This window comes from Geodermatophilus sp. SYSU D01105, assembly GCF_054050095.1.
This window is the reverse complement of sequence record NZ_JBJGYR010000003.1, coordinates 113,070-169,659: the sequence shown is the minus strand read 5'-3', so window position 1 is coordinate 169,659 and position 56,590 is coordinate 113,070. Positions and strand designations below refer to the sequence as shown.

Genomic DNA, 56,590 nt, shown 5'->3' with positions numbered 1-56,590 from the left:
TGCTTGAGGTAGGCGGCCACCCGACCGTGCAGCTCGGCCAGGCTCTCGCCGCTCTCGGCCGCCCACTGCGGATCGCTCCAGTCGACGACGTCCCACAGTTCCCGCGACGGGCGCCCCTCGAGCACGCCGTAGCCCTGCTCGCGCAGCGCCGGCGTGGTGGTGAACCGCAGGCCGGTCGCGGCGGCACAGTGCTCGGCGGTCTGCACGGCCCGGCGCAGGTCGCTGGACACCAGCGCCCCGGGCCGCAGCCCCGCCAGCTCCCGCGCGGCCCGGGACGCCTGGGCGTGCCCCAGCTCGGTGAGCGGCACGGAGGCGGTCTGGCCCTGCATCAGGCCGGCGGCGTTCCACTCGCTCTGCCCGTGGCGGACGAGGAGGAGGGTCAGCGGCTGGGCCATGGTGGGGTGGAGCGTAGCCAGGCGGGCGCCGGTCACCGACGTGTCCCTCGTACCGTCGATGCGGCGGGCGCGCAGGCCGGCGCGCCCGCGCACCCAGCACCGTTGGTCACGAGACCGACGAGCGTTCGCCAGGAGGATCTCGTGACCATCCCCGTCCGCCCGGGCGCTGCCCGCTCCGCTCCCCGCCCGAGCGGCCCGGACGCGCTGGCCCCCCTCCTGGACCTGCCCGGCGTGCGGGACGCCGCCGACGCCGCCCGGGCCGGCATCGACCGGCTCCTGCGCCATCGGCTCATGCGCAACCGGTCGGCCGAGGTCAGCACCGAGTCGGCGTTGCGCGGCGCCCGCGCCTCGGCCGCGCTCGAGGGGGTCGACGTCCCGCTGGCCGACCTGCGCGCCGGTTCGGTGCAGGACCCGGTCGTGCAGGGGGCGCTGCGCACGTCGGTGGCCCTGGGCTCGATGGTGGAGACCTGGTCGCGGGCGCCCGGCCAGGTGCTGGCCCGGTTGCACGTGCTCGCCGCGGCCGACCTCGCCGACCGGGCGGACCTCGGCCGGCCCGCGGCCCACGCCGGCCCCCGGCTCAGCGGACTGTTCTCCCTGGTGACCGGGGAGACCACCGTGCCCGCCGTGCTCGTCGCGGCGCTGGTCCACGGCGAGCTGGCCGCACTCACGCCCTTCGGGACGGCCGACGGCATCGTGGCGCGGGCGGCTGCCCGGCTGACCGGCATCGCGCGGGGCCTGGACCCCAAGGCGGTGTCGGTGCCCGAGGTCGGCTTCGTGGAGCTGGGGCGGGAGGAGTACGTCCGCGCACTGGCCGGATACGCCTCCGGCGGACCCGAGGGCGTGGCGACGTGGCTGGTGCACTGCTGCCGGGCCACCGAGCACGGGGCGCTGGAGGGGCTGGCGATCGCCGAGGCCGTCCTCCGCGGCTGACCCCGGGCCGCCCTCGGGCCGTCCTCGGACCGTCCTCGGCCGTCCTCCTCGGGACAGCCGGTCCGACCCGGGGCAGGCACACTGGCGACGTGCGGACTCTCGACGTCGACGGGCTCGGAGCGGTCAGCCGGGTCGGCCTGGGCACCTGGCAGTTCGGCTCGCGCGAGTGGGGGTACGGCGACGCCTACGCCTCCGGGGAGGCGGGCCGGATCGTCCGGCGGGCACGGGAGCTGGGCGTCACGCTCTTCGACACCGCCGAGGTGTACGGCTTCGGCCGGAGCGAGCGGATCCTCGGGGACGCCCTGGGCGCCGAGCGCGCCGGCGTGGTGGTCGCGACCAAGGTCTTCCCGGTCGCCCCGTTCCCGCCCGTGGTCCGCAACCGCCTCGCCGGCAGCGCCCGCCGGCTCGGCCTGCACCGGGTCCCGCTCTACCAGGTCCACCAGCCCAACCCGCTGGTGCCGGACTCGGTGATCATGCCGGGGATGCGCGACCTGCTCGACGCCGGTCGCATCGGCGCCGTCGGTGTCTCCAACTACTCCCTCCAGCGCTGGCAGGCGGCCGACGCCGCGCTGGGCCGGCCGGTGGTCAGCAACCAGGTGCACTTCTCGCTCGCCGTGCCCGGCCCGCTGGAGGACCTGGTGCCCTTCGCCGAGCGCGAGGACCGGATGGTCATGGCCTACAGCCCGCTGGCCCAGGGACTGCTCGGTGGGCGGTACACCGTGGACAACCGGCCGGGTGGGGTGCGGGCGGCCAACCCGCTGTTCGGCACCGAGAACCTCCGGCGGGCCGAGCCGCTGCTCGGTGTCCTCCGCGAGGTCGCCGCGGCCCACGACGTCACGCCGGCCCAGATCGCGCTCGCCTGGTTGGTCTCCCTGCCGCGGGTCGTGGTCATCCCGGGGGCGTCGAGCGTCGCCCAGGTCGAGGCCAACGCCGCCGCCGCGGAGATCTCGCTGCGTCCGGACGAGCAGTCGGCGCTCACCGCGGCGGCGCGGGCGTTCCGGCCGGTGTCGGCGGTGCGGACCCTGGTGGACCGGGTCCGGGAGCACCTCCCCGTCTGAGCCCCCGGAGTCAGAGCCCGCTGCAGGGCCCGGCCGCGGCCCGTCCCGGGTCTGCGAGGGGTGGGGAGGACGAGGTCCTCCCTCAGGCGCCGCGTCGGCGCCGTCGCCCGGTGACCGGCGCCGACGGGGTCAGGCCGGCCAGCGCCCGGCGACGGGCGTACCAGGCCAGGCCCACGACCGCGGCGCCCACGCCCATGGCGGCCCCGGTCACGACCGGCGCCGTCGGCACCGGGAAGCGGGAGCGCATCGACACCGGGCGGCTGAACTCCAGCACCGGCCAGCCCCGCTCGGCCGCGGCGCGGCGCAGCGCCCGGTCGGGGTTGACCGCGGTCGGGTGGCCCACCTCGGCGAGCATCGGCAGGTCGGTGACCGAGTCGCTGTAGGCGTAGCAGTCGGCCAGGTCGTAGCCCTTCTCGGCGGCCACCTCGCGGACCGCGACGGCCTTGTTCTCCCCGTAGGCGTAGAACTCGATCTCGCCGGTGTAGCGGCCGTCGACGGTCACCATGCGGGTGGCCACCACCCGGTCGGCGCTCAGCATCTCGCCGATGGGCTCGACCATCTCCGCGCCGCTGCTGGAGACGATGACGATCTCCCGCCCGGCCGCGCGGTGCTCCTCGATGAGGTCGGCGGCCTCGGCGTAGACCAGCGGGTCCACGATGTCGTGCAGCGTCTCCCGGACGATCTCGTGCACCGTCGCGACGTCCCAGCCGGTGCACATCTGGGTGATCTGCGCCCGCATGCGCTCCATCTGCTGGGCGTCCGCGCCCGACAGCGAGAAGACGAACTGGGCGTAGGCGCCCTTCAGGACGGCCCGGCGGTTGATCAGGCCGCCCTGGAAGAACGGGCGGCCGAAGGCCAGCGTGCTGGACTTGGCGATGACCGTCTTGTCCAGGTCGAAGAACGCCGCTGCGCGCGTCACGGTTCACGACTGTAGGTGGACCGGCTGACGGGAACGTGGATCGCGCGCACTCCACACCCCTTCGGGTCATCCACAGATCCCTCACGCCCCTCCCGCCCCGCGGTCCCCCGTACTGGGCTGGGCGCGTGCCTGCTCTCCGGACGCCGCCCACCCGCCCCCTCGTCGTCAGCACCGACGAGGACCTCCTCGACGACCTCCTGCGGGTCCTGGCCGCCGCCGGCGCCGAACCGGAGGTCGCCACCGGCGGCCCGGCCCTGCGCCGGGCCCACCGTGAGTCGCCGCTGGTCCTGCTGGGGGCCGACGTGCTCGCCACCGGCCCGGTGCGAGAGCTGCCCCGGCGGCCCGGCGTGGTCGTCGTGGCCCCGGCGGAGCTCCCCGGCCCGGCCTGGGCCGCCGCGGTGGAGCTCGGCGCGGAGCGGGTGGCGGTGCTGCCCGCGGACGAGCGGTGGCTGCTGTCGCGGGTGACGTCGGCCCTGCGCCGGCCGGTCGAACGCGGCCGGCTGGTCGTGGTCGGCGGGAGCTGCGGCGGCGCGGGTGCCAGCACGGTCGCCGCCGCCGTCGCCCTCACCGCTGCCCCTGCGGGTGACGGCGTCCTGCTGGTCGACACCGACGGCTTCGGCGGCGGGCTGGACCTGCTGCTGGGTGCCGAGCGGACCGAGGGGCTGCGCTGGCCGGAGCTGGCCGGCCTGCGCGGCCGGGTCGCCGGGGACGCGCTGATGGCGGCGTTGCCAGAGGTCGGCGGGGTGTCCGTGCTGGCCGCCTCTCGCGAGGCACCCGGAGACGTCCCGGCCGGGGCGGTCGGTGCGGTGGTCGAGGCGGCCCGCGCGGGTGGCTGGCCCGTGGTCGTCGACCTCCCGCGCACCGCCGGCCCGGAGGTGACCGACCTGGTGCTGGCCGACGCCGACCTGGCGGTGCTGGTCGTGCCGGCGCGGCTGCGCGCGGCGTCCGCGGCTCGCGCCCTGGCCGAGCCCCGTGCCGACGGGTCCCCGGGCGCCTGGTCCTCGGCCCGGCTGGTCGTCCGGCCGGTCGCCGGCGGGCTGTCCGCCGACGAGATCGCCGACGTCGTGGGCCGTCCCGTCCTCGGCGAGCTGGGACACGACCGCAGCGCGGTGGCCCGTGGCGAGCGCGGCGAACCCCCGCAGCTGGGCGTGCGCTCACCGCTGGGCTCGCTGGCCCGGCGCGTGCTGGCCGAGCTGCCCTCCCAGATCGGGCTCGCGGCGTGAGCGGCGCCCTGGTCGACCGGGTCCGGGCCCGCCTGGCCCTCGAGCCGGAGGCGCCGACGCGGGCGGCGGTCGCCGCGGTGGTCCGGGAGGAGTCCGCCGGTCTGCTGGCCGACGACGAGGTGCTGCGCGCGGTGCGCGAGGCGGTGGACGAGCTGGCCGGCGCGGGGCCGCTCGAGCCGCTGCTGCGGCAGCCCGGGGTGAGCGACGTGCTGGTCAACGGTGCCGACGAGGTGTGGGTCGACCGGGGAGCCGGGCTGGAACGCACGCCGGTGCGGTTCGCCGACGAGGACGCCGTCCGCCGGCTCGCCGTCCGGCTGGCGGCCGCGGCCGGACGGCGGCTCGACGACGCCGCCCCGTGGGTGGACGTCGGCCTGCCCGACGGCACGCGGCTGCACGCGGTGCTCCCGCCGGTGTCGGGCACCGGCACGTGCCTGTCCCTACGGGTGCTGCGCCGGGCGTCGATGCCCCTCGCCGAGCTGGCCGCCCGGGGCACGCTGCCCGGCCGGTCGGCCGACCTGCTCGCGGCCCTGGTCGCCGGCCGCCTGGCCTTCCTGGTCACCGGCGGCACCGGGTCGGGCAAGACGACGCTGCTGTCGGCGCTGCTCGGCCTGGTGCCGCCCGGGGAGCGACTGGTGCTCTGCGAGGACGCGCCCGAGCTGGCGCCGGCGCACCCGCACGTGGTCCGGCTCGCCACCCGACCGCCGAACGTCGAGGCGGTGGGCGAGGTGACCCTGCGCGACCTCGTCCGCCAGGCGCTGCGCATGAGGCCGGACCGCCTCGTGGTCGGCGAGGTGCGCGGTGCCGAGGTCACCGACCTGCTCGCCGCGCTCAACACCGGCCACGACGGCGGGTGCGGCACGCTGCACGCCAACCGGCCCGCCGAGGTGCCGGCGCGGCTGGAGGCCCTCGGCGTGGCCGCGGGGCTGGACCGGCTGGCCGTCCACAGCCAGGCGGCGGCCGCGCTGGCGGTGGTGGTGCACCTCCGGCGCACCCCGTCGGGGCGCCGGGTCGAGGAGATCGGCGTGGTCCGCCGGGCCGGGGAGCTCGTCGTCGTGGAACCCGGCTGGCGCGCCGACGGGGGACCGTGCCCGGGCGCGGACCGGCTGGCCGACCTCCTCCGACCGGAGGGGGGCCCGCTCCGGTGACCGGTCCGCTGGTGCTGCTCGGCGCCGCGCTGCTGGTGTGGCCGGACGGCCGTGCGGTGCGCCGGGCGCGGTGGGCCGAGGTGGCCGGACGGCGGGCGCCCCGGCGGAGCGCGCGGCCACTGCCCCCGCTCCCGCTGGCCTGGGGCGGGGGCGTGGCCGCGGTGGGTGTGGTGGAGAGCACCTGGCTGGTGGCGGTGCTGGCGGGGACGGCCGCGGCCCTCCTCGCCCGCGCAGAGCTGCGGCGCCGGGCCGCCGCGCGGGAGGAGGCCCGGCTCGCGGCCCTGGCCGGGGCGCTGGCCGCCCTCGCCGCGGAGCTGCGCGCGGGCCGGACGCTGGAGGCCGCCACGGCAGCGGCTGCCCGCGCCTGTGCCGACGAGGAGAGCGGACAGGCACTGGTCCGGGCGGTGCGGAGTCCGGCGGGTTCCGACGCGGGGGTCAGCGGTGAGCTGGGGGACGCGCTCGGCCGGGTCGCGGCTGCTGCGGCGCTGAGCCTCCGGACCGGGTGCTCCCTGGCCGCCGTCCTCGCCGCCGTGGAGGACGACCTGCGGGCCCGGCGCCGGCAGCGGTCGGACCTGCGGTCGGCGACGGCGGGATCACGGGCCAGCGCGCTGCTGCTCGCCGCGTTGCCGGTCCTCGCCCTCGTGATGGGCAGCGGGATCGGCGCCGACCCGTGGCGGGTGCTGACCACCACGCCGACCGGCCAGGTCCTGCTCGTCGCGGGGGCGGCCCTGGAGGCCGCCGGGCTGGCCTGGTCGTCCCGCCTCGTCCGCCGGGCCGTGCGGTGACCGCGGCCGCGGTCCTGCTGCTGGCGGCCGCGCTGGCCATCTGGTCACCGGGCCGGTCCGTCGTCGCGGCCCGGGCGCGGGTCCTCACGTCGCCGGACCCGGCGGAGGTGCCGAACTCCCCGGCGCTCCCCGAGGCGCGACGCCGCTGGGTGCTCGCGGGCGCGGCGGGACTGGCCAGCGGGCTCCTCGTGGGCGGTGTGCCCGGCGTGGTGACCGCCGCGCTGGTCACCGTCGCCAGGGAGCGGCTGCTGCGGGGGAGGGGGCCGTCACCAGGGCCGCCGCTGGTGGCCGACCTCCCGGTCGCCTGCGACCTGCTCGCAGTGTGCCTGGCGGCCGGACTGCCGGTGGGACGTGCCCTGGCCGCCGTGGCCGGTGCCCTGCCGGCGCCGCTGGGGCCCGAGCTGGCCACCGTCGCCCGGCTGCACCGACTCGGCGCTCCACCACGACAGGCGTGGGACGACGTCCCGCCCGAGCTCGCCGGTCTCGGGCGGGTCCTGGTGCGGGCGGGGGAGTCCGGGTCCGCCGTCGTGCCCGCGTTGCAGGGGCTGGCCGCGGAGACCCGCGCGGAGGCGCGGGGACGCGCGGACGCCGCCGTCCGCCGGGCCGGGGTGTGGGTGCTGGCGCCGCTCGGTGCCTGCTTCCTGCCGGCCTTCCTCTGCCTCGGGGTGGTGCCCCTGGTCCTGGGCATCGCCGCCGACGTCTTCGGCTGACCCGCGATCGGCCGTCCACAGGGGCCCGTCCCCTCCACAGATCCCCGCCGTCCCTGGAGCCGGCCTCCGGTCGCCATGAGGGTCGGACCAGCGGCCCGGACGGCGGGCCCGAGACCGAGGAGACCCCGTGACCAGCACCCCCGCACCGCAGCTCGCCCCCGACCTGGCCCACCCCGACCTGCCCGTCGGCGACGCACCCGAGGCGGCCGAGCCGACGGAGACCGGCCACCCGGCCCGGAGCTCCCTCCGGGCCCGCTGGGCCCGGGTCCGCGCGGCGGGGGAGGCCGGCATGAGCACCGCCGAGTACGCGGTCGGCACCGTGGCCGCGTGCGCCTTCGCGGCGGTCCTCTACCGCGTCGTCACCGGCGGCTCGGTCGTCGACGCGCTGGGGGAGCTGGTCTCCTCCGCGCTGGCCACGCTGTCCTGACCGTGGGCCGGGCACGGGGCCGGCCGCGCCGGGCGGGAGCGCCGCGGCGCCACCTCCGCGACGAGGAGGGGATGGTGACGGCCGAGACGGCGGTCGTCCTCCCCGTGCTCGTCCTCGTCCTCGCCGGAGCGGTGGCGGCGGTGACGGTCGTCGCCGCCCAGTTGCGCTGTGTCGACGCCGCCCGGGAGGGAGCCCGGGCGGCGGCCCGGGGCGAGACGACCGCGCTGGTGGTCGACCTCGCCACCCGGGCGGCACCCGACGGCGCGGTCACGACCGTGGCCGAGGACGGGTCGGCGGTGACGGTCACCGTGGCGGCGGAGGTGGCGCCGCTGGGACCGGTGCCCCTGCGCCTGCGGGTCTCGGCGACCGCCGTCGCCCAGCGCGAGCCCGGAGCCGGCCTGTGGGCGGGCACCGGATGACCACCCGCCGTCGGCCGGCCGGGGACCGTGGGTCGGCCACCGTGTGGGTCGTCGCGCTGTCGGGGGTGCTCGCCGCCATCGGGGTGGCCGTGGTCCTGGTCGGTGCGGCCGTGGTCGGCCGTCACCGGGCGACGGGAGCAGCCGATCTCGCAGCCCTGGCCGGCGCCGAGTCCGCGGTGCGCAGCCGCCCCGACGCGTGTGCGGCGGCCGAGGGGGTGGCCCGTGCCAACGGCGCGCGCCTCACCGCCTGCAGCGTGGACCCGGGCGCGATCGTGGACGTCGCCGTCGAGGTCCGCGTCCGCCTCGGCCCGCTGGGCACCGGCTCGGCGACCGCCCGCGCCCGCGCCGGCCCCGTGCTCCCCGAGCCGGCGGTGCCGCCGTGACCGCGGCACCGCAGGCGTCAGAAGACGATGTCGTCCTCGTCGGGTCCGCCGGTGGCCCGGTCGGGCGCGGAGGACGGGCCGGCCGCGGCAGGCGGGCCGGCCGGGGGAGGGGCGGCGGGGCCGGGCGCCGCGTCGGCGCGGCGGGGTGCCGCGGCGGTGGTCCCTCGGTCCGTGTCGACCGAGTCCTCGTCGGGGTCCTCCCCGTCGTCCTCGTCGCCGCCGAGTGCGTCGGCGTCCTCGGCGTCGGCCAACTCGTCCAGGACGACGTCGAGCACCCGGACCGCACCGTCCTTGTCCAGGGGCTCGTTGCCGTTGCCGCACTTCGGCGACTGCACGCACGAGGGGCAACCGCTCTCGCACTCGCAGCTGGCGACCGTGGCCCGGGTGGCCTGCAGCCAGCGGCGCAGCACGCCGAACCCCCGCTCGGCGAAGCCCGCGCCGCCGGGGTGGCCGTCGTAGACGACGATCGTGGCCGCGCCGGTGTCGGGGTGCAGGGCCGTCGAGACACCCCCGAGGTCCCAGCGGTCGCAGGTGGCCAGCAGGGGCAGGATGCCGATCGCGGCGTGCTCGGCGGCGTGCAGGGAACCGGGCAGGGCCGCGTCGTCCACCTCGGCCCGTGCCACGGCCTGCTCGTCGAGGGTCAGCCACACGGCGCGGGTGCGCAGTTGGCGGGCCGGCAGGTCGAGCGGGAACTCGGCGAGGACCTCGCCGGTGCCCAGGCGCCGTCGCTGGTAGGCCACCACCTGGTTCACCACGTCGACCACGCCGGTGTGCGCGGTCACCGTGCCCAGGCGCCGGGACCGGTCCGTCGAGACGATCGAGAGGTCGGTGACGTCGCGGGCGACCGTCGTCCAGTCCGGGCTCTCGGGGTGCACGACCGCGACGGCGTCCTCGACGGAGAACTCGTCCACGACGTAGGTCTCCCCGCGGTGCACGTACACGGCGCCGGTGTGCACGGTCGCGTGCGCGGCATCACCGTCCACGGTCCCCAGCAGCCGGCCGGTGGCGCCTTCGATGATCGTCACCGGCTCGAGGCCGCTGCCCCGGATGTCGACGTCGGGGCGTCCGCGGCCGGCCCAGTACCAGCCGGTGGGGCGTCGCCGCAGCAGCCCCTCGGCGACCAGCTCCTCGACGCGGGCCTGGGCGGCCGCACCACCGAACTCGGCGAGGTCCTCCGGGCGGAGGGGCAGCTCGGCGGCGGCGCAGCACAGCTGTGGGCCGAGGACGTAGGGGTTGGTGGGGTCGGTGACGGTGGCCTCCACCGGCCGCCCGAACACCGCTCGGGGGTGGTGGGCCAGGTAGTGGTCCAGCGGGTCGTCGCGGGCGACGAAGACGACCAGCGACTCCCGTTGCGCCCGCCCGGCCCGGCCCGCCTGCTGCCACAGCGAGGCCAGCGTCCCGGGGTACCCGGCCAGGACGACGGCGTCGAGCCCGGCGATGTCGATGCCGAGCTCGAGGGCGTTCGTGGTGGCCACCCCGAGCAGTTCCCCGGCAGACAGGGCTCGCTCCAGCTCCCGCCGCTCCTCGGGCAGGTAGCCCCCGCGGTAGGAGTCCACGCGGCGGGCCAGGTCCCCGCGGCCGCGGTCAGTCAGCGCGCGCCGGGCCTGCTCGGCGACCGACTCGGCGCTGCGGCGGGAGCGGACGAAGGCCAGGGTCCGGGCTCCGCGCTCGACGAGGTCGGCCAGCAGGGTCGCGGTGTCCGCGGCGGCCGACCGGCGCAGCGGAGCGCCGTGCTCACCGGTGCGCTCGGTCAGCGGCGGCTCCCACAGGGCGAAGGTGGCTCCGGGGCGGGGCGAGCCGTCCTCGGTGACGGCGACGACCGGGGCGCCGACCAGCCGGCTCGCGGCCGCGGCCGGCTCGGCGACCGTGGCCGAGGCGAGGAGGAACACCGGGTCGGCGCCGTAGCGGTGGCAGATGCGCCGCAACCGCCGCAGGACGTGGCCGACGTGTGAGCCGAAGACCCCGCGGTAGGCGTGACACTCGTCCACCACCACGTACGCCAGGCGACGCAGCGTGCTCGACCACCGCTGGTGGGCCGGCAGGACCCCGCGGTGCAGCATGTCCGGGTTGGTGACGATCCAGCGCGAGTGCCGCCGGACCCACTCCCGTTCCTCCATGGGCGTGTCGCCGTCGTAGGCCGCGGGCCGCACCGAGGGGTCGGCCAGGGCGGCGACCGAGGAGAGCTGGTCACGGGCCAACGCCTTGGTCGGCGCGAGGTAGAGGACACAGGCACGCGGGTCCTCGGCCAGCCGGGTCAGCGCCGGTAACTGGTAGGCCAGGGACTTGCCCGACGCCGTCCCGGTGGCCACCACGACGTGCCGCCCGTCGCGGGCGAGCTGCGCGGCCTCCACCTGGTGGCGCCACGGGGCGCGCAGGCCCTGGGCCTCCAGCCGGTCGCGCACCTGCGGACTCACCCACGCGGGCCACGGCTGGGTGCGGCTCTCCCGCACCGGCATCCGGTGGACGTGGGTGACCGGCTGCTCCTCCTCCGGCGTCCCGGCCAGCAGGGCGGCCAGCAGGTCGGCGCCGGGGAGGACCCCACCGGGAAGAGGGTCCGTGCCGGGAGGGGGAGCCGACCGGACCGGGTGGAGCGTGGTCACGCGTTCTCCTCGCTGGCGCTCGATGTCCGCGCGCCCACGGGTGCTGTGCTTCTCAGTGACCGCACGAGCTCGGTCACCCCTCCACTGTCACACCTCCGGGCAACCCCCGCGCCGATCTCCTGCGGATGCGGTCACGAGCGGATCGTCGAGCTATCGGTACGGCGTGTGATCTCCCTTACACTCACGCGGCGCCCAGGCGTGCGGACCCCCGCACCCCTGGACGGAGACCTCCGCCGACCGGAGCGCAGGTGGCCCCGGGGGCAGCCGACCGCTTGGAGGAAACACATGCCGGACAGCGCACTCTCCGGCGGGGACGTCGTCCTCGTGACGATCGTCCTCGCCATAGCCATCGCCGCCCTCGCCTTCGCCGCCTACCTGGTGCGCGCCGTCATGGCTGCCGACCAGGGCACGCCGACGATGCGCGACATCGCGAGGGCGGTGCAGGAGGGTGCGGCGGCGTACCTGCGCAGACAGTTCCGCACCCTGGGCGTCTTCGCCGTCATCGTCTTCCTGCTGTTGCTCGTCCTGCCCGTGCACGACGGCGGGTGGGGGACCCGCATCGGCCGCGCGCTGTTCTTCCTGGTCGGCGCCCTGTTCTCGGCGATGGTCGGGTTCATCGGGATGACCCTGGCCACCCGGGGCAACGTCCGCGTCGCCGCCGCCGCCCGCACCGGGGGCTACCGTCCGGCCTTCCGCATCGCGTACCGCACCGGCGGCGTCTGCGGGATGATCACCGTCGGTCTCGGCCTCTTCGGCGCCGCCCTGGCGCTGCTGCTGTTCGACGAGACCGCCCCCGTCGTCCTCGAGGGCTTCGGGTTCGGCGGTGCGCTGCTGGCCATGTTCATGCGTGTCGGCGGCGGCATCTTCACCAAGGCGGCCGACGTGGGCGCCGACCTCGTCGGCAAGGTCGAGGCGGGCATCCCCGAGGACGACCCGCGCAACGCGGCCACCATCGCCGACAACGTGGGGGACAACGTCGGCGACTGCGCGGGCATGGCCGCCGACCTCTTCGAGTCCTACGCGGTCACGCTCGTCGCCGCGCTCATCCTCGGCCAGGTCTTCTTCGGGGCGGTCGGGATGGTCTTCCCGCTGACCGTGGCCGCGATCGGGGTCATCGCCTCCGTCGTGGGGATCCTCGCCAGCAACCCGGGCAAGGGCGACTCCAGCGGGCTGGCGCCGATCAACCGCGGCTTCTTCACCTCCGCGGTGGTCTCGCTGGTGCTCGTGGCCGCGGCGGCCTTCACCGTGCTGCCCAGCGTCGCCGACGTGCCCGACACCGTGGTCAGCCCGCAGGTGCTCGGCTTCGTCGCGGTGCTGGTGGGCATCGTGCTGGCCGCGGCCATCCAGCTGCTCACCGGCTACTTCACCGAGACCAGCCGCAAGCCGGTGCGTGACGTCGGCCGCAGCTCGCTGACCGGGCCGGCGACCGTCGTCCTCGCCGGCATCTCCCTGGGCCTGGAGTCGGCGGTCTACGCGGCGCTGCTGATCGGCGGTGCGGTCTACGGCGCGTTCCTGGTCGGCGGCGGGGCCGCCCTCTACGCCGTGGCCCTCGCCGGCTGCGGCCTGCTGACCACCGCCGGGGTCATCGTCTCCATGGACACCTTCGGGCCGGTCAGCGACAACGCCCAGGGCATCGCCGAGATGTCCGGCGACATCGACGAGGACGGCGCCCGGGTGCTCACCGACCTCGACGCGGTCGGCAACACCACCAAGGCGATCACCAAGGGCATCGCGATCGCGACGGCGGTCCTGGCGGCCACCGCGCTGTTCGGCTCGTACAACGAGCAGGTCCGGGCGGCGCTCGAGGGGGTCGACCTCGGGCAGGCCTTCAGCCTCGTGGAGCCGGACAACGTCGTCGGCGCGGTGCTCGGCGCGGCGGTGGTGTTCCTGTTCTCCGGCCTGGCCATCAGCGCCGTCTCCCGGGCGGCCGGCCGGGTGGTGTTCGAGGTCCGCGAGCAGTTCCGCACCCGGCCCGGGATCATGGACTACTCCGAGCGACCCGACTACGGCGCGGTCGTCGACATCTGCACCAAGGACTCGCTGCGTGAGCTGGCCACCCCGGGCCTGCTCGCCGTGCTGGCGCCGGTCGCGGTGGGCTTCGGGCTCGGCTTCGGCCCCCTGGCCGCCTACCTGGTCGGCGCGATCGCCGCGGGCACGCTCATGGCCGTCTTCCTCGCCAACTCCGGCGGTGCCTGGGACAACGCCAAGAAGATGGTCGAGGACGGGGCGTTCGGCGGGAAGGGCAGCGAGGCGCACGCCGCGACGGTCATCGGCGACACCGTCGGCGACCCGTTCAAGGACACCGCCGGTCCGGCGATCAACCCGCTGATCAAGGTGATGAACCTGGTGGCGCTGATCATCGCCCCGGCCGTGGTCAGCGTGTCGGTCGGCCCGGATGCGAACACCGCGCTGCGCGTGACCATCGCGCTCGTCGCGGCCGCGGTCATCGTCGGCGCCGTCGTCGTCTCCAAGCGGCGGTCGGTGGTCGTCGGCGGTGCGGCGGGCACCCCGTCGGACACCACGCTCACCACCACCGCTCCCTGATCGCACGCCGGGATCCTCCGGCCGGCGCACGGCCGGCCGGAGGATCCCGGCGTGCTCTGTGGACGTCGGTGGCCGCTGTGGACGGGTCGCGGCCGGAGGTCGCCGGCCCTCCCTAACGTCCCGCGGCACCGGTCCCACGGGTGGACCGGACGACCGTCGGGAGGTCCCCGTGTCCACGACCATCACCGCCGAGCTCGATGCCATCGACGGGCTCGCCGACGAGCTGACCGGGCTCGCCGCCGAGCTGGGAGATGACGCGCAGCTGTGCCGGTCCACCGCTGTCTCCCTCGGGACGGCTCTCGGCGGGCAGGCCGGAGACCGCGCGGGAGCGGCGGGCGGAGGCTGGGGGACCCTGCTCGAGCTGCTCGCCGAGCACACCCGCGGCCTGGCGGAGACGCTCCGGGCGGCGGTGGACTCCTACCGGCTGACCGATGCGACGCTCTCCGACCGGCTGCTCGCGCGGCGCGCCGGAACGGCCCCCCGGTGAGCGCCGCGCCCCTGACCGCCGTCGCCGGCTGGGACCTCCCGCTCCTGCGCGGCGCCGTGTCCACCCTCGTCGCGGTGGCGGAGCGGCTGCCGGCCTGGCGGGCCCGCACCGAGGCCGTCGGCCGCGGTCTCGGCGACACCGACTGCTGGTACGGCCCGGCCGGGCAGGCAGCCGCCGCCGCGCTCGTGCGGGTCTCCGGGGTGGCGACCTCGGTGACGGTGGCGCTGGGAGAGTCCCTGACCCACGCCCAGCAGCTGCTCGCCGCGGCCGACACCGCGCAGGACCTCGCCGAGCAGGCGCTGGCCGCCGCGGCCGCGGTCCCGGTCACGCTCGACGACGCCGGCCGGCTGACCGGCCTCCTCCCGGTGGACCCCGCCACGGGGACGGACGACGGGTCCGTCGCCGCCGCGCGGCGCGCCGAGGCCCTCGGGTTCGACGCCGTGGAGGCCGGCCGACGCGCCGTCCTCGCCGCGACCGACGCGGCCGACGCCCTCGCGGCCCTCGGGATCGGCGGTGCGCTCTCCCCGGCGACCTTCGCGGACCTCACCTGGCTGGTCACCGTCGAGACGTCCGCGGTCCCGGCTCCCCCGCCCCCGGTGGGAGGCGTACCGAGCGCCGTGGCGGCCTGGTGGGCGGGCCTGTCCACCGCTGCACGGGTCAGTGCCATCCACGGGCACCCCGAGCGCATCGGAGCGCTGGAGGGGCTGCCGGCGTGGGCCCGTGACCGCGCCAACCGGCTCGTCCTCGGTGGGGTGCTGGCCCTCCCGGCGGCGCCCGGGCACGAGGTCGCCGTGTCGGTCGCCGCGGAGATCGCGGACCGCGAGGCGGCCGGCCAGGAGGTGCAGCTGCTCCAGTTCGACGCGGCCGGCGAGCTGGTGGCCCTCGGCACGGGGGACCTGGACACCGCCGACTCCGTCGTGCTGACCGTCCCCGGGATGCGGAACAGCCCCGACGACGACCTCGACGAGCTGGCCGACAGCGGGGACGCGCTCGCCGGCGCCGCCCGCGCCGCCGCCCCGGGACTGGCCGTGGCCTCCGTGGCCTGGTTCGGCTACCGGCCGCCCATGGGGCCCGGCGCACTCGGGACCACGCGGAGCCTCGAGGGCGGCCGGGCGCTCGACAGCGCCCTCGACGGCCTGGCGGCCGCCCGCGTCGGCGACCCGGCGCGCGTGGTCGTCAGCGCGCACAGCTACGGGACGACGGTGGTGGACGCCGCCGCCGACGCCCCGGGCGTGCTCGCCGCCGACGCGGTGGTCCTCAACGGGAGTCCCGGCATGGACAACGACGCCGAGGGGCTGGAGGTCGCCGAGGTCTACGAGGCGTCCTCGCCGGCCGACCCGATCACCTGGAGCGACTGGCACGGGGAGTACCCGACGTGGGACGACTCCTTCGGGGCCGTCGAGCTGCCCACCGGCCCGTTCACGTACCACTGGGAGTACTACGACGACTCCTTCCCGACCGTCGCGGCGATCGGCGAGGTCGTCGCGGGGACGCGGTGACCGGGACGACGCCCTGGTCCCCGGCGGGAACACGGGGCCGTCCCCGGCCATTGGAGCGGGTGACGGCACGCCCACGGTGGGTCGCCCGGCGGCTCCACGTCGGGGTCGTGGCCTACCGTGACGTCGCCGAGGGTGTACGCCCAGCAACCGCGTCGCCCGGCGCCGAACCGCCGGCGCCTGCACCCAGCAGCACCGACAGGAGCACCGTGGCCCCCACGAAGACCGCGAACAACGGCAGCCAGACCGCCGGCCGGACGGCCGCCGGCACGAGCACCCCTGCCCGTCGCCGCACCGCCGCTGCCGGTGGAGGACGGCCGCTGGTCATCGTGGAGTCCCCGACCAAGGCCGGGAAGATCGCCGGCTACCTCGGCAACGGGTACGTCGTCGAGGCCAGCGTCGGGCACATCCGGGACCTCCCGCGCAACGCCGCCGACGTGCCCGCCGAGCACAAGGGCGCCTCCTGGGCACGGCTGGGCGTGGACGTCGACAACGCCTTCGAGCCGCTCTACGTCGTCAGCCCCGACCGCAAGCAGCAGGTCAGCCGGCTCAAGCAGCTGGTGAAGGACGCCAGCGAGGTCTACCTCGCCACCGATGAGGACCGCGAGGGCGAGGCCATCGCGTGGCACCTGGTCGACACCCTCAAGCCGCGGGTGCCGGTGCGCCGGATGGTGTTCCACGAGATCACCCCCGAGGCGATCGCCCGGGCGGTGGCCAACCCCCGCGAGCTCGACACCGCGCTGGTCGACGCCCAGGAGACCCGCCGGATCCTCGACCGCCTCTACGGCTACGAGGTCAGCCCGGTGCTGTGGAAGAAGGTGCTGCCCAAGCTCTCGGCCGGCCGCGTCCAGTCGGTGGCCACGCGCATCGTCGTCGAGCGCGAGCGGGAGCGCATGGCCTTCCACGCCGCCGACTACTGGTCGCTGGAGGGCACCTTCGCCGTCCCGGACCGCAGGGCCGGTGCCGACGAGGGCGAGCCGACCACCCTGCGCGCCCGGCTGGTCAGCGTCGACGACAGCCGGGTCGCGACCGGCCGCGACTTCGACCCCGCGACCGGGCGGGTCACCGGTGACGTCGTGCACCTCGACGAGGCCGGCGCCCGCGGGCTGGCCGCCCGGCTCGAGGGCCGGCAGGTCACCGTCAGCCGGGTCGACGAGAAGCCCTACCGCCGGCGTCCGTACGCGCCCTTCACCACCTCGACCCTGCAGATGGAGGCCGGGCGCAAGCTGGGCTGGTCCTCGGCGCAGGTCATGCGCGTGGCCCAGCGGCTGTACGAGAACGGCCACATCACCTACATGCGGACCGACTCGACCAACCTCTCCAACGAGGCGATCAACGCCGCCCGCACCCAGGCGCGCCAGCTCTACGGCGACGCCTTCGTCCCCGCCGAGCCGCGCCGCTACGCGAAGAAGGCCAAGGGCGCCCAGGAGGCGCACGAGGGGATCCGGCCCGCCGGCGACAGCTTCCGCACCCCCGGTCAGCTCGCCGGGCAGCTCGCCCGCGACGAGTTCCGGCTCTACGAGCTGATCTGGCAGCGCACCGTCGCCTCGCAGATGGCCGACGCCGTCGGCCAGACCGTCAGCATCCGGCTGGCCGGGCGCAGCAGCACCGACGAGGCGGTCGAGTTCACCGCCAGCGGCCGGACCATCACCTTCCCCGGGTTCCTGCGGGCCTACGTGGAGTCCCGTGACGAGGGGGCCACGGGCGACGACGAGCACGGCAGCGACGACGCCGAGCGGCGGCTGCCCCGCGTGGAGCGCGGCCAGCTGCTCGACACCCGGGAGCTGGAGGCCAAGGGGCACACCACCACCCCGCCGTCCCGCTACACCGAGCCCAGTCTCGTCGCCCGGCTCGAGGAGCTCGGCATCGGCCGGCCGTCGACCTACGCGTCGATCATGCAGACGATCCAGGACCGCGGGTACGTCTGGAAGAAGGGCGCCGCGCTGGTCCCCTCGTTCGTGGCCTTCGCGGTGGTGAACCTGCTGGAGCAGCACTTCGCCCAGCTGGTCGACTACGACTTCACCGCCAGCCTGGAGGAGGAGCTCGACGAGATCGCGGCCGGCGACCTGCGCCGTGTCGACTGGCTCACCGAGTTCTACTTCGGCGGCGAGGGCCGGCACGCCGGGGCGATCGCCAAGTCCGGGGGGCTCAAGCAGGTGATCGGCCAGCGGCTGGAGGAGATCGACGCCCGCGGCGTCAACTCCATCCCGCTGCGCGCCACCGGTCCCGACGGCGAGCCGGTGGTGGTCCGCGTCGGCCGCTACGGCCCCTACCTGCAGGTCGGCGGCGAGGAGGGCCCGCGGGTCAGCCTGCCCGAGGACCTCCCACCCGACGAGCTGACCCAGGACAAGGTCGAGGAGCTGCTCGCCGCCCCCTCCAGCGACCGGACGCTCGGGACCGACCCGGAGTCCGGCCTGCCCGTCGTGGTGAAGGCCGGCCGGTACGGGCCCTACGTCACGACGGTCGTCCCGGAGGGCAGCAAGGAGGCCCCGCGGACGGCGAGCCTGTTCTCCTCGATGTCGCCGGAGACGGTGACCCTCGACGACGCCCTCAAGCTGCTGACCCTGCCGCGCACGGTCGGGGCGGCGCCGGACGGCGAGGAGATCCAGGCGCTCAACGGCCGCTACGGGCCCTACCTGAAGAAGGGCACCGACTCCCGGTCGCTCTCCAGCGAGGACGAGCTGTTCACCGTCACCCTCGACCAGGCGCTGGCGATCTTCGCCCAGCCCAAGCAGCGGGGACGCCGGGCCGCCGCGGCGCCGCTGAAGGAACTGGGTCCCGACCCGGTGAGCCAGGGGCCGATCACCGTCCGCGAGGGCCGGTTCGGGCCCTACGTGACCGACGGCGAGACCAACGCCAGCCTGCGCAAGGGCGACGACGTCGAGAGCATCACCCTCGAGCGCGCCGCCGAGCTGCTCGCCGACCGCCGGGCCCGACCGAGCACGAAGAAGGCCACGAAGAAGAAGGCGGCGGCGAAGAAGACGACGGCCACCAAGGCCACCGCGGCCAAGAAGGCGACGGCGACGAGGGCGGCGGCGAAGAAGGGCGCCACGAAGAAGGCAGCGGCGGGCAACGACGCCGTCCCGGCCGGCTGACGCCCGTGCCGACGGGCGACCTGGACCCCTCGACCTGGCAGGCCCGGAGGAGCTCCTTCGGCTCCGTCGCGGCCGGCTACGCGACGCTGCGCCCGACCTATCCGGCCGAGGTCGTCGCCTTCCTCCTCGGCGAGCGGCCGCGCCGCGTGGTGGACCTGGGCGCGGGCACCGGTCTGCTCACCGGCGTCCTGCTCGCCGCCGGGCACGCGGTCGTCGCCGTCGACCCGGCTGAGGGGATGCTCGCCGAGCTGCGCGCCCGCCACCCGGAGGTCGAGGCGCTCGTCGGCGGCGCGGAGGCCGTGCCGCTGCCGGACGCGGCCGTCGACGCCGTCGTCGCCGGTCAGGCAGCGCACTGGTTCCAGCCCGCGCCGGCGGCCGCGGAGATGCGGCGGGTGCTGCGCCCCGGCGGCGTCGTGGGCCTGGTCTGGAACACCCGGGACGAGGAGGTCCCGTGGGTGGGCGCGCTCGGGCAGGTGCTGGCCGCGGAGTCCCGCGACCACGAGGCCGACCAGCGGGTCGTCGAGGAGTTCGCCCGCGAGCTCGGCGCCCGCGTGGAGCACCTCCGCTCCGGCATCGTCCAGCGGATCACGCCGCAGCAGGTGGTCGACGGGATCGCCACCCGCAGCTACGTCGCGACGATGGACGACGGCCGGCGCGCCGAGTTCCTGACGGAGGTCCGCGCGGTGCTCGACACCCACCCCGACACCCGCGGACGCGACCTGGTCGAGCTGCCCTACCTCACCGACGCCTACCGCCTCACTCCCGGCTGAGCGAGGGGAGCGCGCCGTCGGCGATCGCCCGCAGCGCGGCCACGTGCGCGCCGAAGGCCTCCCGGCCGCGCCGGCTCAGGCGCAGCCAGGTCCGGGGGCGCTTGCCGACGTACCCCTTGCGCACCTCGACGTAGCCGGCTTTCTCCAGCGCGCTCACCGTCTTCGACAGCAGTGAGTCGCTCACCTGGACGCCGTCCCGGACGAAGCCGAACTCCGCCTCCTCGGCCGAGGCGAGCGTCGCCATCACCGAGAAGCGCACCGGGGCGTGGATGACCTCGTCCAGCCCGTGCCGCGGGTGCTCCGCACCGGGGGAGCCCGGCGCGGTCACCGCGGCAGCTCGCGCCAGGCGCCGACCATGCAGGGGACCGCGACGAGGACCGCCAGCGGCGCCCAGAACGCCCAGCCGCGGTCGGCTCCCGGCGTCAGGCCCACGGCGAGCCCGACGGCGAGCACCGCCGCCCAGGCCCCCATCGCCAGGCCGAACCGGCGCGAGAAGCCGCGCCGGGTGGCCTGCAGTCCGACGAGGAGCGCCAGGGCCGCGCCGAGGACCGCCGGCGCGAAGACCAGGGCGGTGGCGAGCACCGCGCGGTCGCCGTCGGCCACCGCCTGGGCCAGGGAGAACCCGGCGCTGGCGCAGCCGAGCGTGGTGAGGAAGGCGGAGGGGGCGGGGCTGGCGGCCCGCGCCACGCGGGCGTCGGTGGCCTCGGCCTCGGCGAGGAGGGCGGCGGCGGACTGGGGCGTGGGGACGGACATCGGCTTCCCTCTCGGCCGGACGGCTGGACGACGACCGTGGCAACTACTTTCCTGGCGGTCAAGTACTTGTCGCCGCCAGGGTGCCTGCCGGGTTCGAGCGGACTGCTCGGGGTCACGCGGCCACGGTCGGTCACGACCGCGCCAGTTCCGGATCGGCTCTGGCCGCCGAGTCCCGTCCGGGAGCTTGCGGGCGCCCGGGCACGTGCACCTAGCCTGCGCTGGACGCCGACGGAGGGTCCGACATGCCGACTCGCGCAGGCCACGTGCTGACCGCACTCGTGACCGCCGCCCTGGCCGGGGTGGCCACCCCGGCCGCTGCCGACACCGCCGGGTCCTCGGCGCCCGTGGACGCCGACGCCCGGGCCGTGACCGTGCCGGGGATCGGCCCGGCCGAGGACTTCGACGCGGACTACGAGCAGGCGCTGAGCACCGTGGACGCCTACTGGGAGACCCACTGGGACGAGTTCTTCCCCGGCGCCTACACCGCACCGTCGCTGCTCCAGGGCTCCCGCGCGCCGGGGCTCTACGACGACCCCGTCGACGAGGTGTACTGCGGCGAGGTCCGGCTGTCGGGCGAGAACGCCTGGTACTGCGGGGCCGGGGACTTCCTCGCCTTCGAGATCGACCTGATGATGCGCTCGCAGGACCTCGGCGACGCCTTCGTCTACCTGGTCGTGGCGCACGAGTGGGCGCACGCGGTCACCACCCGCATCGACCCGGCGCTGGTGTCGGAGGCCTACGAGCTGCAGGCCGACTGCCTGGCCGGAGCGACGCTGCAGGGCGCCGCCGACGACGGCACCCTGCGACTGGAGGACGGGGACAGCCAGGAGTTCGTCGACTCCCTCGCCGCGGTCGCCAGCGACGTCCCGTGGGGGACGGTCTACGTCGACGACAACGGCCAGGAGCAGACCGAGGTCCACGGCAGCGCCCAGGAGCGCACCGACGCCTTCCAGCGCGGGGTCTCCCACGGGGTGCGGGGCTGCCTGGCCAACTCAGTGGGCTGACGCCGGCGCCCGGCCGACCGCGAACACCCGCCGGAACGGCAGCACGGTCCTGCCGTCGGCCCGGACGGGGTAGGCCTCCCGCAGTGCGGCCGCGTACTCGGCGGTCAGCTCGGCGGCGTCGTCCTCCTCGAGCAGGGCGAGCACCGGCCGGAGCACCGTGCTGCGCACCCAGTGCAGCACCGGGTCCTCACCGGTGAGCACGTGCAGGTAGGTCGTCTCCCAGGCCTCGGCGTCCAGCCCGGCACCGGTCAGGACGTCGAGGTAGCCGGTGGGGTCCAGGACGGCGTCCTCGGACGGCGCCGCACCGGCGAGCAGGCCCGCCCAGCGCGTCGACCGGCACAGCCCGGCCAGCAGGGCGTGCGTCGGTGCCCGCCAGTTGCCGGGCACCTGCAGGGCGAGCCATCCCCCCGGCGCCAGGTGCCCGGCCCACCGGCGCAGCAGCTCGTCGTGGCCGGGCACCCAGTGCAGGACCGCGTTGGTCACCAGGACGTCGACCGGTTCCCCCGGTGCCCAGTCCCGCACGTCGCCCAGCACGAACCGCACCCGGCCGGGCACCTCGTGCGCCGCGGCCGCAGCGAGCATCTCCGACGAGGAGTCCACGCCGGTGACCCGTGCGCGGGGCCAGCGCTCCGCCAGCGAGGCGGTGAGCGCACCCTCCCCGCAGCCGAGGTCGACGACCACGCGCGGGTCCGCGGCGCCGACACGGGCCAGCAGGTCGGCGAACGGCCGGGCGCGCTCACCGGAGAAGCGGAGGTAGCCCGCCGGGTCCCAGGCGCCGGTGCTCGTCACGGACCCCGACCCTAGGGCTCCGACGCGGGGTCCGGACACGCCCGGGACCGTCGTCCCGCCCCGGTACCGTGGCGGCCGCACCCCTCCCTCCCGCACGACTGGAGCCCGCGATCCCCGTGTCCGACGACGGTCCGCCCGCCCTGCCCGTCGCGGCCGACGGCGCGTCGGCGCCGGGCCTCTTCCTCGCCTTCGAGGGCGGCGAGGGCGCGGGGAAGTCCACCCAGGTGCGGCTGCTGTGCCAGTGGCTCGCCGCGCAGGGGCGCACCGTGCGGGCGACCCTCGAACCGGGCGGGACGCCGGCCGGCGCGGCCATCCGCGCCATCGTCCTCGACCGCGCCCACGCCGGGCTGTCCCCGCGTGCCGAGGCGCTGCTCTACGCCGCCGACCGGGCCCAGCACGCGTCCGCCGTCCTGCGGCCGGCGCTGGCCGCGGGGGAGGTCGTGGTCACCGACCGCTACATCGACAGCTCACTGGCCTACCAGGGCGCCGGGCGGACCATCCCGATGGACGACGTGCGCGCGCTCTCCCGGTGGGCGACCGAGGGCCTGCGTCCCGACCTGACCGTCCTGCTGGACCTCCCGCCGGAGGTCGGTCTGGCGCGGGCCCGCGGCCGGGCGGTCGCCGACCGGCTGGAGTCCGAGTCGCTGGACTTCCACCAGCGGGTGCGGACGACGTTCCGCGCGCTGGCCGACGCCGACCCCGGCCGCTACCTCGTGCTGGACGCCACCGGGGCGGTCGACGACCTCGCCGCCGCCGTCCGGTCGCGGGTCGCGGCGCTGCTGGGGGTGCGGGCGTGAGCGTCTGGGACCAGGTGATCGGCCAGCCCGCGGCCGTGGCGGAGCTGCGCGCCGCGGTGTCCGACCCGGCCGCGATGACCCACGCGTGGCTCTTCACCGGGCCACCCGGCTCGGGCCGCTCGGTGGCCGCCCGCGCCTTCGCCGCCGCACTGCAGTGCCCGGACGGCGGCGACGGCACCTGCCACGACTGCCGCACCGCGCTCTCCGGCACGCACGCCGACGTGAACGTGATCGTCCCGGACGGGCTGTCGATCGGCGTCGCGGAGGCCCGGGAGCTGGTGCGGGTGGCCGGGCGGGCACCCTCGCAGGGCCGGTGGCAGATGATCATCGTCGAGGACGCCGACCGGATGAGCGAGGCGGCGGCCAACGCGGTGCTCAAGATGATCGAGGAGCCGCCCCCGCGGACCGTGGTCATGCTGTGCGCGCCGAGCCTGCACCCCGACGACGTGCCGGTGACCATCCGGTCGCGGTGCCGCGTCGTCAGCCTGCGCACCCCGTCGGTCGACGCGATCGCCGACGTGCTGGTCCGCCGCGACGGAGTCGACCCCGCGCTGGCAGCCTGGTCCGCCGGCGCCGCGGGAGGCCACGTCGGCCGCGCCCGGCGGCTGGCCCGGGACGAGGACGCGCGCCTGGTCCGCAAGGCGGTGCTCGACATCCCGCTGTCCCTGGTCTCCCTCGCGGCCTGCCTCAACGCCGCGGACGACCTCGTCGGCGCCGCCCAGGAGGAGACCGACGCGGCGACCGAGGCGCTCAACGGCGCGGAGACCGAGGCGCTCAAGGCCAGCCTGGGCGTCGGGGCGCGCGGGCCCGGCGTCGCCGCCGCGAGCAAGGGCGCCGGCCAGATCAAGGAGCTGGAGCGGCGGCAGAAGTCGCGGGCCACGCGCATCGGCCGGGACTCCCTGGACCGCGCGCTGGTCGACCTCGCCGGGCTCTACCGGGACGCCCTGGTCCTGGACTCCGCCGGGTCCGAGTCGCTGCCGCTGAACCACCCGGACCGCCGCGCGGACGCCGAGGAGCTGGCGCGGCGGATCGGCGCCGAGGGGGCGCTGCGCCGCATCGACGCCGTCCTGGCCTGCCGGGTCGCGCTGGAGCAGAACGTGAAGCCGCAGATCGCCGTGGAGGCGCTCACCGTGGCGCTGCGACTGCCGGCGTGACACACCCGCCCCGGCGCGGGGACCGCCGAGCCGTCACGTAAGCTGTTCGCCGCACGCCCGCCGCCTTAGCTCAGTCGGTAGAGCATCTCACTCGTAATGAGAAGGTCGTCGGTTCGATTCCGACAGGCGGCTCTCCTGTGACCAGCGGCTCGGCCTCTCCGGGCGGGGCCGTGCCCGTCCCTCCGGACCCATGCGGGCGGAGCTGAGCGGTGGGGCCGTGAGCTCTCCCGCCGGGAACCAGGGCGCGGCCTGCGTCGGCCGCCCTGGCGCCCGACTCCTCGGAGCAGGTGGCGTCGATGTCTCCTGCGCTCGTCCTCCCGGCCCCTCCCGGCCCTCCCGGCCGGGCTGGACCGGCGACCCGTTCGAGGGATGTCTGCCGCGGGCGCTACACCACCGCGTTCGGCTCGCCGATGTCGTCACCCGAGGCGCGGGACAGCCGCCCCATGGACGGACCGAGGGACGTGATGGGTGAGACACAGCGGTGGCCGGCGATCCGGGTGCTGCTCACTGCGAGTGCCGGAGTGGGCGCGGCCCTCGTGCTGGCGACCCCCAGCACGGCGAACGCGACGGACCCGTCCGTGGTCGCCCTCGTCTCCTGCGTGATGCCGGTGCAGGACGGTCAGTGGACCGCCGTCTTCGGTTACGACAACACGACGTCGGTCACCCAACGAGCGCAGGTGGGCACCAGCGACAACCGCTTCGATCCCGATCGCTTCGACGGGTCGCAGGTCGACACGTTCTCGCCGGGCACCCACCAGGGTGCCTTCTCGGTGCGGGTGCCATCGTCCTACGCCAGCATCGAGTGGAGGCTCTTCGAGTCACGGGTCATCGCGCGCAGGGACGGCAGCAAGGCGTGTCCACAGACCACGGAGATGCCGGCCGACGGCAACGGCACCGGTACGGCGGTGGTCTTCGGCGCGGCAGGCGTGGCGGCCGTGCTGTACCGCTTCCGCCGCCGGGCGGCGCGCCCGGCGGACGGCTCGGCGTCGGTCGAGGCGGTCTGACTGCGACGCGCAGCGTCCCGGCCGTCAGCGCCCACCCGGCGTGGTAGCGCACAGCCCCTGCCCGCTGCGCCGGCCGCCGAGCAGTCTGTCGCGAGGGCCGAGTCGCCGCGCGTCCGCTCCTGTGAGGTCCCGTCCGGTGGGCGACTCTCACCGGCCGGGTCCGGGCGGCGCGCGGAGGACCCGAGACGGATGCGCGTGACCGCAGGCCGTCCGGCCAGCACGATGCCCCGGGTGGACAGAGCCCTGGCCAGCGCGGTCGCACACCGCTGGCACCCGATCGCCGCTCCGCTCTCCGACGAGAGCGTCCGCCTGCTGCTGGACCGGCTCGAGCCGCCCGAGGGCGCCCGCGTGCTCGACCTCGGCTGCGGCTCGGGCGCGTGGCTGCTGCCGTTGCTGGCGGCCCGGCCCGGGCTCACCGGGGTCGGGGTCGACCTGTCCGCGCCCGCGCTCACCGAGGCGCGGCGGCAGGCGCGGCTGCGCGGCCTGACCGACCGGGTGGAGCTCGTCGAGGGCGATGCGGCGGCCTACGACGGCGGCCGGTTCGACGTCGTCGTGTGCGTCGGGGCCAGCCACGTCTTCGGCGGGCCGGCCGGCACGCTGAGCGCGGTGCGGGACCACCTGCGGCCCGGCGGGCAGGCGCTCTTCGGGGACGGCTTCTGGGAGCGCGGGCCCAGCTCGCAGGCCCTGGCCGGCCTGGGCGCCGAGCCGGGGGAGCTGCCCGACCTGGCCGGCCTGACCGCCGAGGTCGCCGGCCAGGGCTACGAGCCCGGCTACGGCCACCTCAGCACCGCGGCGGAGTGGGACGAGTACGAGTGGTGCTGGACCGGTGCGCTCACCGGCTGGGCGCTCCGCGAGGCGCCCGACGGCGACCGCGACGCGGCCCTGGAGATGGCCCGCACGCACCGCCGGCAGTGGCTGCACGGCTATCGCGGCGAGCTCGGCTTCCTCACCGTGGTCCTGCACGACCTGCGGCGCTGAGGACGCCGACGGCGGTGCACCCCGGGGGAGGGGCGCACCGCCGTCGGCGTCCGTCGTGCGCTCGGCGGCCGCTCGATGGGGACCAGCGGCCTTCAGTGGTGGGGAGCCGCGTCCTGGGCACGCTCCAGGGAGGCGTTGATCTCCGCCTCCGCCTCGGTCCGGCCGACCCACTCGGCGCCCTCGACCGACTTGCCCGGCTCGAGGTCCTTGTAGGTCTCGAAGAAGTGCTGGATCTCCAGGCGGTCGAACTCCGACACGTCCCCGATGTCGGTCAGGTGCGCCATCCGCGGGTCGGTCGCCGGCACGCAGAGGACCTTGTCGTCGCCGCCCTTCTCGTCGGTCATGCGGAACATGCCGATGGCCCGGCAGGTGATGAGGCAGCCGGGGAAGGTCGGCTCCTCGAGGAGGACCAGGGCGTCGAGCGGGTCGTCGTCCTGGCCGAGGGTGTTCTCGATGTACCCGTAGTCGGCCGGGTACCGGGTGGAGGTGAAGAGCATCCGGTCCAAGCGGATGCGTCCGGTGGCGTGGTCCAGCTCGTACTTGTTCCGCTGGCCCTTCGGGATCTCGATCGTCACGTCGAACTGCACGGGTCGTAGTGTGGCTGATCGGACTCCGGGCGACCGCCGGAGGTCGTTCCGGGGGGTGGGCACCATCGCGTCGAGCGGGTCGGCGACCGTCACGCCGAAGTACTCGCGGTTCCGCCGCCGACTCGTCCTGGGCACCCTCGCGCTGCTGCTCGTGGTGGCCGCCGTCGTCTGGTTCGTCGTCGCCCCCGGCCGCGGGGACGACGACGCGCCGGCCGATCCGGGGGTCGCCGAGGCCCGCCTCCCCGACGTCGAGGCCGCCGCCCCGGTGCTGGCCTCGCTGGGGTCCGAGGCCCCCGTCCCGGACGGCGACGCGCTGACCGCCGAACTCGACCCGCTGCTGTCCGCACCGGCGCTGGGCGCCGGGGTCGGCGCGGAGGTCGTCGACGTCGCCTCCGGTGAGGTGCTGCTGGACCGGGACGCCGACCAGCCGGCCACCCCCGCCTCCACCGCGAAGCTGCTCACCGCCGTCGCGGCGCTGACGACCCTCGGTCCGGAGGCCACCCTCGAGACCACGGTCGTGGCCGGCGCCGCCCCCGGTGAGGTCGTGCTGGTCGGGGGCGGGGACCCGACGCTGTCGCGCACCGCGCCGTCCCTGACCTACCCGGGGGCGCCCACCGTCGAGGACCTCGCGGCCCAGGTGCGCGCCGCCGTCCCCCAGGGGAGCGAGGTGACGCGCGTGGTGGTCGACAGCTCGCTGTTCGAGGGCCCGCTCACCGCCTCCGGCTGGGGCTCCGACGACGCCCCGTCCAGCTACGCCGCCCCGGTCACCGCCACCGCCGTCGACGGCGCCCGCGTCCGCTCCGGGGAGAACCCGCGCAGCGGCCAGCCGGGCCTCGACGCCGGGGCCGCGCTGGCCGACGCCCTCGGTGTGCCGGGCGCCACGGTCGCGCTGGGCGAGGCCCCCGACGGCGCGCAGACGCTGGGGTCGGTGCGGTCGGCGCCGGTCGCCCGGCTGGTCGAGCAGGCCCTGTCCCAGTCGGACAACCTGCTCGCCGAGACGCTGGCCCGGCACGTGGCGATCGCCCGGGACCAGCCGGCCACCTTCGCCGGGGCGGCGCAGGCGGTCACCGACGCGCTGTCCGAGACCGGTCTCGACGTCACCGGGGTGGAGCTCTCCGACGGCAGCGGCCTGTCGCTGGAGGACCGCGTCCCGGTCTCGCTGCTCGCCGACCTCCTCGCCGGGGCCGCCGACGGTTCCCTGCCCGACGCCTCGGCCGTCGTCTCCGGGCTGGCGGTCGCCGGCTACGACGGCACCCTCGCCGACCGCGACGACGCCGACCCGCAGACCGCGCCGGGCACCGTCCGCGCGAAGACCGGCACCCTGCTCGGCGTCCACGGGCTGGCCGGCACCGTGGTCACCCTCGACGGCCGGCTCCTGGTCTTCGCCGTCGTCGCCGACGCTGCGCCGGCCGACGGGCAGGCCGCGGAGGACGCGCTGGACGACGTCGCGGCGGCGCTGGCCCGCTGCGGCTGCCGCTCGCAGTGAGCGGCGGCGGGGTCCTCCCGCCGCGTACCGTGAGGCGATGAGCAGCGCTTCCTCGATGGTCGACTGGGACCTCGCCGGCCGCACGGCCCGCCGCCTCGTCGGCCCGGGGCCGCAGACCACCCGCGAGGAGGCCGCGGCCGTCGTCTCGGAACTGCACGAGGCGGCCGCCACCGCCGTGGCCCACGTCGAGGGCCTCACGGGGCTCACGCCCGTCCCCGGCGGGCCGGTGCCCCAGGTCGCCGTCGTCGACCGCCCCGGCTGGGTGGACGCCAACACCTCGGGCATGGCCGCGCTGCTCGACCCGCTGGTCGACGCGCTGACCGCCAAGCAGGAGACCCGCCCCGGCCCGCTGGCCACCGCCATCGGCTCGCGCGCCACGGGCGTGCAGGCCGGCGGCATCCTCGCCTTCCTGTCCTCCCGGGTGCTCGGCCAGTACGAGGTGTTCGGCACGGGGGGCCGGCTGCTGCTGGTCGCGCCGAACATCGTCGACGCCGAGCGCCGCCTCGGGGTCGACCCCAGCGACTTCCGGCTGTGGGTCTGCCTGCACGAGGTGACCCACCAGCTGCAGTTCACCGCGGTGCCCTGGCTCAAGGACCACCTCGAGGCGCAGATCGCCGAGTTCGTCGAGGCCACCAACCTCGACCCCGACGTGCTGCGGGAGCGCCTCCGCGACCTGCTGCGCAGCATCGGCGACGCGGTGCGCGGCGGGGACGGCGACGACAGCGGGCTGATGGCGCTCATCCAGGACCCCGCGCAGCGCGCCGTCCTGGACCGGGTCACCGCGGTGATGAGCCTGGTCGAGGGCCACGCCGAGTACGTGATGGACGGCGTCGGCCCGGACGTCGTCCCGTCGGTGAAGACGCTGCGCAAGCGGTTCGCCCAGCGGCGCAAGGGCCGCGGTCCGCTCGACCGCGTGCTGCGCCGGCTGTTGGGCCTGGAGCAGAAGATGAAGCAGTACGCCGACGGCCGGCACTTCGTCGGTGGCGTGGTCGACCTCGTCGGCATGGAGGGCTTCAACCGCGTGTGGTCGGGGCCGCAGAACCTCCCGCGGATCGAGGAGCTCACCGACCCGGCGCGCTGGGTCGAGCGGGTGCACGGCCGCCCGGCCATCCCGGCCTGAGGACCGGGCCGGTGGCCGGCCCTCCCCGCGCGGTCGCGGTGCTCCGGCACGCGGTCCGGGAGGGGCTGCGCCGCTCCCCGCAGCCGGTCCTGGTGGCGTGCAGCGGGGGAGCGGACTCCGTGGCGCTGGCCGCCGCGCTCGCCTTCGAGTCCCGGTCCCCCGCGGTCCGGGTCGGTGGCGTCACCGTCGACCACGGCCTGCAGCCCGGGTCCGCCGCGCGGGCGGAGGCCACCGCCGAGCTGCTCCGCGGCCTCGGCCTGGACCCGGTCCTCGTGCTGCGGGTGACCGTCGGCGGCGACGGCGGGCCCGAGGGCGCGGCGCGGGCGGCCCGCTACGACGCGCTGGCCGACGCGGGGGTCCGGCACGGGGCGCGGATCGCCCTCGGGCACACGCTCGACGACCAGGCCGAGACCGTGCTGCTGGGGCTGGGACGCGGGTCGGGCCCGCGGTCGGTGGCGGGCATGGTGGCCGAGCGCTCCGAGGACGGCGTGACCTGGTGGCGCCCCCTGCTCGGCGTCCGCCGGTCGACGGCCCGGCAGGCCTGCGCCGACCAGGGGCTGCCGGTGTGGGACGACCCGTGGAACACCGACCCCGCCTACACCCGGGCCAGGCTGCGCGGCGAGGTGCTGCCGCTGATGGAGGAGGTCCTGGGCGGGGGCGTCGCGCCGGCGCTCGCGCGGACGGCCGCGCTGCTCCGCGAGGACCTCGACGCCCTCGACGCGCTGGCCGCGGCGGAGCTGACCCGGCTGGCCGGGGAGGCCGGGGACGGCGGTCTGCCCGCCCGACCCCTGGCGCCGCTCCCGGCGGCGGTGCGCCGGCGGGTCCTGCGCCGCTGGCTCCAGGTGGCCGGGGTGCCCGACCTGCAGGCGGTGCACCTGCGGGCGGTCGAGGCCCTCGTCACCGCGTGGCGGGGGCAGGGCCGGGTGGACCTACCCGGCGGTGCGGGGGTGCTCCGGGCGTCTGGCAGGCTGGTGTTCCTGCCCCCCGGCGACGCGCGGGGCCCCCAGCCCGGGGACGTACCAGACACCCTCGAGGAGCCATCGGCGTGACCCAGGCCGGCAGCGATCCCGAAGAGCTCGGCAACCACCACGGCTACGGCCCCGACATCGACCACGTGCTGCTCAGCGAGGAGCAGATCCAGGCCAAGATCGCCGAGCTGGCGGCGCAGATCGCCGAGGACTACGCCGGCAAGGAGGTCCTGCTGGTCGGCGTCCTCAAGGGCGCGGTGCTGTTCATGAGCGACTTCGCCCGGGCACTGCGGCTGCCCACCCAGATGGAGTTCATGGCCGTCTCCTCGTACGGCTCCTCGACCAGCTCCTCGGGCGTCGTCCGGATCCTCAAGGACCTCGACCGCGACATCAGCGACCTGCACGTGCTGGTGCTCGAGGACATCATCGACTCGGGGCTGACCCTGTCCTGGCTGCTGAAGAACCTGGGCAGCCGCCGTCCGGCCTCCCTCGAGGTGTGCGCGCTGCTGCGCAAGCCCGACGCGGTGAAGGTCGACGTCCCCGTCCGTTACATCGGCTTCGACATCCCCAACGAGTTCGTCGTCGGGTACGGCCTGGACTACGCCGAGCGCTACCGCGACCTGCCCTACATCGCCACCCTCAAGCCCGAGGTCTACGCCTGACGCGGAGCACCTGACGTCGCCCTCGGGGCGACACCGCGGCCGTGTCAGACCGGCTCGCCCACAGGGCGCTCCCGGCTCGCGGACGGCTGTCGCACAGGTTCCCCGGTGTACCGTCGATCGCAACGACGCTGCACCGAGCGCCGGGGTGCCCCGCCCAGGTCGCAGGGAGCGTCCCGGCGGACGATCAGGAGGGTGGACGGGTCAGGCCGGAGACCCCGGTCGCCCGGCATCGGTGTATGGAACGCAAGAAGATCTTCCGCTCCGTGTGGTTCTGGGTCGTCCTCGTCGTCCTCCTGGCGTTGGCGTTCTCCTCGCTGTTCCGCGGCAACGGCGGCTACGAGGAGGTCAGCACCCGCACCGCGATCGAGCAGATCACCAGTGGGAACGTCGACCAGGTCACGATCAACGACAAGGAACAGACCCTCGACCTGGACCTGAAGAACCCGGTCGAGGGCAGTGACAGGGTCACCGCCTCCTACCCGCTGGGCGCCTCCGACGACGTCTTCGACCTGGTCTCGGGTCTGAACGGCAACGGCGACGGCGTCGACTTCAACACCAACGTCACGCAGGACAGCGTGCTGGTCAGCCTGCTGATCAGCTTCCTGCCGTTCGTGATCCTCCTGCTGCTGCTGTTCTGGCTGTTCAACTCCATGCAGGGCGGCGGCCGGGGCGTCATGGCCTTCGGCAAGTCCAAGGCCAAGGTGGTCAGCAAGGACACCCCGAAGACGACGTTCGCCGACGTCGCCGGCGCCGACGAGGCGATCGAGGAGCTGCGCGAGATCAAGGACTTCCTCGCCAACCCGGTGAAGTTCCAGGCCGTCGGCGCGAAGATCCCCAAGGGCGTGCTGCTGTTCGGCCCGCCCGGCACCGGCAAGACGCTGCTCGCCCGCGCGGTCGCCGGCGAGGCCGGGGTCCCCTTCTTCTCCATCTCCGGCTCGGACTTCGTCGAGATGTTCGTCGGCGTCGGGGCCAGCCGCGTCCGTGACCTGTTCGAGCAGGCCAAGCAGAACGCCCCGGCGATCATCTTCGTCGACGAGATCGACGCCGTCGGCCGGCACCGCGGCGCCGGCATGGGCGGCGGTCACGACGAGCGCGAGCAGACCCTCAACCAGATGCTCGTCGAGATGGACGGCTTCGACGTCAAGGGCGGCGTCATCATGATCGCTGCCACCAACCGGCCCGACATCCTCGACCCGGCGCTGCTGCGCCCGGGCCGCTTCGACCGGCAGATCGCCGTCGACCGGCCCGACCTGGAGGGCCGCAAGGCCATCCTCGCCGTCCACGCCAAGGGCAAGCCGCTCGCGCCGGACGTCGACCTCGAGACCGTCGCCCGCCGCACCCCCGGCTTCACCGGCGCGGACCTGGCCAACGTGCTCAACGAGGGCGCGCTGCTGACCGCCCGCAACAACGGCACGGTGATCACCGACCCCGTCCTGGAGGAGGCGATCGACCGCGTCATCGCGGGCCCGGAGCGCAAGACGCGGGCGATGAGCGAGAAGGAGAAGAAGGTCACCGCCTACCACGAGGGCGGGCACGCCCTCGTGGCGCACGCGCTGCCCAACCTGGACCCGGTGCACAAGGTGACGATCCTCCCGCGCGGCCGTTCGCTGGGGCACACGCTGGTGCTGCCGACCGAGGACAAGTACACCCAGACCCGGTCGGAGATGATCGACACGCTGGCCTACGCCCTGGGCGGACGGGCGGCGGAGGAGCTGGTCTTCCACGAGCCCACCACGGGTGCCGGCAACGACATCGAGAAGGCCACCTCGCTGGCCCGCGCGATGGTCACCCAGTACGGCATGAGCGCGAAGCTGGGCGCGGTCAAGTACGGCAGCAACGAGTCCGAGCCGTTCCTGGGCCGTGACATGCGCTCGCACCCGGACTACTCCGAGGCCGTCGCCGCCGACATCGACGCCGAGATCCGCGCGCTGATCGAGGCCGCGCACGACGAGGCCTGGGAGATCCTGGTGGAGTACCGGCCCGTGCTCGACCAGCTCGTCCTCGAGCTGATCGACAAGGAGACCCTGTCCAAGGAGGACATGGCCCGCATCTGCGCGCCGGTCACCAAGCGGCCCTCCCTCGCGCCGTACAACGGCTTCGGCAAGCGCACCCCGTCCGACCAGCCGCCGGTGCTCACCCCCGCCGAGCGGGCGGCCCAGAACGGCAACGGCCGGGTCGGGGAGGGCTCCACCGCGGTCGGGGACGTCGGCGCCCCGGTGCAGAGGTGAGCGAGCAGGCGAGCGCCGGCGAGGAGGGTGCGTGAGCGAGGTCCCGGCCGAGCCCGACGACCTGCTGCTGGAGCGGCCGCCGCGCGCCGGGGTGGACCACGAGCGGGCCGCGGCCGCCGTCCGTGAGCTGCTGATCGCGGTGGGGGAGGACCCGGACCGGCCCGGGTTGAGGGACACCCCGGGGCGGGTGGCGCGCTCCTACGCGGAGACCTTCGCCGGGCTGTGGCAGGACCCCTCGGACATCCTCGCCACGACCTTCGACGAGGACCACGACGAGATGGTCCTGGTCAAGGACATCCCGATGTACTCGACCTGCGAGCACCACCTGGTGCCCTTCCACGGGGTCGCGCACATCGGCTACATCCCCGGCGAGGACGGCAGGGTCACCGGCCTGTCCAAGCTCGCGCGGCTGGTCGAGGTCTACGCCCGGCGCCCGCAGGTGCAGGAGCGGATGACCAGCCAGATCGCCGACGCGCTGGCCGAGGTCCTCAAGCCGCGCGGCGTCCTGGTGGTCATCGAGGCCGAGCACCTGTGCATGGCCATGCGGGGCATCCGCAAGCCCGGCTCGACCACGGTGACCTCCGCCGTGCGGGGGATCTTCCGGGACAACCCGGCGACGCGCAGCGAGGCGATGAGCCTCGTGGTGCGAGGGTGACGGGCCAGTGAGCACCGCCGGGGGCTGGGGGCACCCCACTCTTGCGGGGGACAGCGACCGAGGAGCGGAGCGAGCCCGGGACCGAGCCGTGGACAGGGGCCGGTGACCCCCCCTCCCGTCCCGCGCCCCGGCCACTGCGTGGTCATGGGGGTCCTCAACGTCACGCCCGACTCCTTCTCCGACGGCGGCTGCTTCGCCGACGCCCCGTCGGCGATCGCCCACGGCCTGGCCATGCACGCGGCGGGCGCCGACTACGTCGACGTCGGCGGTGAGTCCACCCGGCCCGGTGCCGACCGGGTCGACGCCGACGAGGAGTGCCGGCGCGTGCTCCCGGTGGTCCGCGAGCTCACCGGCGCGGGCGTGCGGGTCAGCGTCGACACCACCCGGGCCGAGGTGGCGGAGGCCGCGCTGCACGCCGGGGCGGTGCTGGTGAACGACGTCAGCGGAGGGCTGGCCGACGCCGGCATGGCCCGGCTGGTGGCCGACGCCGGGGTCCCGTGGGTCCTCATGCACTGGCGGGGCCACAGCCGGGAGATGTACGCCGCGGCCCGGTACGGCGACGTCGTCACCGAGGTCTGCGCCGAGCTCACCGCCCGCGTGGAGGACGTCGTGGCCGCGGGGGTGGCGCCCGAGCAGCTGGTGCTCGACCCCGGGCTGGGCTTCGCCAAGCGCGCCGAGCACAACTGGGCACTGCTCGCCGGCCTCGACCGGCTGATCTCCCTCGGCCTGCCGGTGCTCGTCGGTGCCTCCCGCAAGACCTTCCTCGGCCGGCTGCTGGCCGCCCCCGACGGCACCGTGCGCCCCGCGGAGGAGCGGGACGCCGCCACGCTGGCCACGACCGTGCTCGCCGCCGAGGCCGGCGCCTGGGGCGTCCGGGTGCACGACGCGGGGGCCTCGGCCGACGCCGTCCGCACCGTCGCCGCCGTGCAGGCCGCTCGCCGGGAGAGGAAGACGCATGCCCAGTGACCACCCGCCCCGCCGCCCCGACCGCATCGCCGTCCGCGGCCTCACCGCGCACGCCCACCACGGGGTCTACGGGTTCGAGCGCGAGCGGGGGCAGACCTTCGGCGTCGACGCCGTCCTCGAGCTGGACACCGCGCCCGCAGCGGCGGGGGACGACCTCGAGAAGACGGTGAACTACGCCGAGCTGGCCCAGGCGCTGCACGCCGTCCTGACCGGGGAGCCGGTCGACCTGCTGGAGACGCTGGCCCAGCGGCTGGCCGACGTCTGCCTGGCCGACCCCCTGGTGGAGGCCGTCGAGATCACCGTGCACAAGCCCGAGGCCGACCTCGGCGTCCCCTTCGACGACGTCACCGTGAGCATCCGCAGGGAGCGCGGATGAGTCGGGCGGTGCTGTCCCTCGGCGCCAACCTCGGCGACCGGGCCGCCGCACTCCGCGGCGCGATCACCGCGCTCAAGGACGACGGCGTGCTGGTGGCGCGCTCCACGCTCTACGAGACCCCGCCGTGGGGGCCGGTCGAGCAGCCGCCGTACCTGAACGCGGTCGTCGTGGTCCGCGGGCCCCGCGACGCGGCCGGGTGGCTGGCGCGCGCCCACGAGCTCGAGCGGGCAGCCGGGCGGACCCGCGAGGTCCGCTGGGGAGCGCGCACCCTCGACGTCGACGTCGTCACGGTGACCGGGGACGACGGGCAGCCGGTGCTCTCCCAGGACCCCGACCTGACCCTGCCGCACCCGCGCGCGCACGAGCGGGCGTTCGTGCTCGTGCCGTGGGCCTCGCTCGACCCCACGGCGGTGCTGCCCGGCTGCGGGCGGGTGGTCGACCTGGTCGCCGCGCTGCCGCCCGAGGAGGTCGCCGCGGTGGTCCGCTGGGAGCACCTCCATTGAGGCCGGTGTCCCGGCGGGACCTCGCCGTCCTGGCCGCCGGGCTGGCGGTGGCGGTCTGGCTGGTGGTGCGTGCGGCCTACGGCTCCCTCCCGGAGCTGCGCTGGTGGCTGCCGGTGCCGATCGGGGTGCTCGCCGTCGCCGAGCTGCTCGGCGCCCGGACGCTGCGCGCCCGGCTGGCCGCCCAGCGGGACCGCCGCCCGCCGGCCGAGCGCGGGTACGCGCCGGTGCGGCCGGTGGAGCCCATGCTGGTGGCCCGGCTGGCGGTGCTCGCGCAGGCCAGCGCCTACGTCGGCGCGGTCTTCCTCGGCACCTGGGTCGGGCTGCTGCTCTACGTCGTCCCGGCCCTGTCGCGGCTGCAGGCCGCGGGCGGGGACACCGTCACCGGCGTCCTCGGGGTGCTGTGCTCCGGCGCGCTGGTCGGCGCCGCCCTGTGGCTGGAGTCGGTCTGCCGCATCCCGCCCTCCCCTGACGGGGACGAGCGCCCACCCGCCGACCCCGCCACCTAGGCCCGCCGGGACCAGGGACCTGGTCGTGGCCCCGACGACGTGCCTCAGCCGGCGTCGGCGGCGACCGAACGACGCAGCGCCGCGTGCAGCGAGCCGGGGGTGAGCACGCCGAGGTAGCGGTCGCCGTCCACCACGGCCACCCAGCCGGCGTCGGACTGCAGCATCGTGGCCAGCGCCGTCCGCAGCGAGGCGTCCACCGGTACGGACGTGTCACTGGCGACGAGGGCGGAGGCGACCGTCCCGGCGCCGGCCGCCCGCGCGGTCGGCAGCGAGCCCACCGGCCGGCCGGACCCGTCGAGCACCACCGCCCAGCCGGCACCCGCCCGGTCCAGCGCCGCGCCCGCGTCGGCCAGGCCGTCGCCGAGGCCCACCGTCGGGGGCTGCTCCAGGCCGGCCGGGTCGATGGGGGTGACCGCCAGCCGCGTGAGGGCCCGGTCGGCGCCGACGAAGTCGGCCACCACGTCGTTGGCCGGTCGCCCGAGCACCTCGGCCGGGGGAGCGAACTGCTCCACGTGCCCGCCGGTGCTCATCACCGCGATGCGGTCGCCGAGCCGCACGGCCTCCTCGATGTCGTGCGTCACGAACACGATCGTCTTGCGCACCGTCTCCTGCAGGTGCAGGAACTCCGCCTGCAGCCGCTCCCGGACGACGGGGTCGACGGCCGAGAACGGCTCGTCCATGAGCAGGACGGCGGGATCGGCGGCCAGCGCCCTGGCCACGCCGGCCCGCTGCCGCTGGCCGCCCGACAGCTGGGCGGGGTAGCGGTCGCCGTGGACGGCGGGGTCGAGCCCGACCGTGGTGAGCAGCTCGTCCACCCGCGCACGGATCCGGCCGCGCTCCCAGCCGAGCAGGCGGGGCACGGTCGCCACGTTGGTGCGGACGGTCTGGTGCGGGAAGAGCCCGACGCTCTGGATGACGTACCCGATGCGGCGGCGCAGCCGGTCGGCGTCCACGCGGGTGACGTCCTCGCCGCCGAGCAGGATGCGGCCGGTGGTCGGCTCGATGATCCGGTTGATCATCTTCATCGTCGTCGTCTTGCCGCAGCCCGACGGTCCCACCAGGACCGACAGCTCCCCGGCGGCGAACGTCAGGTCCAGCTCGGCGACGGCGACGGTGCCGTCCGGGAAGACCTTGCTGACCCCCTCCAGCCGGATCTCCTGGGCGGCGCCGGACCCCGCCGGCGCCGCCGTGGTCGGCGCGGAGGTGGCGGCAGTAGCGTCCACGACGTGGCCTTCCTGGGTGCGCACCCGCTGCTGGGTGCGGCGAGCGACCCGGTGGTGCTCGCGGCGGACGAGGCGCCGAACCCGTGGTTCAGCCCGTCGTACGTGACCGACAACTGGGACACCATTGTGGAGCACCTCGGCCAGCACGTCCGGCTCACCGTCGGCGCGGTGGTGCTCGGTGCGCTGATCGCGCTGCCGCTGGCCCTCCTGGCCCGGCGCACCCGGCTGCTGTCGGGGCCGGTGCTGGGCCTGTCGTCGGTGGTCTACACGATCCCGTCGCTGGCGATGTTCTCGTTCCTCGCGCCGATCACCGGGCCGCTGTCGGCGACCACCGTGCTCGTCGGGCTCACCCTCTACACCCTGGTCATCCTGGTGCGGAACTTCCTCGTCGGCCTGCAGGGCGTCCCCGGCGACGTCCGCGAGGCCGCGCGCGGGATGGGCTACGGCCCGGCGCGGCTGTTCCTGCAGGTGGACCTCCCGCTCGCCCTGCCGACCTTCATGGCCGGCCTGCGGATCGCCACCGTGTCGACCGTCGCGCTGGTCACCGTCGGGGTCATCACCGGCAACGGAGGGCTGGGGCAGCTGATCGTCGGCGGGTTCAACAGCAACTTCTACCGAGCCGAGATCGTCACCGGCGCCGTCGGCTGCGTGCTCCTGGCGCTGGTCGCCGACGTCCTGCTCGCCGGCCTGGAGCGGCTGCTCACCCCCTGGACGCGGGCGGTGCGGGCGTGAACGCCCTCGGCGACGCCGTCGTCTACCTCAACGACCCGTTCAACTGGACACGGCGGGGCGGCATCCTCGACCTGCTCGCCCAGCACCTGGCGATCTCCGCCGCGGCGGTCCTGCTCGCCGCCGTCCTCGCGATCCCCACGGGGGTCCTGCTCGGCCGCAGCGGCCGCGGCGCCGGCGCGATCGTCGTCCTCTCCAACGTCAGCCGGGCCGTGCCGACCCTGGCCCTGCTCACCGTCTTCGCGGTCACCCCGATCGGGTTCACCGACACCGCCACCGTCCTCGCCCTGGCGGTCTTCGCCGTCCCGCCGATGCTCACCAACACCTTCGTCGGCTTCCGCGAGGTCGACCGTGACGTGCGCGAGGCCGCCCGTGCGATGGGGATGAGCCGCGGGCAGATGCTGGTGCGGGTGGAGTCCCCGCTCGCGCTGCCGCTGGTCATGACGGGGGTGCGGACGGCGGCCGTGCAGGTCGTCGCCACCGCGACGCTGGCCGCGCTCGTGGGCGGCGGGACGCTGGGCCGGATCATCAACCTCGGTTTCGGCCAGCAGGACCTCGGCGTCATCCTCGCGGGCGCCTTCCTGGTCGCCGCGCTGGCCCTCCTCACCGAGCTGGTGCTCGTGCTGCTGTCGTGGGCGGTCACCCCGGGGCACCGCCGGCTGCCCGTCCTCCCGTCGGGGCGCGGCCGGGCCGGGACCCCCGAGGTGACGGCGTCCGGCGTCCCCCTGTGAGCGGCGCTCGGTAACAACCGGGCAACAGGTCCGGCCGGGACGTGGCCTGCGGTCCGGACGGGGAGTTCCATGACCGGCGCGGGGCCCCTCCCGCCAGACACGCGTCGCGGCCTGCGGGTCGCACGGGACACAGAAGGCGGACGAGATGCGCAGCCGTACCCGGGTCCTCCCTCCCCTCGCGCTGGCCGCGGTGCTGCTCACCGCGACGGCCTGCGGCGAGTCCGGCTCCTCGGGGACGGGCGGAGGCGGCGAGACCGGTGCCGCGGCCGGGGACGCCTGCGCGCCCGTGGCCGGTGAGCAGCTCGTCGTGCTCGAGGACGACCAGCAACTGCAGAACGCCGACAACGTCGTCCCGGCGGTCAACGTCGCCACCGCCCAGGCGAACCCGGCACTGCTCCCCGTGCTGAACGCGGTCTCGGCGGCGCTGACCACCGAGGAACTGATCGAGCTCAACGCCGCCGTGGACGTCGACCGGCAGAGCGCCGAGGACGTCGCCTCGACGTGGGTGGAGGACAACATCGACCCCGCGTCGCTGGAGCGCGGCAGCGGCGCCGTCGTCGTCGGCGGGGCGAACTTCACCGAGTCGACGATCCTGGCCAACGTCTACGCCGACGTGCTGGGCGCTGCGGGCTTCGACGCCTCGGTCCGGGAGGTCGGCAACCGCGAGCTGTACCTGCCGGCGCTCATGTCCGGCTCGGAGATCCAGGTCGTCCCCGAGTACCTGGCCACCCTCACCGAGACCCTCAACCGGCAGGCCAACGGGCCCGACGCCACGCAGGACGCCCCGGTGGCCAGCGGTGACCCGCAGGCGACGTTGGCCGGTGCCCAGCCGCTGGTGGAGCAGGCCGGGCTGGTCCTGGGCGAGCCGTCGGAGGCGGCCGACCAGAACGCCTTCGCCGTCACCCAGGCCTTCGCCGACCAGGTGGGCGTCACGACGCTCTCGGAGCTGGCCGACGCCTGCAGCGACGGGTCCCTGGTGCTCGGCGGGCCGACCGAGTGCCCGGAGCGGCCGTACTGCCAGCCGGGCCTGGAGGAGACCTACGGGTTGCAGTTCGCCGAGTTCCGCGAGCTCGACAGCGGCGGCCCGCTGACCAAGGCAGCGATCCAGCAGGGCCAGGTCTCCATCGGCCTGGTCTTCAGCTCGGACGGCGCCCTCGCCCGAGGCTGAGCGAGGGGATCGATCCGGGGACCCCGGCTCCCGCGGTCGGGCGACTTCGTTCCGTGGCCGGGGGCCTGCGCGCCGTTACCCTGGAGCCCATGCGGGGGGACCGGGACGACGTGACCGCCGGGCACCCGGGCCGCACGCACCCCGTCCGGCCCGGTCCGGGGGCACCGTCCCCGGCGCTGCGGACGGCCGGCCTGGCTGCGGGCTTCGTCCTCGCCGTCGTCGCCACGGTGGTCGTGTTCGTCACCGACAACCCGCAGGTGCTGCGGCTGGCGGTGGTCGGCGCGGCCTGGGCCTTCGTGCTCGCGGCGCTCGTCACGTCCCGCCGCGGTGGCGGAGCGGACGGCGACCCCGGTGAGCTGGCGGCCGTCGAGCGGCGGGCCGCCGAGCGCGAGGCCGAGCTGCGGCTGGCCCACGAGCGGGAACTGGAGCGGGCGGCGGCGGCCCGGCGGGAGCACGAGCTCCGCGTCGAGAACGACCTGCGGCGCGAGACGGAGCAGGCGGTGCGCGCCGAGCTCGAGGCCCTCCGCGGTGAGCTGGCCCGGGTGGGGGAGCTGCGCCGCGACGTGGCCGGGGTGGCCGACATGCGCCGCGACATCGCCCAGCTCGCCGAGCTGCGGACCGGTCTCGGCCAGCTCGCCGAGCTGCGGGCGGAGCTGGGGCACCTGGCCGAGCTGCGCGCCGACGTGGGCCAGCTGCGCGCGGAGCTGACCGAGCAGCTGTCCGGCGAGATGCTCGTCGAGCGCGTCCTGCTGCGCACCCAGTCCGTCCGGACCGCTCCGGCCACGGCCGAGACACCCGCTCCCCGCACCATCGACGCCGCCGGCTGGGGCGAGCAGGCGCCGGAGCTGACCGCCGCCCAGCCGGCGGCCGGGCTCCAGGACCTCACCGGCGGCGGCGCGACGCGGCAGTTCGCCGCCGTGCGCGTGGAGTCGACGGTGCCGGACCGCCCGGCTCCCGCGCCGTCGGTCACCCCGCCGCCTCCGCCGCTGGACCGGCTGGCCGATCGGTCGCTGGTCGAGCCCGAGCAGGCGGCCTCGGCCCGTGGCTCGCGGCACGCCACGCCCGGAGAGCTGCCGGAGGCCCCGCGGGAGCGGCCCGACCCCTGGTCGCCGGCCGGGCCCGCCGCGTCGGCCGAGGCCGAGCCGCGGCGCCGCCGCACCGACGAGGCGCACCGTCCGGGCGCCCCGGCCGAGCAGCCGACCGAGCAGCGTCCCGTCGCCGGGTGGGAGCGGCCGTCGGTGCCCGGCCCCGCCCGGCCGGCCGCACCGTCCGCGCCGGCCGGCCCCGCACCGGACGAGGCCGAGCCGGGGTCCTCGCGGCTGGCCGAGATCCTCGCCCAGAACGGGGTCAGCCCCTCGTCCGGCGGCCGGCGGCGGCGCCGCTACCGGGACGACGACGAGCCCGACGACGTCCTGTCCCGGGTGCTCGGCCCCCACCACTGAGGGTGACCCGACCGCTCCACGCAGGACCGCGGCCCCGTCCCGGGTCCCGGCCCGAGCGGTCGGGGAGGACGGGGTCCTCCTCGCGGTCCTCGCTCAGGCGGGGCCGCGGGACAGCGCGCCGCCGTCGAGCACCAGCGTCTGGCCGGTGACCCAGCCCGCGTCGTCCCCGAGCAGGTAGGCCGCGGCCTCCCCGACGTCCTCGGGCTCGCCGAGCCGGCCGACCGGGTACTGCGCGGCCGCCTCGGCCTCGCGGCCCTCGTAGAGGGCGCCGGCGAAGCGGGTCCTGACCACCGCGGGCGCCACCGCGTTGACCCGGACCCTCGGACCCAGCTCCACGGCCAGCTGGGTGACCAGGTTGATGAGCGCGGCCTTGCTGACGCCGTAGCCGCCGATCATGGGGGAGGCCTTCAGGCCGGCCACCGACGCCACGACCAGCACCGAGCCGCCGTGCTCGGCCATCCACGCCCGCCAGGCCTCCTGCACCAGGCCGAGCGTGGCGACGACGTTGGTGTCGAGGATCTTCCGGAAGCCGTCGAGCGGCAGGTCGACCAACGGGCCGTACAGCGGGTTGATCCCGACGTTGCCGACCAGCACGTCCAGGCTGCCGAAGGTGTCGACGGCGGTCCGTACCGCCTCCGCCCGGTGGTCGGCGTCGCCCGCGTTGCCGGGGACGGCGACGGCGACCTCGGGGCCACCGAGCGCGGTCACCGCCTCGGCCAGCGGCTCGGCCCTGCGGGCGGTCACGACGACGCGGGCGCCCCGGGCGACCAGGCTCCTCGCGATCGCCAGCCCGATGCCCCGGCTCGCGCCGGTCACCAGCGCCGTCCGTCCCTCCAGGGTGCCCACCCGCGTCCTCCTGCCGTCGTCCACCTGCCGGCGCTCACCGTAGGTGGCCCCGTGCCGTGACCCACCCCACAGGGGCGAGGCGTTGCACGCGCCCCGAACCGGTCACACACTCGCCTTCGGCACGACACCCGCGGGACACCTCCGGTCGCAGCGGGGCCGTAGCCGGCACCACCGCAGGACCGCAGTCCCCGACGGGCTCCAACGGCGGAGTCCGCGAAACCCGAGTCCGGTACCCGCGAGGGACTGGAACGAGAGGTGCACCGATGCCTGCTGCCCGCAGGATCCCGCGCGCCGCCGGCCTGCTCCCGGCCGACACCGCGCCCGCCCGCCTCCGCGTCGGCATCGTCGGCGCCGGACGCGTCGGCGCCGTCCTGGGCGCCGCCCTCGCCGCCGCCGGCCACGACGTGGTCGCCGCCGCCGGCCTCTCCACCGCCTCCGCCGAGCGCGCCGAGCGCCTGCTGCCGGGCACGCCGCTGCTCCCGACCCACGAGGTGGTGGCCGCCGCCGACCTCGTCGTCCTCGCCGTTCCCGACGACACCCTGGCCGGCCTGGTCTCCGGGCTGGCGGAGACCGGGGGATGGCGCGCCGGCCAGCTGACCTTCCACACCTCCGGGGCGCACGGCCTCGCGGTGCTCGCGCCGGCCGCGCGGGCCGGCGTCCTGCCGCTGGCGCTGCACCCGGCGATGACCTTCACCGGCGCGCCCGAGGACGCCGACCGGCTGGCCGGGGCCCCGTTCGCGGTGACCAGCGCCCCGGAGCACCGCCCGGTGGCCGAGACGCTGGTCCTGGAGATGGGCGGTGAGCCCTTCTTCGTCGCCGAGGCCGACCGGCGGCTCTACCACGCCGCCCTCGTGACGGGGGCCAACCACCTCGTCACGCTGGTGGCCGAGGCCGCGGACCTGCTGCGCTCGGCCGGGGTCGGCGAGCCGGCGCGGGTCCTCGCCCCGCTGCTCACCGCGGCGCTGGACAACGGACTGCGACGCGGCGACAAGGGGCTCACCGGCCCGGTCAGCCGGGGCGACGTGGGCACCGTCGGCGACCACCTGGAGACGCTCACCGAGCGCGCTCCGGAGTCGGTCGCGGCCTACGTCGCGATGGCGCAGCGCACGACCGAGCGGGCCCTGGCCGCGGGCCGGCTCAAGCGGCACGAGGGCGCGCCGCTGCTCGACCTGCTGTACGAGGCCGCCGACACGGCCGGCTCGCGGTGAGCGCTCCCACCACCCCGGCCGTCGCGGAGACCACTGCGGACCTGGCCCGGCTGCGGGCCCACCTGCCCGGCCCGGTCGCCCTCGTCCCCACGATGGGCGCGCTGCACGAGGGCCACCGCACCCTGGTCCGCGCCGCTCGACAGCGCGCCGGCAGCGTCGTCGTCTCCGTCTTCGTCAACCCCACCCAGTTCGGCCCGGGCGAGGACTTCGACCGCTATCCGCGCACCTGGGACGACGACCTCGCCGCCCTGGCCGAGGAGGGCGCCGACGTCGTCTTCCACCCGCCGGTGGAGGAGGTGTACCCGCCCGGCTCGCTGGGGGTGACCGTGCAGCCGGGGCCGCTGGGCGACGTGCTCGAGGGCGCCGTCCGCCCCGGCCACTTCGGGGGCGTCCTCACCGTCGTGGCCAAGCTGTTCGGCCTGGTCCGCCCCGACGTGGCCCTCTTCGGCGAGAAGGACTACCAGCAGCTGGTGCTCATCCGCGCCATGGCCCGCGAGCTCGCCCTCGGCCCCGAGGTCGTCGGCGTCCCGACCGTCCGCGAGGACGACGGCATGGCGCTGTCCTCCCGCAACCGGTACCTGTCCCCGGGACAGCGGGCCACCGCGGCGGCGCTGTCGCGGGCGCTCCGGACCGGCGCCGCGGCCGGCCCGCGGGGCGCCGAGGCCGTCCTGGCCGCCGCGCGGGAGGTCCTCGCCACCGCACCCGAGCTGGTCCCCGACTACCTCGAGCTCACCGACCCCGACCTCGGCCCGGCGCCCGCCGCCGGTCCCGCCCGGCTGCTGGTCGCCGCCCGCGCCGGCAGCACCCGCCTGATCGACAACACCCCCGTGCACCTGGGAGACGACCGATGATGCGCACGATGCTCAAGTCCAAGATCCACCGGGCGACGGTCACCCAGGCCGACCTGCACTACGTGGGCTCGGTGACCATCGACGAGGACCTCCTCGACGCGGCCGACCTGCTGCCCGGCGAGCAGGTGGCGATCGTCGACGTCACCAACGGCGCCCGCCTGGAGACCTACGTGATCCCCGGCGAGCGGGGCAGCGGCGTGATCGGGATCAACGGCGCCGCCGCGCACCTGGTCCACCCCGGCGACCTCGTCATCATGATCAGCTATGGCGTGATGGACGAGACCGAGGTCAAGTCCTACATCCCGAAGGTCGTGCACGTCGACGCGGCCAACCGCATCGTCGAGCTCGGCGGCGACCCGGCCGCGCCGGCCCCGGGGGTGCTCGGCCAGGTCCGCGGGGACACGATCGCTCGGTGAGCGTCGTCGCGGCCGACCGCGTCACCGGGCTCCCGCTGCGCCTGTCGGCGCCGGCGCCCGGCTGGGAGCTCGCAGCCGACGTGTGCGTCGTCGGCTCGGGGGTGGCGGGCCTGTGCGTCGCGCTGCACGCGCGCGCGGCGGGGCTGTCGGTCGCCGTCGTCACCAAGGTCCGGGTGGACGCCGGGTCGACGCGCTGGGCGCAGGGCGGCATCGCCGCCGTCCTCGACCCCGCCGACACCCCCGAGGCGCACGCCCGCGACACGGAGGTGGCCGGCGTCGGGCTGTGCGAGCCCGACGCGGTCTCGGCGCTGGTCCACGAGGGTCCGGAGCGGCTGCGCCAGCTGATGGCCTGGGGCGCCGCCTTCGACCGCGACCCCGAGGGCCGCCTCCTGCTGACCCGCGAGGGTGGGCACTCGGCCAACCGGATCGTGCACGCCGGCGGCGACGCCACCGGCTCCGAGGTGCAGCGCGCTCTCCAGGACGCCGTCCGGGCCGACCCCGGCGTCACGCTGGTGGAGCACGCCATGGTGCTCGACCTGCTGACCGACGCCCGGGGGCGGGCGGCCGGGGTCACGCTGCACGTGCTCGGCGAGGGCAGCGCGGACGGCGTCGGCGCGGTCCGCGCCCGCGCGGTCGTGCTGGCCACCGGCGGGATGGGACAGGTCTACGCCGCGACCACCAACCCGTCGGTGTCCACCGGCGACGGCGTGGCGCTGGGCCTGCGGGCCGGCGCGGTCGCGACCGACCTGGAGTTCGTCCAGTTCCACCCGACCTCGCTCTACCTGGGGCCCGGCGCCCGCGGTCAGCAGCCGCTGGTCAGCGAGGCGCTGCGCGGCGAGGGCGCGGTCCTGCGCGACCACGCGGGGGAGCGGTTCATGCTCGGCGTCCACCCGCTGGCCGAGCTCGCGCCGCGGGACGTCGTCGCCAAGGCGATCACCGGGGTCCAGCTGCGCGACGGCGTCCCGCACGTCTGGCTGGACGCCCGCGAGGTCCCCGACGTCACCACGCGCTTCCCGACCATCACCGCCAGCTGCCGGGCCGCGGGCGTCGACCCGGCCACCGACCTGGTCCCGGTGACCCCCGCGGCGCACTACGCCTCCGGCGGCCTGGTCACCGACCTCGCGGGCCGGACGACGGTCCCCGGCCTCTACGCCTGTGGTGAGGTGGCCTGCACCGGCGTGCACGGCGCCAACCGGCTGGCGTCGAACTCGCTGCTGGAGGGCCTGGTCTTCGCCGCCCGGATCGGCGCCGAGCTCGCCGAGCGGCTGCCCCCGCCCGCGCCGGTCCGCCCGCCCGGCGCCGCGCCGTCCGGGCTGCTGGACCCCGCCGGGCGGCGGGCACTGACCGACACGATGTCGGCCCGCGTCGGCGCGCTGCGCACGGGCGCGGGCCTGGCCGAGGCCACCGACCGGCTCGCCGCCCTGGCCGCCGGGCTGGGCGGGGTGCACGGCGTGGACGGGGTGAGGCCTCAGGTGGACAGCTGGGAGGCGACCGACCTGCTGACCGTCGCCAGCGCCCTCACCGCCGCGGCCGCGACCCGCGAGGAGACCCGCGGGTGTCACTGGCGGGAGGACCACCCCGACACGGAGGAGGAGTGGCGCGTGCACCTGGACGTCCGGCTCGACGAGGGAGGCCGGCTGGCGGTGAGCCGCCGCCCGGTGGGCACCCCGGTGGTGCGGCCGTGGTGAGCGACCCGCGGGACCTCACCGGCACCGGGCTGACCGAGGCGTGGGTCACCGAGCTGGTGGAGCGCACCCTCGCCGAGGACCTCACCGGCGGCGCGCCGTTGCCGGCCGCCCCGGACCTCGCGGTGACCCACGACGTGACCAGCGCCGCGACCGTCCCCGCCGGTCAGCTGGGGACCGCCGACCTGGTGGCCCGGGCCGACGGCGTGGTCGCCGGCCTGCCGGTCGCCGCGCGGGTCTTCACCCGGCTCGCCCCCGGCGCGACCCTCACCGCGGGCGCCGCCGACGGCGACCGCGTGGCGCGCGGCGACGTGCTGCTCACCGTCCGCGGGCCGGTGCGGGCCCTGCTGGCTGCCGAGCGCAGCGCGCTCAACATCGCCAGCCGGGCCAGCGGCATCGCCACCCTCACCCGCCGGTGGGTCGACGCCGTGGAGGGCACCGGCGCCGTCGTCCTGGACACCCGCAAGACCACGCCGGGGCTGCGGCCGCTGGAGAAGTACGCCGTCCGCTGCGGCGGCGGGGCGAACAAGCGGATGGGCCTCTACGACGTGGCGATGGTCAAGGACAACCACGTCGCCGCCGCCGGGTCGGTGGCCGCCGCCGTCGCCGCCGTCCGCGAGCGCGCGCCGGGAGTGACCGTGCAGGTCGAGGTGGACGAGCCCGCGCAGGCCGTCGAGGCCCTGGCGGCCGGTGCGGACTTCCTGCTCTGCGACAACATGGCGCCGGCCGCGCTCCGCGAGGTCGTGACCCTGGTGGCGGGCAAGGCCGAGCTGGAGGCCACCGGCGGGCTCACCCTGGACCTCGCCCGGGAGGTGGCCGGGACCGGCGTCGACTACCTGTCGGTGGGGGCGCTGACGCACTCCGCGCCGATCCTGGACCTCGCCCTGGACCTGCGGGCCTGACCGTGCTGCTCACCGTCGACGTCGGCAACAGCCAGACCGTGCTGGCCACCTTCGACGGCGAGCGCCGGGTGGGCTGCTGGCGGGTGACGACCGCGCCCCGGGCCACCGCCGACGAGCTGCGGCTGCTCTGGCGCGGACTGCTGCGCGACACGGTGGTCACCGGCGTCAGTGCCTGCTCCACGGTCCCGGCGCTGCTGCCGGCGCTGCGCCAGCTCCTGGACTCCCTCGACGTGCCGGTCGTCCTCATCGGCCCCGGCGTCCGGACCGGCGTCCCGCTGCACGTGGACAACCCGCGGGAGGTGGGCGCGGACCGGGTGGTGACCGCGCTGGCCGCGCACGAGCTGTACGGCCGCGGGCCCGACGGCGGCGCCCGGCCCGTGGTGGTCGTCGACTTCGGCACCTCGACCAACGTCGACGCCGTCGGCCCGGCGGGGCAGTTCCTCGGCGGGGCGCTGGCCCCGGGGGTGGAGGTCAGCCTCGAGGCGCTGGCCAGCCGCGCCGCGCAGCTGCGCTCGGTGGAGCTCACCGTGCCGCCGCACGCGATCGGCAAGAACACCGTGGCGGCGCTGCAGTCGGGTTTGGTGCTCGGCTTCGCCGGGCTGGTGGACGGGCTGGTGGCCCGGATCGCCGCGGAGCTGGTCGACGCGTTCGGGGTGTCCCCGGTCGTCGTGGCCACCGGCGGGCTGGCCTCGCTCGTCTCCGACAGCTGCCGCTCGATCGGCGCGCGCGAGCCCGACCTCACCGTCCACGGGCTGCGGTTGGCGTTCGAACGGCAGCAGGGCGCGGGCCGCCGTCCGGCGTCCCCGTAGGCTCGGCGCCCGTGAGCGAGGCACCTCCCGTGGCCGACGACGTCGACGAACTCCCCGAACAGCTCCGGGTCCGCCGGGCGAAGCTCGACCGGCTGCGCGAGGCCGGCGTCGACCCGTACCCGGTCGCCGTCGCCCGGACCACGACGCTGGCCGGCGTCCGCGCCGCCCACCCGGACCTGCCGCCGGACACCATGACCGGCGAGGAGGTGGGGGTCACCGGCCGGGTCATCTTCAGCCGGAACACCGGGAAGCTGTGCTTCGCGACGTTGCGCGAGGGGGACGCCGAGCTGCAGGTCATGCTCTCCCGCGACCGGGTCGGCGCGGAGGCGCTGGACGCCTGGAAGGCCGACGTCGACCTCGGTGACCACGTCTTCGTCCGCGGCGAGGTCGGGACGTCGCGCCGCGGGGAGCTCTCGGTGTTCGCCGACTCCTGGCAGCTGACCGCCAAGGCCCTGCGCCCGCTGCCGGTGGCGCACAAGCCGATGAGCGAGGAGCTGCGGGTCCGTCGCCGGTACGTGGACCTGATCGTGCGCGACGAGGCCCGCCGCACGGTGCGCCAGCGGGCCACGGTGATGTCGACGCTGCGCGCCGGGCTGGGGTCGCGCGGCTACCTCGAGGTCGAGACGCCGATGCTCCAGACGGTGCACGGCGGCGCCGCGGCGCGTCCGTTCCGCACCCACATGAACGCCTTCGACCTCGACCTGTACCTGCGCATCGCGCCGGAACTGTTCCTGAAGCGGTGCATCGTCGGCGGGCTCGACCGGGTCTTCGAGATCAACCGGAACTTCCGCAACGAGGGTGCCGACAGCACGCACTCGCCGGAGTTCGCGATGCTGGAGGCCTACCAGGCCTATGCCGACTACCAGGTGATGGCCACGCTCACCCGGGAACTGACCCAGGAGTGCTGCGCGGCGCTGTTCGGGGACCACGTCGCCCGGCACCACGACGGCACCGAGATCGACCTGTCGGGTGAGTGGCCCCAGATCCCGCTGCACGCGGCGGTCTCGGAGGCCGTGGGGGAGGAGATCGGCCCCGAGACACCGCTTGCGCAGTTGCGGACGATCGCCGAGCGGGTCGGTGTCGGCGTGGACCCGAAGTGGGTCGCCGGGAAGGTCGTCGAGGAACTGTTCGAGGCACTGGTCCAGGACACGCTGCAGTCGCCGACCTTCGTCATCGACTACCCGCTGGACACCTCGCCGCTGACCCGCGCGCACCGGTCGACGCCGGGCCTGGCCGAGAAGTGGGACCTCTACATCGCCGGTGTCGAGCGCGCGACCGCCTACTCCGAGCTGGTCGACCCCGTGGCCCAGCGCGAGCGGTTCACCGCGCAGGCGGCCCTGGCCGCGGCCGGCGACCCCGAGGCCATGGCGCTCGACGAGGACTTCCTCGAGGCGCTCGAGTACGGGATGCCCCCGACCGGCGGCATGGGGATGGGCATGGACCGGTTGATGATGACCCTCACCGGTCTGGGAATCCGCGAGACCATCCTCTTCCCGCTCGTCCGGCCGCTTTCGCCCTGAACGGTCCGGTCCGTTTCTCACTCCATCCGGTATTTCATTCCGCACATCTCGCCGAATGGTCTATGGTCCGGGGTGCCAATGCAGCCACCCCGCCTCGGGTGGCGAACCGCCCCGAAAGGGGCCGCATCGAGAAGTGGGGAAGTGGAATGGCTCGCAAGGTCCAGGTGATCCTCAGTGACGACCTCGACGAGGATCTTCCGGCCGACGAGACCGTGAGTTTCTCCCTCGACGGGACGAACTACGAGATCGACCTGTCCGAGAAGAACGCCGAGGAGATGCGCAACGCCTTCTCCCGCTACGTGCAGGCGGCCCGGAAGGTGGGCCGCGGCTCCGGCCGCGCCTCCGGTGGCGGGCGGTCCCGCCCGACCGGCGGTGGTCGCATGGACCGGGAGCAGGCCGGCGCGATCCGTGACTGGGCCCGCAAGAACGGCCACCAGGTGAGCGACCGCGGGCGCATCCCGGCCAGCGTCGTCGAGGCCTACGAGGCCGCGCACTGAGGGAGGGCCCCCTCGCAGGGCCCCGGTGCTCGCACGCCCGCGCCGGGGCCCTGCGAGGGGGCCGTTCCAGTACGGCGCACCACGGCCCGGCTCCCCTCAGGGGGCCGGGCCGTCGCCGTCCGGACACCGGCTGTTCACGTTCCGTCGCAGGTCAGGGCACTAGGGCCCTGTCACTGATGCGGACGGTTCAGTAACGGTATGTGTCATGAGCCAAGACACGGCTGAGGCGACCCCGGCAGGCGTCCCCGAACCCGGCCCCGCGCGGGCGGTCACGGACACCCGTCCCCTGGCTCCCTCGTTCACCGCCACCATCGACCAGGCCCGCGGCGTCGTCCGCGCCCGGGGCCACCTCGACGAGGTCGGGGCCGACCTGCTCTGCGGGACCGTGGTGGCCCTGCAGCGGCACGGGCACCGCCGGATCACCGTCCGGCTGGAGGCCACCGTGGAGGACGGCGCGCGCGAGCTGTTCGACGACCTGGCCTCCCGGCTCGCGACGGTCGGCGTCCAGGTGGTGGTGCAGTGACCGCCGGCACGAGCCAGGGCCGCGGGTCCCTCGAGCACGGCGGGGGCTGGACCGTCGGAGCCGACGCCGTCCCCCGCCGTCAGGCCTCGGACGAGGAGCCGGTCACCCGGCTGCACGCCGTCGGTGCCGACGGGCTGGTCACCGGCCGCGCGCTCTGCCTGGCCCCGGTCACCCTCCTCGACCCGGCCCTGTGGACCTGGCCGGACGACGGGGACGAGGAGTGGCCGCTGTGCTGGGTCTGCCTCGCCCTCACCTGCTGACCGCGCCCGGTGGCGCCGTCCGCTGACGGCGTAACCCGCCCGGAACACCGCTCGGCCACCATCGGTTGGACCGGACAGCTCCTGTCCTCCGCCCGGCCGCGCGTGCCGACGGAGGGGCGGAGTCCGCGACTACAGTGGAAAGACCGGTGCCCCGCGCGCCGACGGACGTCGGGTGCTCCTCCCCATCACGGGGAGGGCAGTGCCGGACCAGCCGGTCAGAGGAGAAGCAGCAGATGTTCGAACGGTTCACCGACCGAGCCCGCCGCGTGGTCGTCCTGGCCCAGGAAGAGGCCCGGATGCTCAACCACAACTACATCGGCACCGAGCACATCCTCCTGGGCCTGATCCACGAGGGTGAGGGCGTCGCTGCCAAGGCGCTCGAGTCCCTGGGCATCTCGCTGGAGGGTGTCCGGCAGCAGGTGGAGGAGATCATCGGGCAGGGCCAGCAGGCCCCCTCCGGGCACATCCCCTTCACCCCGCGCGCCAAGAAGGTCCTCGAGCTGTCCCTGCGCGAGGCGCTGCAGCTCGGTCACAACTACATCGGCACCGAGCACATCCTGCTCGGCCTGATCCGCGAGGGCGAGGGCGTCGCCGCCCAGGTCCTCGTGAAGCTGGGCGCCGACCTCAACCGCGTCCGCCAGCAGGTCATCCAGCTGCTGTCCGGCTACCAGGGCAAGGAGCCGGCCGCGGCCGGCGGCCCGTCGGAGGGCACGCCGTCGACCTCGCTGGTCCTGGACCAGTTCGGCCGCAACCTGACCCAGGCCGCGCGCGACTCCAAGCTCGACCCGGTCATCGGGCGGGCCAAGGAGATCGAGCGGGTCATGCAGGTCCTCTCGCGGCGGACCAAGAACAACCCGGTCCTCATCGGCGAGCCCGGCGTCGGCAAGACCGCCGTCGTCGAGGGCCTGGCCCAGGCGATCGTCAAGGGCGAGGTCCCCGAGACGCTGAAGGACAAGCAGCTCTACACGCTGGACCTCGGCGCGCTCGTCGCCGGTTCCCGCTACCGCGGTGACTTCGAGGAGCGGCTGAAGAAGGTCCTCAAGGAGATCCGCACCCGCGGCGACATCATCCTGTTCATCGACGAGATCCACACCCTCGTCGGGGCCGGTGCCGCGGAGGGCGCGATCGACGCCGCCAGCATCCTCAAGCCGATGCTGGCCCGTGGCGAGCTGCAGACCATCGGCGCCACCACGCTCGACGAGTACCGCAAGCACCTGGAGAAGGACGCCGCCCTCGAGCGCCGGTTCCAGCCGATCCAGGTGGGCGAGCCGACGCTCACCCACACGATCGAGATCCTCAAGGGGCTGCGCGACCGGTACGAGGCGCACCACCGGATCAGCATCACCGACGGCGCCCTGGTCGCCGCCGCGACGCTGGCCGACCGGTACATCTCCGACCGCTTCCTGCCGGACAAGGCGATCGACCTGATCGACGAGGCCGGTGCCCGGATGCGGATCAAGCGGATGACCGCCCCGCCGGACCTGCGCGAGTTCGACGACCGGATCGCCGGCATCCGCCGCGAGAAGGAGTCGGCCATCGACGCGCAGGACTTCGAGAAGGCCGCGTCGCTGCGCGACAAGGAGAAGCAGCTCCTGGGCGAGAAGGCCGAGCGCGAGAAGCAGTGGAAGGCCGGCGACATGGACGTCGTCGCCGAGGTCGACGACGAGCAGATCGCCGAGGTGCTGGCCAACTGGACCGGCATCCCCGTCTTCAAGCTGACGGAGGAGGAGACCACCCGGCTCCTGCGCATGGAGGACGAGCTCCACAAGCGGATCATCGGCCAGGAAGAGGCCATCAAGAGCGTCAGCCAGGCGATCCGGCGGACGCGGGCGGGCCTCAAGGACCCGCGCCGTCCCGGTGGCTCGTTCATCTTCGCCGGCCCCTCGGGTGTCGGTAAGACCGAGCTCGCCAAGGCGCTGGCCAACTTCCTCTTCGGTGAGGACGACGCGCTCATCCAGATCGACATGGGCGAGTTCCACGACCGCTTCACGGTGTCCCGTCTCGTCGGTGCCCCTCCCGGCTACGTCGGCTACGACGAGGGTGGCCAGCTGACCGAGAAGGTGCGGCGCAAGCCGTTCTCGGTGGTCCTCTTCGACGAGATCGAGAAGGCGCACGCGGACGTGTTCAACACGCTCCTCCAGGTGCTCGAGGACGGCCGGCTCACCGACGGTCAGGGCCGGATCGTGGACTTCAAGAACACGATCCTGATCCTCACGACCAACCTCGGGACGCGGGACATCTCCAAGGCCGTCGGCCTCGGCTTCCAGGCCGGGAACGACACCCAGTCCAACTACGAGCGCATGAAGTCGCGGGTGCACGACGAGCTCAAGCAGCACTTCCGGCCTGAGTTCCTCAACCGCATCGACGACATCGTGGTGTTCCACCAGCTGACCGAGGACGAGATCATCCAGATCGTCGACCTCATGGTCGCCCGCGTGGAGAGCCAGCTCGCGAACAAGGACATGTCGCTGGAGATCACCCAGGAGGCCAAGAAGCTCCTGGCCCACCGCGGGTTCGACCCGGTGCTGGGCGCCCGGCCGCTGCGACGGACGATCCAGCGCGAGATCGAGGACACGCTGTCGGAGAAGATCCTCTACGGGGAGCTGACCGCCGGTCAGATCGTCGTGGTGGACGTCGAGGGCGAGGGCGCCGAGCAGAAGTTCGTCTTCCGCGGCGAGGCCAAGCCGATCGACCTCCCCGACACCCCGCCGGTGGCGCTCTCCGCCGGTGGCGACGAGGAGGGTCCCGCGGCCACGGCCGAGTGATCCTCCGGTAGGTCCACGACAGGGGCCGTCTCCCGTTCAGGGAGGCGGCCCCTGTGTGATGTGTGGGCGACCATCAGGTCCCCTGATCGTCGCTGCGGCCCCACGGGCCCGGTGGGCCTCCTCAGGCGGGGAGGCGGAAGCGGCCGTCCGGCGTCTGCTCGACCAGCCCGTCGACGAGCAGCGAGTCCAGGCACCGCGAGCGCTGGACGGCGTCGTCCCACGCACCGTCGAGCAGGACCGCCGGCACGGGCCCCTCAGCGGCCCGCAGGACGTCCAGCAGCCGCCCCCGGACCTGGCGGTCGGTCCCGGCGAACCGCTGCACCCTGCGGGCCGGCCCGTCGGGTGCCGGGCACCCCGCTCGCCGCCAGGCGCAGCTGTCCCGGACCGGGCACGCCCCGCACCGCGGCGTCCGCGCCACGCACACCAGGGCGCCGAGCTCCATGGCCGCGACGGAGAAGCGCACCGCTCGCACCGGATCGGCCGGAGCCAGCCCGGCGACGTCGGTGAGGTCGGCGGCCCGAGCGGTGCCCGCCTCCGCCCGGCCGTGCACGAGCCGGGCCACCACCCGCCGCACGTTGGTGTCCACGACCGGCTGCGGCTGCCCGTGGCCGAAGCAGGCGACGGCGCGAGCGGTGTAGGTGCCGACGCCGGGCAGTGCCTCGAGGGCCGCCACGTCGGCGGGGACGGCGCCGCCGTGCCGCTCGGTGAGGGCGACGGCGGTCTCCCGCAGGCGCAGCGCCCGCCGCGGGTAGCCGAGCTTGCCCCAGGCGCGGATCACCTCGGCCGGGGAGGCCGCGGCCAGCGCCACCGGGGTGGGCCAGCGGGCCACCCACTCCCGCCACACCGGCTCCACGCGGGCGACCGGGGTCTGCTGGAGCATCACCTCGCTGACGAGCACCGCCCACGGGTCGACGTCCGGGCGCCGCCAGGGGAGGTCGCGGGCGGCGGTCTCGTACCAGTCGACCAGGGCCTCGCCGAGCTCGGGCCCGGTCGCGGGGAGGGGGCGGGCGGTGCTGTCCACGGGGGTCCAGTGTGCCGCCCGCCGGGGACGGCGTGCCGACGTGGGAGCGCTCGCGGTCGCGCACTACGGTTCTCGGCGTGCTGCACCCGGTCGGCCCCCTCCCCGCGGCGGTCTACTGGCGGCGACGCCTGCTGGTCCTCGTCCTGCTCGTGGCGCTGCTCGGCGGCGGGGGCTGGCTGCTGGTCGCCACCCTGGGGGACGGCGGCGGCAGCACGTCGGCCGCGGCGGCAGCGACCCCCACCGCCACCAGCGAGCCGGCCGAGCCACCCGCCCTGGAGCGGGTCGTGCCCTCGCTGGCCAGCGTGCAGACCCCGACCCCGACCCCGGCGCCCGAGACCACCGAGGCCCCCGAGCCGGCTCCGGAGCCCGCGCCGCAGCCCGGTGGCCCGTGCAGCGACGAGATGATCGGCCTGGCGGTGCGCACGCCCGGCAGCGCGCCGGTCGGCGGCAAGCCGACCTTCGAGCTGGTCGTCACCAACGCCTCGTCCGTGCCCTGCGTGCGGACCCTGGACAAGGGGCTGCAGGAGATCGTCCTGCTCGACGCGTCGGGCAACCGGCTGTGGGGCAGCAACGACTGCATCCCGGAGGCCAGCAGCGACACCCGCACGCTGGCGCCGGGGGAGGCGGTGTCCTTCCCGCTGGTCTGGAGCGGCCTGACCAGCCAGCCGGGCTGCAGCGCGCAACGCACGGCGCTCGGGCCGGGTCAGTACCTGCTGCGCGGACGCCTGGACACCAAGACCAGCCCCGACGCGCCCTTCTCGATCGTCTGATCGGGGACGCCGGCTCAGTCGCGCCCCTGGACGAGGCCGTCAGCTGTAGCGGTCGAGGATCGAGGTCTCGGCCAGCCGCGACAGGCCCTCGCGGATGCCGCGGGCCCGCGCCTCGCCGACGCCCTCGACGGCGAGCAGGTCCTCGATGGTGGCGGCCAGCAGCTTCTGCAGCCCGCCGAAGTGGTCGACCAGCCGGTCGATGATGCCGGCCGGCAGTCGCGGGACCCGCGCCAGCAGGCGGTACCCGCGCGGGCTGACCGGGGAGTCCAGCGCGTCGGCCGACGTCGGCAGGCCGTAGCAGCGGGCCACCGCCGACAGGTCGAGCAGCTCCGTGGCCGACAGCGCCCGCAGGTCGGTGAGGACCTGCTCGATGGTCTTCGGCCGCCGGGCGCCGCCGGGGAGGTAGTCGCGCACCAGGAGGCCGCGGTCCTCCTCCACGCCGGCGAGCATCTCGTCGAGCTGCAGGGCCAGCAGCCGGCCGTCGGTGCCGAGCTCGACGACGAAGCCCTCGATCTCGTCGGCGATCCGCCGGACCATCTCCAGCCGTTGGCTGACGCTCATCGCGTCGCGGACGGTGACGAGGTCCTCGATCTCCAGCGCCGACAGGGTGCTGGCCACCTCGTCGAGCCGCAGCTTGTACCGCTCGAGGGCAGCCAGGGCCTGGTTCGCCCGGGCCAGGATCGTCGTCGGGTGCTCGAGGGTGTACCGCCGGCCCGCGACGTACACGCTGATGATGTGCATCGACTGGCTGACCGAGATCACCGGGAAGCCGGTCTGGATGGCGACCCGCTCGGCGGTGCGGTGTCGGGTGCCGGACTCCTCGGTCGGGACCGTCGGGTCGGGCATCAGGTGGACGCCGGCCCGGACGATCCGGGCGCCGTCGTAGGAGACGATCACCGCGCCGTCCATCTTGGCCAGCTCGCGCAGCCGGGTGGCCGACAGGGCGACGTCGAGGGCGAAACCCCCGGTGCAGATGGACTCCACCACGCGGTCGTAGCCGAGGACGATCAACGCACCGGTGCGGCCGGCGAGGATCCGCTCCAGGCCGTCGCGCAGTGCGGTCCCCGGTGCGATGCGGCCGAGCAGTTCGCGGAGCGCGACCTCGGGATCCACAGCGGGCGGCACGAGCGCTCCTGACGTTCGGTGTGTTGGCGGCTGAGTCTACGTGGCCTCAACGCTACTGGTCGGCCTCCGTGAGCCACCTCACCGGATCCGGCGAGGGGAGCGACGCGGGCGGTGACGCAGCGTCAGAAGAGACGGGCGAACGCGGCCCCGAGGTCGGGGACCTCGATCAGCCGCATG

At 75.6% G+C, this 56,590-nt stretch carries 57 protein-coding genes and 1 tRNA gene (2 of these 58 only partly in view); 46 read left to right on the top strand and 12 right to left on the bottom strand.

Translation table 11 applies throughout. The features are described 5' to 3' along the window. Positions 1-395, bottom strand: the 5' portion of a protein-coding gene (locus ACI79I_RS03795) for a histidine phosphatase family protein (protein ID WP_456990932.1). 157 nt of this gene lie to the left of the window's left edge; only the first 395 of its 552 coding nucleotides appear in the window; it begins with the start codon at positions 393-395; its stop codon lies beyond the left edge, outside the window. Between the two features lie 141 nt (positions 396-536). Between ACI79I_RS03795 and ACI79I_RS03790 the strand changes: the two genes are divergently transcribed. Together ACI79I_RS03790 and ACI79I_RS03785 are read left to right on the top strand one after the other, a co-directional pair. Beyond that, positions 537-1,325 carry an oxidoreductase gene (locus tag ACI79I_RS03790; RefSeq protein WP_456990931.1) on the top strand — a complete coding sequence of 263 codons (789 nt, stop codon included), beginning with the start codon at positions 537-539 and terminating at the stop codon, positions 1,323-1,325. 89 nt (positions 1,326-1,414) lie between these two features. After that, complete coding sequence (locus ACI79I_RS03785) at positions 1,415-2,383, top strand: aldo/keto reductase (protein ID WP_456990930.1); 969 nt, start codon at positions 1,415-1,417, stop codon at positions 2,381-2,383. A gap of 82 nt (positions 2,384-2,465) precedes the next feature. Here the strand turns inward: ACI79I_RS03785 and ACI79I_RS03780 are convergent, their stop codons facing one another. Further along, a complete protein-coding gene (locus ACI79I_RS03780) occupies positions 2,466-3,302 on the bottom strand; it encodes an HAD-IB family hydrolase (RefSeq protein WP_456990929.1) in 837 nt (278 codons plus the stop codon). Positions 3,303-3,427: 125 nt separating this feature from the next. Between ACI79I_RS03780 and ssd the strand changes: the two genes are divergently transcribed. From ssd to ACI79I_RS03745, 7 genes are all read left to right on the top strand, one after another. Then, positions 3,428-4,525: a septum site-determining protein Ssd gene (ssd, locus tag ACI79I_RS03775; RefSeq protein ID WP_456990928.1), complete on the top strand. Its 1,098-nt coding sequence runs from the start codon at positions 3,428-3,430 to the stop codon at positions 4,523-4,525. Further along, a complete protein-coding gene (locus tag ACI79I_RS03770; protein ID WP_456990927.1) occupies positions 4,522-5,670 on the top strand; it encodes a TadA family conjugal transfer-associated ATPase in 1,149 nt (382 codons plus the stop codon). The genes ssd and ACI79I_RS03770 overlap by 4 nt, the downstream gene beginning before the upstream one ends. Beyond that, the gene (locus ACI79I_RS03765) at positions 5,667-6,455 is read left to right on the top strand and encodes a type II secretion system F family protein (protein WP_456990926.1); all 789 of its coding nucleotides are present in this window, start codon (positions 5,667-5,669) and stop codon (positions 6,453-6,455) included. Before ACI79I_RS03770 ends, ACI79I_RS03765 begins: the two co-directional genes overlap by 4 nt. After that, positions 6,452-7,165: a type II secretion system F family protein gene (locus tag ACI79I_RS03760; protein WP_456990925.1), complete on the top strand. Its 714-nt coding sequence runs from the start codon at positions 6,452-6,454 to the stop codon at positions 7,163-7,165. Before ACI79I_RS03765 ends, ACI79I_RS03760 begins: the two co-directional genes overlap by 4 nt. A gap of 127 nt (positions 7,166-7,292) precedes the next feature. Next, a complete protein-coding gene (locus ACI79I_RS03755; protein WP_456990924.1) occupies positions 7,293-7,592 on the top strand; it encodes a DUF4244 domain-containing protein in 300 nt (99 codons plus the stop codon). A 71-nt stretch (positions 7,593-7,663) separates the two neighbouring features. After that, on the top strand, positions 7,664-8,011 hold the full coding sequence (locus ACI79I_RS03750; protein ID WP_456990923.1) for a TadE family type IV pilus minor pilin: 348 nt from the start codon (positions 7,664-7,666) through the stop codon (positions 8,009-8,011). After that, the gene (locus ACI79I_RS03745; protein ID WP_456990922.1) at positions 8,008-8,394 is read left to right on the top strand and encodes an Rv3654c family TadE-like protein; all 387 of its coding nucleotides are present in this window, start codon (positions 8,008-8,010) and stop codon (positions 8,392-8,394) included. The genes ACI79I_RS03750 and ACI79I_RS03745 overlap by 4 nt, the downstream gene beginning before the upstream one ends. Positions 8,395-8,411: 17 nt before the next feature. Here ACI79I_RS03745 and ACI79I_RS03740 read toward each other — a convergent pair whose 3' ends face one another. Continuing rightward, positions 8,412-10,994, bottom strand: coding sequence for a DEAD/DEAH box helicase (locus ACI79I_RS03740; protein ID WP_456990921.1), 2,583 nt, complete (start codon positions 10,992-10,994; stop codon positions 8,412-8,414). A gap of 285 nt (positions 10,995-11,279) precedes the next feature. Between ACI79I_RS03740 and ACI79I_RS03735 the strand changes: the two genes are divergently transcribed. From ACI79I_RS03735 to ACI79I_RS03715, 5 genes are all read left to right on the top strand, one after another. After that, positions 11,280-13,538 (top strand): sodium-translocating pyrophosphatase, encoded by a 2,259-nt coding sequence (locus ACI79I_RS03735; RefSeq protein ID WP_456990920.1) that lies wholly within the window; start codon positions 11,280-11,282, stop codon positions 13,536-13,538. Positions 13,539-13,707: 169 nt separating this feature from the next. Further along, positions 13,708-14,025, top strand: a complete 318-nt coding sequence (locus ACI79I_RS03730; protein WP_456990919.1) for a hypothetical protein — start codon at positions 13,708-13,710, stop codon at positions 14,023-14,025. Beyond that, a complete protein-coding gene (locus tag ACI79I_RS03725; protein WP_456990918.1) occupies positions 14,022-15,524 on the top strand; it encodes an alpha/beta hydrolase in 1,503 nt (500 codons plus the stop codon). Before ACI79I_RS03730 ends, ACI79I_RS03725 begins: the two co-directional genes overlap by 4 nt. 206 nt (positions 15,525-15,730) lie before the next feature. Then, a complete protein-coding gene (gene topA / locus ACI79I_RS03720) occupies positions 15,731-18,616 on the top strand; it encodes a type I DNA topoisomerase (protein WP_456990917.1) in 2,886 nt (961 codons plus the stop codon). A gap of 5 nt (positions 18,617-18,621) precedes the next feature. Then, positions 18,622-19,386 carry a class I SAM-dependent methyltransferase gene (locus ACI79I_RS03715; RefSeq protein ID WP_456990916.1) on the top strand — a complete coding sequence of 255 codons (765 nt, stop codon included), beginning with the start codon at positions 18,622-18,624 and terminating at the stop codon, positions 19,384-19,386. Here ACI79I_RS03715 and ACI79I_RS03710 read toward each other — a convergent pair. After that, positions 19,373-19,714: a winged helix-turn-helix domain-containing protein gene (locus ACI79I_RS03710; RefSeq protein ID WP_456990915.1), complete on the bottom strand. Its 342-nt coding sequence runs from the start codon at positions 19,712-19,714 to the stop codon at positions 19,373-19,375. The genes ACI79I_RS03715 and ACI79I_RS03710 overlap by 14 nt on opposite strands. Then, positions 19,711-20,139: a hypothetical protein gene (locus ACI79I_RS03705; protein WP_456990914.1), complete on the bottom strand. Its 429-nt coding sequence runs from the start codon at positions 20,137-20,139 to the stop codon at positions 19,711-19,713. Before ACI79I_RS03705 ends, ACI79I_RS03710 begins: the two co-directional genes overlap by 4 nt. Positions 20,140-20,381: 242 nt before the next feature. On the opposite strand from ACI79I_RS03705, the gene ACI79I_RS03700 reads away from it, so the two are divergent. Next, on the top strand, positions 20,382-21,143 hold the full coding sequence (locus ACI79I_RS03700; protein ID WP_456990913.1) for a hypothetical protein: 762 nt from the start codon (positions 20,382-20,384) through the stop codon (positions 21,141-21,143). Here the strand turns inward: ACI79I_RS03700 and ACI79I_RS03695 are convergent. Next, positions 21,132-21,932 carry a trans-aconitate 2-methyltransferase gene (locus ACI79I_RS03695; RefSeq protein ID WP_456990912.1) on the bottom strand — a complete coding sequence of 267 codons (801 nt, stop codon included), beginning with the start codon at positions 21,930-21,932 and terminating at the stop codon, positions 21,132-21,134. The two genes, ACI79I_RS03700 and ACI79I_RS03695, sit on opposite strands and share 12 nt — an antisense overlap. A 116-nt stretch (positions 21,933-22,048) precedes the next feature. Between ACI79I_RS03695 and tmk the strand changes: the two genes are divergently transcribed. From tmk to ACI79I_RS03670, 5 genes are all read left to right on the top strand, one after another. Beyond that, positions 22,049-22,729 carry a dTMP kinase gene (tmk, locus tag ACI79I_RS03690; RefSeq protein ID WP_456990911.1) on the top strand — a complete coding sequence of 227 codons (681 nt, stop codon included), beginning with the start codon at positions 22,049-22,051 and terminating at the stop codon, positions 22,727-22,729. Next, the gene (locus ACI79I_RS03685) at positions 22,726-23,883 is read left to right on the top strand and encodes a DNA polymerase III subunit delta' (protein ID WP_456990910.1); all 1,158 of its coding nucleotides are present in this window, start codon (positions 22,726-22,728) and stop codon (positions 23,881-23,883) included. Before tmk ends, ACI79I_RS03685 begins: the two co-directional genes overlap by 4 nt. Before the next feature lie 59 nt (positions 23,884-23,942). Next, positions 23,943-24,015, top strand: a tRNA-Thr gene (locus ACI79I_RS03680). A 332-nt stretch (positions 24,016-24,347) separates the two neighbouring features. Next, positions 24,348-24,887, top strand: a complete 540-nt coding sequence (locus tag ACI79I_RS03675) for a hypothetical protein (protein WP_456990909.1) — start codon at positions 24,348-24,350, stop codon at positions 24,885-24,887. A gap of 231 nt (positions 24,888-25,118) precedes the next feature. Further along, positions 25,119-25,865: an SAM-dependent methyltransferase gene (locus tag ACI79I_RS03670; RefSeq protein ID WP_456990908.1), complete on the top strand. Its 747-nt coding sequence runs from the start codon at positions 25,119-25,121 to the stop codon at positions 25,863-25,865. A 92-nt stretch (positions 25,866-25,957) separates the two neighbouring features. On the opposite strand, the gene ACI79I_RS03665 is transcribed toward ACI79I_RS03670, so the two are convergent. Next, complete coding sequence (locus ACI79I_RS03665; protein WP_456946438.1) at positions 25,958-26,452, bottom strand: inorganic diphosphatase; 495 nt, start codon at positions 26,450-26,452, stop codon at positions 25,958-25,960. A 55-nt stretch (positions 26,453-26,507) separates the two neighbouring features. Between ACI79I_RS03665 and dacB the strand changes: the two genes are divergently transcribed. The 10 genes from dacB to ACI79I_RS03615 all read left to right on the top strand — a co-directional run bounded on the left by dacB (position 26,508) and on the right by ACI79I_RS03615 (position 35,922). After that, entirely contained in the window at positions 26,508-27,938 is a 1,431-nt protein-coding gene (dacB, locus tag ACI79I_RS03660) for a D-alanyl-D-alanine carboxypeptidase/D-alanyl-D-alanine endopeptidase (RefSeq protein ID WP_456990907.1), read from the top strand. A 37-nt stretch (positions 27,939-27,975) separates the two neighbouring features. Next, on the top strand, positions 27,976-29,058 hold the full coding sequence (locus ACI79I_RS03655; protein WP_456990906.1) for a zinc-dependent metalloprotease: 1,083 nt from the start codon (positions 27,976-27,978) through the stop codon (positions 29,056-29,058). A gap of 11 nt (positions 29,059-29,069) precedes the next feature. Continuing rightward, a complete protein-coding gene (tilS, locus tag ACI79I_RS03650) occupies positions 29,070-30,107 on the top strand; it encodes a tRNA lysidine(34) synthetase TilS (protein WP_456990905.1) in 1,038 nt (345 codons plus the stop codon). Then, the gene (gene hpt, locus ACI79I_RS03645; RefSeq protein ID WP_456990904.1) at positions 30,104-30,688 is read left to right on the top strand and encodes a hypoxanthine phosphoribosyltransferase; all 585 of its coding nucleotides are present in this window, start codon (positions 30,104-30,106) and stop codon (positions 30,686-30,688) included. Before tilS ends, hpt begins: the two co-directional genes overlap by 4 nt. A 236-nt stretch (positions 30,689-30,924) precedes the next feature. Beyond that, the gene (gene ftsH, locus ACI79I_RS03640; protein ID WP_456990903.1) at positions 30,925-32,916 is read left to right on the top strand and encodes an ATP-dependent zinc metalloprotease FtsH; all 1,992 of its coding nucleotides are present in this window, start codon (positions 30,925-30,927) and stop codon (positions 32,914-32,916) included. Positions 32,917-32,947: 31 nt separating this feature from the next. Further along, positions 32,948-33,571, top strand: coding sequence for a GTP cyclohydrolase I FolE (gene folE, locus ACI79I_RS03635; protein WP_456990902.1), 624 nt, complete (start codon positions 32,948-32,950; stop codon positions 33,569-33,571). Positions 33,572-33,673: 102 nt separating this feature from the next. Further along, a complete protein-coding gene (gene folP, locus ACI79I_RS03630; RefSeq protein ID WP_456990901.1) occupies positions 33,674-34,537 on the top strand; it encodes a dihydropteroate synthase in 864 nt (287 codons plus the stop codon). Next, positions 34,527-34,913, top strand: coding sequence for a dihydroneopterin aldolase (gene folB / locus ACI79I_RS03625; RefSeq protein ID WP_456990900.1), 387 nt, complete (start codon positions 34,527-34,529; stop codon positions 34,911-34,913). The genes folP and folB overlap by 11 nt, the downstream gene beginning before the upstream one ends. Beyond that, the gene (gene folK / locus ACI79I_RS03620; RefSeq protein WP_456990899.1) at positions 34,910-35,416 is read left to right on the top strand and encodes a 2-amino-4-hydroxy-6-hydroxymethyldihydropteridine diphosphokinase; all 507 of its coding nucleotides are present in this window, start codon (positions 34,910-34,912) and stop codon (positions 35,414-35,416) included. The genes folB and folK overlap by 4 nt, the downstream gene beginning before the upstream one ends. 5 nt (positions 35,417-35,421) lie before the next feature. Further along, positions 35,422-35,922 carry a DUF3180 domain-containing protein gene (locus ACI79I_RS03615; RefSeq protein WP_456990898.1) on the top strand — a complete coding sequence of 167 codons (501 nt, stop codon included), beginning with the start codon at positions 35,422-35,424 and terminating at the stop codon, positions 35,920-35,922. Between the two features lie 44 nt (positions 35,923-35,966). On the opposite strand, the gene ACI79I_RS03610 is transcribed toward ACI79I_RS03615, so the two are convergent. Continuing rightward, on the bottom strand, positions 35,967-37,145 hold the full coding sequence (locus ACI79I_RS03610; RefSeq protein ID WP_456990897.1) for an ABC transporter ATP-binding protein: 1,179 nt from the start codon (positions 37,143-37,145) through the stop codon (positions 35,967-35,969). A gap of 3 nt (positions 37,146-37,148) precedes the next feature. Between ACI79I_RS03610 and ACI79I_RS03605 the strand changes: the two genes are divergently transcribed. From ACI79I_RS03605 to ACI79I_RS03590, 4 genes are all read left to right on the top strand, one after another. After that, a complete protein-coding gene (locus ACI79I_RS03605; protein WP_456990896.1) occupies positions 37,149-37,877 on the top strand; it encodes an ABC transporter permease in 729 nt (242 codons plus the stop codon). Next, complete coding sequence (locus ACI79I_RS03600; RefSeq protein WP_456990895.1) at positions 37,874-38,605, top strand: ABC transporter permease; 732 nt, start codon at positions 37,874-37,876, stop codon at positions 38,603-38,605. The genes ACI79I_RS03605 and ACI79I_RS03600 overlap by 4 nt, the downstream gene beginning before the upstream one ends. 145 nt (positions 38,606-38,750) lie before the next feature. Further along, positions 38,751-39,773 carry a glycine betaine ABC transporter substrate-binding protein gene (locus tag ACI79I_RS03595; protein WP_456990894.1) on the top strand — a complete coding sequence of 341 codons (1,023 nt, stop codon included), beginning with the start codon at positions 38,751-38,753 and terminating at the stop codon, positions 39,771-39,773. A gap of 89 nt (positions 39,774-39,862) precedes the next feature. Next, positions 39,863-41,215 carry a DUF6779 domain-containing protein gene (locus ACI79I_RS03590; protein ID WP_456990893.1) on the top strand — a complete coding sequence of 451 codons (1,353 nt, stop codon included), beginning with the start codon at positions 39,863-39,865 and terminating at the stop codon, positions 41,213-41,215. A gap of 93 nt (positions 41,216-41,308) precedes the next feature. Here the strand turns inward: ACI79I_RS03590 and ACI79I_RS03585 are convergent, their stop codons facing one another. After that, entirely contained in the window at positions 41,309-42,061 is a 753-nt protein-coding gene (locus ACI79I_RS03585; RefSeq protein WP_456990892.1) for an SDR family oxidoreductase, read from the bottom strand. Positions 42,062-42,324: 263 nt separating this feature from the next. Here ACI79I_RS03585 and ACI79I_RS03580 point away from each other — a divergent pair, with 263 nt between their 5' ends. From ACI79I_RS03580 to ACI79I_RS03530, 11 genes are all read left to right on the top strand, one after another. Then, a complete protein-coding gene (locus ACI79I_RS03580) occupies positions 42,325-43,269 on the top strand; it encodes a Rossmann-like and DUF2520 domain-containing protein (protein ID WP_456990891.1) in 945 nt (314 codons plus the stop codon). Further along, the gene (panC, locus tag ACI79I_RS03575; protein WP_456990890.1) at positions 43,266-44,120 is read left to right on the top strand and encodes a pantoate--beta-alanine ligase; all 855 of its coding nucleotides are present in this window, start codon (positions 43,266-43,268) and stop codon (positions 44,118-44,120) included. Before ACI79I_RS03580 ends, panC begins: the two co-directional genes overlap by 4 nt. A gap of 8 nt (positions 44,121-44,128) precedes the next feature. Further along, entirely contained in the window at positions 44,129-44,536 is a 408-nt protein-coding gene (gene panD, locus ACI79I_RS03570) for an aspartate 1-decarboxylase (protein ID WP_456990889.1), read from the top strand. Next, entirely contained in the window at positions 44,533-46,224 is a 1,692-nt protein-coding gene (locus tag ACI79I_RS03565; protein WP_456990888.1) for an L-aspartate oxidase, read from the top strand. The genes panD and ACI79I_RS03565 overlap by 4 nt, the downstream gene beginning before the upstream one ends. Next, complete coding sequence (nadC, locus tag ACI79I_RS03560) at positions 46,221-47,123, top strand: carboxylating nicotinate-nucleotide diphosphorylase (protein ID WP_456990887.1); 903 nt, start codon at positions 46,221-46,223, stop codon at positions 47,121-47,123. The genes ACI79I_RS03565 and nadC overlap by 4 nt, the downstream gene beginning before the upstream one ends. A gap of 2 nt (positions 47,124-47,125) precedes the next feature. Continuing rightward, complete coding sequence (locus ACI79I_RS03555; RefSeq protein ID WP_456990886.1) at positions 47,126-47,932, top strand: type III pantothenate kinase; 807 nt, start codon at positions 47,126-47,128, stop codon at positions 47,930-47,932. 11 nt (positions 47,933-47,943) lie between these two features. After that, positions 47,944-49,452, top strand: coding sequence for a lysine--tRNA ligase (gene lysS, locus ACI79I_RS03550; RefSeq protein WP_456990885.1), 1,509 nt, complete (start codon positions 47,944-47,946; stop codon positions 49,450-49,452). Positions 49,453-49,598: 146 nt separating this feature from the next. Continuing rightward, positions 49,599-49,949: a histone-like nucleoid-structuring protein Lsr2 gene (locus ACI79I_RS03545; RefSeq protein ID WP_456990884.1), complete on the top strand. Its 351-nt coding sequence runs from the start codon at positions 49,599-49,601 to the stop codon at positions 49,947-49,949. Between the two features lie 205 nt (positions 49,950-50,154). Further along, positions 50,155-50,472: a hypothetical protein gene (locus ACI79I_RS03540; protein WP_456990883.1), complete on the top strand. Its 318-nt coding sequence runs from the start codon at positions 50,155-50,157 to the stop codon at positions 50,470-50,472. Further along, entirely contained in the window at positions 50,469-50,732 is a 264-nt protein-coding gene (locus ACI79I_RS03535) for a hypothetical protein (RefSeq protein ID WP_456947783.1), read from the top strand. The genes ACI79I_RS03540 and ACI79I_RS03535 overlap by 4 nt, the downstream gene beginning before the upstream one ends. 233 nt (positions 50,733-50,965) lie before the next feature. Beyond that, a complete protein-coding gene (locus ACI79I_RS03530) occupies positions 50,966-53,497 on the top strand; it encodes an ATP-dependent Clp protease ATP-binding subunit (RefSeq protein ID WP_456990882.1) in 2,532 nt (843 codons plus the stop codon). A gap of 121 nt (positions 53,498-53,618) precedes the next feature. On the opposite strand, the gene ACI79I_RS03525 is transcribed toward ACI79I_RS03530, so the two are convergent. Further along, positions 53,619-54,518: an A/G-specific adenine glycosylase gene (locus tag ACI79I_RS03525; RefSeq protein WP_456990881.1), complete on the bottom strand. Its 900-nt coding sequence runs from the start codon at positions 54,516-54,518 to the stop codon at positions 53,619-53,621. Positions 54,519-54,595: 77 nt separating this feature from the next. Here ACI79I_RS03525 and ACI79I_RS03520 point away from each other — a divergent pair, with 77 nt between their 5' ends. Further along, positions 54,596-55,288 carry a MucR family transcriptional regulator gene (locus ACI79I_RS03520; RefSeq protein WP_456990880.1) on the top strand — a complete coding sequence of 231 codons (693 nt, stop codon included), beginning with the start codon at positions 54,596-54,598 and terminating at the stop codon, positions 55,286-55,288. 39 nt (positions 55,289-55,327) lie between these two features. Here ACI79I_RS03520 and disA read toward each other — a convergent pair whose 3' ends face one another. Then, complete coding sequence (gene disA, locus ACI79I_RS03515; protein WP_456990879.1) at positions 55,328-56,413, bottom strand: DNA integrity scanning diadenylate cyclase DisA; 1,086 nt, start codon at positions 56,411-56,413, stop codon at positions 55,328-55,330. A gap of 122 nt (positions 56,414-56,535) precedes the next feature. Beyond that, positions 56,536-56,590 carry the end of a DNA repair protein RadA gene (gene radA / locus ACI79I_RS03510; protein ID WP_456990878.1) on the bottom strand. It continues 1,310 nt past the right edge of the window, so the window shows 55 of its 1,365 coding nt (coding positions 1,311-1,365); its start codon lies off the right edge, out of view — the gene reads right to left on this strand; the stop codon is at positions 56,536-56,538.

Bases quoted from the DNA above. Each gene is read 5' to 3' on its own strand.
- ACI79I_RS03750 (WP_456990923.1), top strand. From the start codon at position 7,664: ATGGTGACGGCCGAGACGGCGGTCGTCCTCCCCGTGCTCGTCCTCGTC.
- ACI79I_RS03745 (WP_456990922.1), top strand. From the start codon at position 8,008: ATGACCACCCGCCGTCGGCCGGCCGGGGACCGTGGGTCGGCCACCGTG.
- ACI79I_RS03735 (WP_456990920.1), top strand. From the start codon at position 11,280: ATGCCGGACAGCGCACTCTCCGGCGGGGACGTCGTCCTCGTGACGATC.
- ACI79I_RS03705 (WP_456990914.1), bottom strand. From the start codon at position 20,139: ATGTCCGTCCCCACGCCCCAGTCCGCCGCCGCCCTCCTCGCCGAGGCC.
- ACI79I_RS03700 (WP_456990913.1), top strand. From the start codon at position 20,382: ATGCCGACTCGCGCAGGCCACGTGCTGACCGCACTCGTGACCGCCGCC.
- ACI79I_RS03675 (WP_456990909.1), top strand. From the start codon at position 24,348: ATGGGTGAGACACAGCGGTGGCCGGCGATCCGGGTGCTGCTCACTGCG.
- ACI79I_RS03655 (WP_456990906.1), top strand. From the start codon at position 27,976: ATGAGCAGCGCTTCCTCGATGGTCGACTGGGACCTCGCCGGCCGCACG.
- ftsH (WP_456990903.1), top strand. From the start codon at position 30,925: ATGGAACGCAAGAAGATCTTCCGCTCCGTGTGGTTCTGGGTCGTCCTC.
- folB (WP_456990900.1), top strand. From the start codon at position 34,527: ATGCCCAGTGACCACCCGCCCCGCCGCCCCGACCGCATCGCCGTCCGC.
- folK (WP_456990899.1), top strand. From the start codon at position 34,910: ATGAGTCGGGCGGTGCTGTCCCTCGGCGCCAACCTCGGCGACCGGGCC.
- ACI79I_RS03595 (WP_456990894.1), top strand. From the start codon at position 38,751: ATGCGCAGCCGTACCCGGGTCCTCCCTCCCCTCGCGCTGGCCGCGGTG.
- ACI79I_RS03590 (WP_456990893.1), top strand. From the start codon at position 39,863: ATGCGGGGGGACCGGGACGACGTGACCGCCGGGCACCCGGGCCGCACG.
- ACI79I_RS03580 (WP_456990891.1), top strand. From the start codon at position 42,325: ATGCCTGCTGCCCGCAGGATCCCGCGCGCCGCCGGCCTGCTCCCGGCC.
- panD (WP_456990889.1), top strand. From the start codon at position 44,129: ATGCTCAAGTCCAAGATCCACCGGGCGACGGTCACCCAGGCCGACCTG.
- ACI79I_RS03545 (WP_456990884.1), top strand. From the start codon at position 49,599: ATGGCTCGCAAGGTCCAGGTGATCCTCAGTGACGACCTCGACGAGGAT.
- ACI79I_RS03540 (WP_456990883.1), top strand. From the start codon at position 50,155: ATGAGCCAAGACACGGCTGAGGCGACCCCGGCAGGCGTCCCCGAACCC.
- ACI79I_RS03530 (WP_456990882.1), top strand. From the start codon at position 50,966: ATGTTCGAACGGTTCACCGACCGAGCCCGCCGCGTGGTCGTCCTGGCC.